Source organism: Cupriavidus sp. a3, from assembly GCF_051015765.1.
Classification (GTDB): Bacteria; Pseudomonadota; Gammaproteobacteria; order Burkholderiales; family Burkholderiaceae; genus Cupriavidus; species Cupriavidus oxalaticus_A.
Map to the genome: position 1 here is coordinate 259,071 of NZ_CP170645.1, position 56,023 is coordinate 315,093.

Genomic DNA, 56,023 nt, shown 5'->3' on the forward strand with positions numbered 1-56,023 from the left:
CGCTCAGCACGGTGTCGCACAAAAGCGATACTGCGAAGGCCATCAATTACGCATTGAATCAGTGGGCCGCACTAACGCTGTATGTCGACGATGGCAGCGTCGAGATTGACAATAATGCGGCGGAGCGTGCACTGCGAGGAGTTGCTCTCGGCCGGAAAAACTTCCTGCACTTCGGCTCCGACAGTGGTGGTGAACGCGGCGCCGCAATCTATACGCTTGTTGCGACAGCCAAACTGAACGGCCTCGATCCCGAGGCTTACCTGCGACACGTCATTGCCCGCATTGCCGACCACCCCGTCAATCGCGTCAGCGAACTACTGCCATGGGCCGTGGCTGATCAGCTTCGCCAGAGCGCAGCCTGAAAGTATCCCCTTCGTCAAGAACGCTGACGGTCGGACGGTTACGCTTAAGCTCTTGATCGCGCACGAGAGGCGCCAGATCAATGGGGACCACCCGATCGTTAATTTGCACAAATACACCCCGGCCGGGATGTTTCTTCGTAGAAGACTGTTTGAGTTTGTTTACGCCACTCACCGGTGCGAGACATGTAGAGCCAGCATTAGACACATCCTGGCCCATCGAGGAAGGTTCAGCGTCCCCCAGTTGCAGGCCACCGATCCCTATGCAGTTAAGCAACTTTGCGGTGAATCCGATCCGTCCAACGACTTCGAGCTGCGCCCTGGTGCGTTGCTGCCGTTCACGCTTAATTAGCCCGGCATCCTCAAGTGCGCCAAGCGCTCGATAGACAGTGGCCTCGCTGATCGCGAGATGCTGTGCAATCGTTGCCTTCTTAATGAAGACGAGCGCGGTGGGCTCCTTCTGGTTCAGGGCGAAGCGGATGAGGGTGGCCAGAACTTGGCGACTCGTGATGTGCAAGCCCCGGAGCCCATCGGACTCGTAGACCAATGCTATCGCTCTGAGGATCTGCTCAGGCAGCCGCCCTGCATCGCACCTGGCGGTCTTGCGTTGCCGGCCATTGCTGACAACCGAGGTTGGAGCGTGCAACGCACCGTCGCATGCTGGTGTTCTTTGGGCAATAGGAAGCCCGTCGAAGCCAAAATTCATCTTCGAGCAACGCGCAAAGTTGTGGAGGAAGCATTGACAGCGAAGGGCGAGGCTTCGTAGACTCGAACTGTCTTAGAGTTTGAGTCAAGAGGGGTCGACGCCTGTCCCCCCTTCTGTCTGTGCCGATAAAAAGCCTGGAGCGCCAACTCCAGGCTTTTTTCGTTGGAGCGTGCCTACGGGCTCAACGACAACTCCTTCAAAATTCGATTGGTCACGCTAGCTCCAGAAGCGTCCGCTCGAACAATATTGGGCGCCTGCAGGGCACCACGGGCATAGGCGACTTGATGAACAGCTTCCCTTCGCCGTGAGCCAACATTCGCAGGCGGCGTAATGGGGGGCGGCGCGCAGTGCGTTAGTCTTCCTTCACTTGCTCACTCCAATGGCTATGGCCTTTCGCAGAAGGCTGCGCCTGGAGCGTCGACCAGTCCATAGAACTGGCCGCGCTTCCGAGAATGAAGTTTCTGCCTCACATACATAGCGATTCTCGGGAGCAGGGGCCCAGATCACGGGCCCCGAACTGGCGGCGCCCACGACATTGGCTGAGGATACGATTTCGGCCACAGGGGCAATCACGGGTGGAGAGCTATGGGGCCGTTTCTCGCCAGTCCGCTTAGTCCTCGTGCGCTGGCCACGCAAACTGAGCTCAGGCGACGCGCCCGCTGCGGCGAGGAGTTCCACGCGGTTCTTTTCCAGCGCGCCCTTCCTCCACCTGTCTCGCTGCACGTGCAGCCACATTCCTAGTGCGAACCCGTCATCGCTTGCAAATGCCATAGGAGGCAACAAACCTCGGCGTCCCCGCTGGTAGGCATGTAGGCGTTCAAGAGCTTTGAGCCACGCAGCATCGTGCCGCTCCTTCCTCACGTCCCAGCGTATGCCAAGACCCTCAAGGCGCTTTACCTTCGCGGCGTCCAATTCTCCTCTCTGGTAGAGCTTTCGCTGGGTGCCTATCCAATTTCCTAGCTTGTAGTTCTTAGAACCGTCGCGGGGCCAGGTGGAATGCTTTGGGGCGTTGCAATCGCCGTGAACACTGGCCCATGCCTTGGCAGCGGCGAAGCCTTCTTCCCACTGGGAATCGCGAAAGTTCCACTGCATGCCAATACTGTCGAGGCGCAGCTTCCTTTCGATGGGCAGCGCCCCCTTAGCATGTGCCAATCGGAGAGATGATATCCAGGCGCCCAAGGGGTATCCGTTCGGGACCACTGTTCTCTGCGGCGCGTTGCAATGGCCGTTTTCCTCGGCCCACGAAGCAGCTGCGCGAAAGCCCTTCTCAAAAGCATCGCTCAACGGGTCCCAAGAGAACCCGGCGTCTGTCAGCTTTGCCACCTTGTCGGCCGAAAGGTCGCCATTCCGATGGTGCCGCCGCTGTACGGTCGCCCATTGTCCAAGATCGATTGTTAGCTGCTCGTCATCCGAAGTCGCTCCAACCGGAACAACACCGTTGTCATTCGCAGCGATCCAACGGATAACCGCATTGCAAATCGAATGCCATTTGGTGTCAGTCGGCTTCCAATCTATCCCGATGGACTCCAGACGCCTCGCACGCTCCACGGACATGCGACCCCTATTTCGATAGTCACGCTGACCTGCAATCCATCGACCCAGCTGGAAGCCACTGGTCGAATTCTGCGGCCAGAGTTCATGTCCTGCAGCATTGCAGTTACCACACCGCTCAAAGCGCTGCCGTGCAAGTTCGAACGCAGCCTCCCACGAGTCAGAAGGATCATGGACCAGGAGGGGGCGTAGGATGTCGGCGATATCTTTCGTGTGCTTGCCACCAATGATGGCCACCTTGGCTAGTGGATCAAAGGCACTGCCTGCCTTACCCGTGAGAGATGAAGCCTTCGCAATATTCAACCCTGCGGCGAAGTCTTCGTCATGCGCTCTCAACGCTGCGAGGACGCGCCAAATGGCACGAAAATCGGTGCTTTTGGCAACTTCCTCCGGCGACTCGCCTTCCCCAACGAGGATCGGCAACACGACGGTGCCCACGGACTTGCCAGAGCTCACACGCAAGGCGCGCCCTAGCGCCTGCGCGATGTCGATCTCGCTGGTTCGAGGGTCGACGAATACAATGCCGTCGACGCTCGGAACGTCAACGCCCTCAGTCAGACACCGAGCATTCGTGATGATTCGATGCTCGGAATGAGGAGCCGAAGCCAATTGAGACAGAATCGCCCGGCGCTGATGGGCCTTCATCTTCCCGGAGACGAAGGACGCATGCACCCTTACCTGGGACTTCCCCATGGACCGCATAGCGTCGGCAACGGCGCCAATGTCTCGCTGGAAGCGAGCTGCCTTACTCAAGGAATGATGAAATGTGATTACCTTCCTCAGTCCGAATTCGCCTAGAGCCTTAACCACGCCAACTAGGCCGGCCTCCAAAAGCTTGTCCGATTGGGCCGCAGGCCTTTGTCTTCCGTCCTGTTCGACTACCGTCCGAAGGTCTTCACTGTTTGATAGAACAACGACGACTTGATAGTCGCACAGCAAGCCGAGGTCAATCGCCCGCCGAAAGGGAAGGGTATGGAAGCGAGGCCCGAATACGGTTTCATTGTCCATATCGACAATGCCCGATGCTTCCGCGCGATCATGAGTTGCGTTTCCGCGCACCCGCGGGGTGGCTGTGACGAAGAGTCGTTTGCGTGCACGAATGCAGTTGCCGTCTAGTACGACAGCGAATGGCGATCGAGCATCTCCAGCACAACGATGCGCCTCGTCGCATACCATCAGATCGAAGTCAGGAGCGCCATCCCGTACCTGCGCAGCAGCTATCACCCTAGCCGAGTGGTAGGTCGAAAACACAACCCGAGGTCCGGGAAGCGCAATAAACCGGCTGACCTCATTGCTGTCGGTGGTTACCGCCAGCCCACACTTTTGAAGAGAATCAACGCTGATGTCATCGGTTTGCTCGCCGCGAGATATGTTCTCGTCGGAACAGACGCACAGGGCATCGAAACCGCCGGCGTCGGCGACGTTCTCGCGCCATGAGAGCGCAAACTGTTCAACGAGGGAAATTGAGGGCAGGAAGACTACGGTTAGCCTCGCTTTCAACGCCTCGGCTATCCATAGGGCCGTAAGCGTCTTGCCCGTCCCACACGCCATGATGAGCTGTCCTCGGTCGTGGGATTGGAAGCCATGTAGCACATCAACGATGGCTTCGTTCTGATGGGAACGTGGTCTGAGTCTCATGTTCGTTGCTGGGAGGTCTTGCAGACAGCTGAAAAGGCTAGGCTAGCTCTGACTGAGCAAAGTCAAGTTCTGACGGCAAGCCAACGAGAATCTTTAGCTATGCCAGACCCGCCTCGATGACGAAGCGCGACGTTGGATTCTTCTTTGCTGTGGAAAGGACTATGGTGCGTCGGGCACGCGTAATCCCAACGTAAAAGAGTCGTCTCTCCTCTGCCTCGGTGCTTCCGTCATCCGGAATGACGCTCTCCTCAAGCCGAATCAGCGCCGTGTGGTCCCATTCCAGGCCCTTGCTCGAATGAAAGGTCGTTAGAACCACGGCGTCATCTGCCGGCTCGTTGTTGCTGCGCCGTAGAAAATCGAGGCGGTCTGAGAATGGACCATTCAATCTGGAAAGAACATCGTAGGTGGTGTTGATGGAGCGCTTGCCCTGGTCAGACTTGGCAAACTTCAGCATCCATTCATGCACACCATCAAGAACAAGTGCATGGAACTGGCGCACGTAGAGCGTGCGCCATTCCGTCATCTTCTTTTTCAACTCCAAGTACTTCTCAGCGGCATCCTCCGCGACGCCGGCCGCTAAAAGATCCTTCTTCTTCGCGCCCTCAACGTCCTTGCCAGACGAGAGTCTCCTATGGAGAGCCTGGAGATCGGTCGCCCCAATACCGGAGAAACCTAGAAGGGAGTCAAGCCCGCTGGCTTTGGTCTGCTGAATGAGTTCGAGGAGGTTACCCATCAGCGCTGATTCTGGGCGGTCGAGAATCGATCGTCCTGCAGCACGGTGGTACTTCACCCCATGCGAACGGCAGACGGCCTCTATGGGATCGAGAATTCGATTGGTCCGCGCCAGGATTGCCGCCGATTTGCCCGAACGAATTGCTACGCTCATCGCTTCCACTGCGGCGACGCCTTCCTTGTACTCATCATCGTAGCGCTGGAAGTCGACAGTACCGCCTAGCCCTTTGTGAGAAATGAGTTCTTTCGTGATCCTCTCTCGATTGTTCCGAATTACCTTGTCGGCGATCGAGAGGATCTCAGAATGAGATCGGTAGTTGATGCCAAGGACAATTTGGCGAGCATTGAACTCTCGTGCAAAGGCCTCAATCCCTTTAAATCCAAGGGCAGCACGAAACCCAAAGATCGTCTGGTCGTCGTCACATACGAGGCTGGTCGTTGCGCCAGCTCGTGCATGGATGGCCGTCCACGACGCTTGCAACGAATCGCAATCCTGGTACTCGTCGACGAGAAGCACATCAACACCATATGGCTCGATGGCACCGCGCTGCATTCCATCCACGGCGTGCCGCATCAGGTCCTGGAAGTCCAATCGGCCGTTTCGCTTCAAGGCCTCCTGATACCCAGCAAGAAGCTGACCTTCGAGGCTGTCCATCGCAGGCATACTCAACTCAGTCTTTAGGCGTTCAATCACTGCGATGGCTTCGTCGAGCTTCCACTCGAAGCCGCTCTCCTGGAGTACTTGCGCAATCATGGCGGCGCGGTCTCCGTCTGAAGCAATGTCCAGCCGCTTACCGGCCGCCGAATTAAGCTGCTTGTAAGCAAGCGAATGAAACGTCCCGGCAATCAATCGCTTCTTTGCCCCTGGCCCCGCTAGCGAGAGAATTCGGTCCCTCAACTCGACCGCCGCGTCCTTGCTGAACGTCACAGCGCCTACGGTCAAGCTAGGGTCACCCAGAAGGACCGCCGCCTTCGCCGCAATGGTTGCCGTCTTTCCGGCACCAGGCACCGCCACAGCAATGCAGTGCTCCCGGCAGTCCACGACTTCCCGTTGGGACGGATTAAGTCTTTCGAGTACTTCAGCTAGAGACATGGCCCGACACAGCTTGAGTATTGCAAGTGTCACCAAATGCCACGTGGGCGATCATTGGCGTACTTGTTGTTAGTAAGGCGCAGCAGGAGACAGCATGTAACATCAGCTACCACATAAACCGATTCGATTCGACTGCGGATCAGAAATTGGAACTGGCACGTCGTGTCACGTGGAGGCAGATGCCGGCACCGTGCGGCCGGATCTGCTTGTAGCTATCATCAAGGAGATGAGATCGAATTCAGATCCCACGCACAGTCGTCATCAGCTTCAGATGAGTGGTGTAGCTGCGCAGACCCAGAGGCTGGAACTTGCGGAGGAATCGGGTTACTTCGTCGTTGACATCGCTCTGGTCACGAATACCGTTCCAGACCATGAAGTCGAACTGGTCCATGGTTTGATCGAACTTGATCAGAACCTGCAGGACACGCACCGAGAAGCGGGAGTAGGCCTGGACCTCGAGCGCAAGAGAGGGGCGTTGGATCGTTGGGACGAAGACGATGTCGTCCTTTGCACGCATTTCCTGTTCCCGTTGCTCGCGGTAAGCTTTCGCCACACGCAGTTGCTCGTCCACGTAATCCTCGATTTTCGAGAGTTCGCGTTCGAGGTAGTTCTCGAGCGTCGACAGCTCGGTGCGCGAGAACGTGGCAGCGCCAAAACGCTGCAAGTTCAGCGACATGCGATTCATGTACGGCCACCATTGCTCGAAGAGCGGCCGCAGGCGTGTGTGATTGAGCTTCAGCGCCACAGGAACGACTGCCGCGCCCGCGAGCTCGCGATTAAGGATTAGCAGGCCGAGTTCACGACGACGGCGAACGATCGCCTGGCGGTCCTCGGGCGTGAGGTCGCGGAACAACTTGCGAGTATGTTCTACTTGGGCCTTGCGCTCTTCATGGTCGGCTGTCGAGATCAGCCCCTCCTTGCGCAGAACATCGGCGGACTGCTCCATCTCCGCGAGTTCTGTCTCGACGTCGCCGGAGCTATCGATCGAGCCGAGCGTGGCAGGAGGCTCATCGAGCAGTGCAACGGCGCTGGCCATACCAACTTCCTGGAGCGGCTCATCTGCAGGGGTCAGATCGGTCGTGGTCATAATTTCTCCTTTGAGAGGCCGGACGCCCGGCCTTGTTAGTCGCTGCGGAGTCGGCTACTTGCCGACGTGGAATGAAGCTGCAAGACGCCAGCAGAGCAAGCCGACCAGGCAGACACCGAAGGTCCACCAGCTCGCCAGCATCGGAAGAGGTAACAGCATGGCGGATGCGCCGAAGCCAAAGCAGAGCATCAAGCCGTGTGCCGCCACGTGGAAGGACACCGGATTGGCAAAGCCCGCGCCGGCGGCGCGAATCTTGCGCGATACGGTCCCATCATTGAACAACGCAAGGAACAGCACGATTGCGCCAACGAGCCAATAATGGCCGACCGCGGCGCGATACAGTGCGCGGTAGATCGTCAGCCAGAAGTGCTGCATCCAGCTTCTACCGAAGGCAGACGCGCCACCATCGGCAAATCCGGTCTGGGCGTCAGAGCCAGAGAACGACGACTTGACGACGCCGCTCTCGATGAACCATTGGTGAAAGCGGGCGTTGGCCAGTGTCACGGCGACGTCGGCCTTTTCGGGGCCGAGCACGCGCTCAACCGAGGCCTGTTCTGCCTCACTGATCTCGAAGGCGCTTTCGTCCTGGATGAACGGAGCGAGCGTGCAGATCATCAGCGGCGAAAAGATCAGCCACAGGCGAACGTGCGACGCGAATCGGCTATTTGCCATGTCAGCTCCATCGCAGGGCGAGCAGTACCGGCAGGCTCAGGAAAGCAACCAATGCGCCCCAGAAGACGGCCGGCTTGACCACGGAGATCTTAATGAGCGCAAAGCACGCTGCTGCCGCTCCAGTGGCGAAGGCTAGCGGCATTGCTGGCGCGCCGGGAGGAGGGGCCGACAGCCACTCATGCATGTGCAGGGCAAGCGCTGGGTCGACACCGAAAAGCTTGGCAGCCATGCGAACCGGGGCCTGCTTGAGCCGGATCGCAAGGTGGCGCGCGTCATTGTGCAAAGTTGCCAGCGACATCGTAGTTCTCGAAGTAGCGGGTAAAGGTGTAGCCCGTCAGCACGCGGGCGGCCAGCTGAAACGCAGCGCAGCGTTGGGTGATTGCGCCTGGCGCCGGCTCGTCGACGACCCGGCAGACATAGCCTTCCGGCTGGCGTTGTTCGAACGCTGGAATGGACTCGTGAAACGGATACCAGACGTTGTACTTTTCGCCTTTGAAAGCTGCGTACCGCTTGCCATAGAGTTCATGTGCGCGCGAGAACAGGCCTTTCATGAACGCGACGTTGGGGTCGCCGTGCTTGCGTGCGGCACGCCATGCGGTGATGCCATCGGCCAGCATTTCCTTGACCAGCGGCTCTTCGCGGATTCGGAAGTTCACACCGATGTAGTCGACCACGCGGGTGCAAATGTCATCGAGGTCCGGCGATAGGGAAAACACCGGCGAAAGCTTCGCCGAGAGCTTGTACTCCTTGACGATTTGTCGGAACAGGCTGCTGCGCATTGGTGTTTAGTCTTTGATGATGGGAATTCGGCCCTGGTAGACAGCGCCTCCAGAGATTCGGAGGAAGTACTGCAGGTTCGGCAGTTGCATGACTAGGTCGTGCGGAATCAGTGGTACCTTCTCAAGCTGGGCAGAACGGGACACCGACCCGCTGAACTCGCCGATGTGGGCCTCTGTTCCGGTGCTGGTGCTACTCGACACGACCAGGTTGCGAATGGCGGTGGTACCGGCTTTTTCGGAGAACCATTGCGCCGTGTCGATGTCTTCCAATCGTAAGACGATCTGGTTGTTCAAATTGCCCAAAACCTGCTGCATTTTTGCCACGTTTCCAAGCTTGGCCGTGAAGTCCGAGCGGGTCTGGTAGGCAACGAAAGCCTTGAAGCCGGCACCGCGGCCCTTGTTCAGCAGCTGGAGCAATTGTTCGTTGATGGCCTCGGCGGCTTCGTCGACCACCAGGACGATCTCTGGCGGCTTGGCGTAGAAGTTGTAGATGGCGCCCGCGACAGAAGCGATGTCGGCCAGCAGCATCGACATGACGGCCTGTGCCACCATCGAATTGGAAAGGGAGTCCGCCCCAACGTAGAGCACGGCCTTCTGCTTGATGACCTTGTCGATATCCCAGATCTCGCGGTCGTCTTCGAAGTCGTCGGCCTTTGGTGCCAGCATTAGACCTGTCTCGCCGGTCGCCAGCATCTGCAGCAGCGGCAGGGCGGATGCAATGATCCGGCCATAGTGGTCACGGTCGTGTTGATAGGTCGAGATGAGGCCGTCGATCGCTTCATGCCCCTTGCCGAGCTTGGAGAATCGGTCGATGTACAGGCTAACCATGGCGTCCAGGCGGGTGCCGCCCGCCTTCTGCGCGACCTTCTGCATGTACCCCGTGGCTTCCTCTTCCCAATCCGGCTTCCCAGCTTCGGGGAAGAATCGCTCCAGCCCACGCTCAAGCAGATTATTAATGCCGTTCTGTGCGTACTGCAGAATCGAGCGCAGGTTCGGCTTGTCACCGACGTAGAGCTCGCCTTTCACGGCGCGGTCGATGAACAGGAAAGCGAACTGGCGGAAGGGGCCTTCCTCCATCAGTTGGGCGATACGCGTCGGGATTTCCGAAGGTTGAGACCAGTTTTCCAGAGGATTCAGGCGGATGGACTGCGACGGCGCGGCTTGCTTCCAATACAGGAACTTGCGGCCGGTCCTCTCGCACTCGCGCTTGCACCTGGCAACCCAATCGGGGTCATTCTTTGGGTCGATCGCGATCAAAATGTCATTCGGGTTGTGAATGACCTGTGTCGAGATGAGTTCGAACGTCCGTGTCTTACCTGAACCGGTCGTACCGCTGATCGAGGTGTGGCCGCCCATCGCCTTGTAGTGAAAGGGAACGGGAATGCGCAGGGACTCCATGCCACCGATCCAAGATTTGCCCTGTGGCGATCGGTCTGCAATGCTGTTCTCCGGGGCGAACGCCTTCTCGATAGCCTTGACGGTGTCTTTTGGCAGCCACCTTGGCAGGCCTGGGATGTCGCTCGACGGCATACGCAGGATGTCGTGGGCGATCTGACAATGCTTCTGGGTCCATTCGTAGCCGGTACCCAAATACATCGCATCGTCGTCCTTGTCATCCGAGCGCAACTTGCGGCTCTGTGTCAGGAGGTCATCGATCCGGACGAGGGTCAGCCACTTCGTGGAGATGGAAAGACGGAACCTGAGCGCGCGCCACACCTGGCTGGAGCGAAAGAGCAGGAATGCCATGCCACCCAGCGCAAAGTAGCCACTGTTGGGCATGCCACTCACCAGCAGTAACAAGACAGCCAACGCCCAACCGACGACGGCGCGGAACTCGTAGATGGGACGGAAGTGGTTGATGTACTGGCTCATGCTTCAGGGGCTTGGGAGGCAGGCAGGATCAGGTCGCCAACTTCGTTGACCAGCAGGATGTCTTGCCCCACGATCTTGTAGAGATGCTTGAACTTGCGCAGATTTTCGATGAGCGTCTCGGAGGCAATGCCATAGTTGCCCAGCGAGCGCTTGCTGATGGCAACCTTTCCCTCAACGCGGGTCACCTTCGTCTTGCCGGCGGCCGCATCTTGGGAGAGCGCCTTGAAGAATTCGCGCATGAGGTTCGAGGTGCCTGCAATCGCCTTGAACGGATCCTCGGGGGGTGGTTCTTTGCGCAAGGAACGGGCACCGTCGAGTTGGACGGCGTTAGGCGACGCACGGTGCTGCGCGGCCGCATCGCTGCCGGCCGGATGGAGTCCAGCTGGGGAGCTTGGATCCGACTCGGTCGTAGTCCCCGATTGCTTTACCGGCGGCGCCGTTCCCGTCTCGGGTACGGGCGCCGTCTCCGTCTTCGGCTGCGCTGGCGGCTTTGACGCACCGGGAATGCTATCCTCGGCCAGTGCTTGCGCTGACGGGGCAGGTGTTGCGTCCGGGGCAAAGGCCGCCCGACGGGCCTTCAACTCGAACTGGGTCACGGTCTCGATGGCCTGACGCACCACCTTGTGCAGCAACGTTTCCAGGCCGGCCGGTCGTGGATCTGGGTTGATGGCCCCGAACAGATCGGTCAGCACCTGACTGTCGAATGCGCCCAACCGTTCCGCACCTAGAATTTCCCTAGCGAGCAGTGCCGTGCGCATCCGCTCGCTTGGCAGCGGTGCCTCGCGGCGGGTAACCCGGTAGGTGTCATCGCCAAGCCATGCGCCGAACGCGCCGTGGGCTGCTGGAACCCACTCCGCTCCGTCGCGCTGCCGATGAAACTGAAAGTGGCGGCAGGGCTCGTCCAGCCTCGAACAGCAAGCGGCTAGGAACAGCGCATACAGGTACTGCGGCTCAAGCTGGCGCCGGCGCTCCGAGGTTTGATCCGCGGCAAACTTCTGTGCGCCAGACAGCCGCATGGCGAAGTAGGCGGCCTCGACCGTTGCACGGAACGCGCCACCCGGCTCGGCGTGCTCAGTTGGCCGAAGCGGCATACTGGAGAACCACGCGGCGCAGCGATCCAGGACGCTCAGCCACTTGTTGCGGAAGTCTGCGTCATCCGATTCGTTGGCGTACTGTCGGACCAACGCAAGGCGGCTGTCGTGGGATGCCAGCAAAGCCGGTGGAGTCAGGTGTTGATGGACCGTCATCACCTGCCCTTCTTGGCCAGGAACCCGCCGATGCCGCTTGCCGCTTTCATGCCCAGGCGCCCGGCAGCACCTCCGCTCAGCCCGCCACCGGACCCGAAGATTGCGCCTGCCATCTTGGGGACCTCCAGCGCGACAAGTAGCATGAAAATCGCGATGCCGAGCGCATAGGCTGCCCCCGCAAGGGACTGGGTGCCGATGTCAGTCTGATCGACCATTGTGGAAGTGAACGCGCTGGAGACGAGTCGCGCCATGACGGAGGCAACGACCGTGTACATCGAGGCGCTGATCATGAAATCGAGCCAGGAGACGAAGAAGCGGCGAGAATAGTCCGAGAATGCGAGCGCGACAGCGAGCGGGCCTACGACGATGCCGACGGCCGCCTGCACCTCCCCCAAAGCGATGAAAAAGCTGTAAAGCAGCGCTGCAACCGCACAGACGACAAATGTAATGATGAGAACGATCCCGGAAAGGGCTACGCTAAGGATGGAGAGGCCGCTTGCCGCGTCCATAGCCTTGTTGTAGGTGTCCAGGAAACCGGCGCCTACCGAGATGAGCGTCAAGGCCGGATTGCTGGAGCGAGTACCGGCGATCTTGTCGCCAAGCATTTTGAACCAGTCAAAGATCCCCGGAGCGAACCTGTCGTACCCCGCATAGATCGCCGCAAAGATGCCTAGCAGCATGAACGCCTCAAAAACTTCCGTCCACGCCGTGGTGGGATCGTTCGTTGCAGCGAATCGGATGCCGGCCAGAGTCAGCGTGATGAGTGCCAAGCCATAGGCTAACTTGTCGGTTTCCGATCGGATGGTCTGACTCAGCGGTGAAGCGCTTGCGATCAGGCCACGGCGAAACGACTCGAACTGGCCGACCCAACTCTTGAGAGATTCTCCGATCGACCCTTTTGGTCCGGAGAATGACGGCGGGGCCTTGATAGACTCTTCCGACTGCGACCCAATCATCAGGGGGGGAATCTCGACCTGAGCGAAAGCCACGTTTACGTGCATTAGCACAGCAGTGGCCAGTAGAATCAATAATAGACGCATAAGCATGGCTTCCTGGCGCCGGCTCAGTCGGCTTGCAGCTTGCGAGAGAACACTCGGGCGCGTAACTGCCGAAGTTCTTCATCCTGCGCTGTCGAAAGCGCGCGCATGGCCTCCGCGCTTTGCGCTTCCTTTGCAACGCTCTGTTGGTCCTTGTCTGCGTCCGCCTGGGCCCGCACGCTCATGAGCTGCAGCAAATCCGAGTTCTGGCTGGCAAGCACGTCCAGCATCTGATTGGTGGTCTGTGCCGCTGCCTGAGCCGTCGGCGAGAGCTTGACCTGTGCCTGAATTTTCTGGCGCCGCTGCGCGACAGATTGGGTGTTCTTGAAGACTTGCTCCCCCAGGCTGAACAGGTTCTTGGCCGTCTTGTCGCCGTTGCTCAGCAGCTTGCGCTGATCCTCGAACCATTGCTCCTTGGTCTTGCCTGAGGCGACGACCATGCTCTGGATCTTCTTCAGATAGTCGGCATTGTCCGAGACGGTGCCATACAGGTCCTTGAGCGAACTGCCGTAGACCTCGTACTTGCCGATGTCATCCCTGATCGCATCGAGCTGCTCCGTTAGCGCGGCGGCGTCCAGGCCCGTAGCCTGCAGGAGCTGGTTGGCCATCATCTTGTACTGGTAGACGATGTTGGTGTTCTCGTAGACCTCGGTCTTTAGCGACTGCATTGCCGTCCGGGTCGTCTGCACAAGCCCGACCCAATCGGTGACGGGCAGGGCGGCTTGGGCCGACGAAGCCCCGAGGGCCGAGGTGGCGATAGCGATGTTGGCGATCCACTTCTTCACGTTGACTCTCCAAAGTTATGCGGCGCGCGCGAGCATTTCGCGCACATAGCGGTCCTGCCAATCGGCGTCCCCCGACGTGTAGTGCTTGTCGCAGATGGCCTGTGCGACACCGTCCGAGCGCAGCATGGCGACCATCGCGTCGGAGAACGCGGTCTGAAGCATTCGAGTCTGGGTTGTGGTGATGAGGAGGTAGTCGCGGTTGGGCACCGCGTCAGAGATCAATGCAATCTGGTCGTCGGTCAGGCCGAACTTCTCCTTGTAGAGCTCAGGGGTGGTCTTGGCCTGGCTATTGGGCAGGTAGACCCAGTTGGCGATGTTCTCCTTGAGGATTTCGAAGTTCGCGACGCGTGCGATCTGCCGAAGGGACTGCGTCGCCGACCAGATGGCACCATTGAGCTTCCGAATGGTGGTAATCCAGTCCTCGTAGCGCCTGTAGAAGCGTTCGTTCTGGAAGAAGAAGCCGCATTCCTCCACCTCGATGATCGTGTAGCGGATGCCGTCCATCGACTGGCTGATGCGGTAGAAGGCGTAGTCGGTGAACAGCACCGCTGCGCGTTCATACTTCTGGAACAGCTCGCCCATCTCGATGCACAGGTTGTCACTGACTGCGAATGCGTCGTCGGCGTGATCGAAGAAGTGGCCGTACTGGCCACCCTTGAGCCAGATCTGAAGCCGCGTGCGCAGGTCGGCATGCAGCATCGTCGAGAGGGAGCTGAGGGTCCAGCGTTCGCGGGGGTATGCCGCGACTAGCTTCACGGCTTCAAAGATGTCCTGGACCTGTTGCGGCGACAGCGTGAAGTCATCGTCTTCAAGGGCGAGCGTCAGCCATTCCGTGACGTAGGTGAAGTTCGATGGATCGGCTAGCAACGACAAGGGATTGACCGGCGTGCTGGTCTGGAACTTTCCCGTCACGTCGATGAACGTGCCACCGCTGAGCAGCGTGGGAATGCGGGTCGACCTGTCCTTGTCGAAGCGAATCCGACGCGCCTTGTGCCGGTCGCCCTGTGACACCAGGAAGTTCAAGAACACGGATTTCCCGGCTCCGATCGGGCCAATCACGAACAAATGACCGTTGCCGCCCCGCTGGTGCATGTCGACGCGCTGGATGGTACGGTGGCGGGTCGGCAGGCAGGTGAGTGGGGGAACCTCGGCGCCGGTCTTCTCGCTGAGCCACGCGTTGAAGGTGGGACCTTCCAGGACAGATCGGACAGGTGCGATATCGGATACGGCCGGCGTTTCGACGAACTGCAGGCGCCGTTGCTTGTCCCAGCGACCGGGCAGGGTGCTGTTCCACGCAGGCATCAGATTGGCCTTCTCGCGGATCGCCCCGAAGCCGGCGTTGGTCAATGCGCCCACCACCTCGCTGACGGCGTCTTCGCATTCATTTTCCGAATCCGCGTAAATGATTACCGAGATGTTGGCAAAGCCATGTTGCACGCCCTCGGCGGTGAGGCGTTTGAGGGCGTGACCCGCTTCCTTGGCGAGCTCTTCGCGGCCTTCGTCGTTTTCGCTTTCTTCCTTCGAGACGTACTGCTTCATCATGGAGCGCAGGTTCACCGCGGCCATCTTGTAGAAGCGACGCACCTTCTCGATGTAGGCGGTCGCGCGCGCAGTGTCCAGGAACCGGTACATGATGCAGATGTCCAGCTCGGCATCGACCTGCAGGAGACTGTCCAGCGCCGCCTCTTGGAAACTCATCCATTCCTTCACCGCGACCACCGCCGCATAGCGCTTGCCGTGGGCGGATTCGAAAAGGAGTCGCTCGGCGCCCACCGTGACTTCGGATTCAGTCAGATGCGTGTCCAGCAGCGTGACCGGATACCGGATGCGACGCGGCGGCACGCTGGGATTGGCGACTTGGTGCAGCGCAGCATAGCTGTCTTGCATCGTGAGCCGGGTCGGCTTGATGCGCGGGATGCCGCCGGAAAACGCGTCGAGCATCGCCTCGAAACGTCGGGTATCGGCCTGCATCTTCTCCAGATCAAATGCAAACGCGCTGCGAGACAGCACTGTGTCTTTGGCGGCTTCGACGATGGCGCCGTAGACGGAGCGTCCCCCCACTGTCATGTGGTAGCCAATCTTCTCGAAGAACTTGGCGATGCCGGATTCCGGTGTATAGGCGATGCTGAGTGCGTGCGTGTTGCGGAAGTACCGCCCAGTGGTCATGTGCGCGCGGTTCAGCGCATTCAGCCTGGCGTCGGTGGGGTTGCTGAACTCGCCGTCGATGAATCCGGTGGTCCGGCGATGGGACAGGCGCCACCAGGCTGTGATCCGGTTGTCGAAGGATCGACATGCCTGATCGAGCTGGTCTCGGGCCGACGCAATATCACTGGCATCGGCGCTGTCCGCATCCACGCCGCGGAACTCGTACGTCGCCAGAAGCGAGCCGTCCTTGTTCAGGATCAACCCAGGGGTGAGGGACGTGAGCCAGGGCACGATCTCGGCCAGCGGTCGGCGTTTGAGTTTCAGCATGGCAGGTCACTGTCAAAGCCGTACGGACGGCGGAAGACCGCGTCGGACTTTCCGTGCCAGGGCACCGACTCGTAGAGGTCGCCGTACATGTTGTAGACGTTGAGGATCTGGTTCCACCACGGATCCCGGCTCGTCAGCCACGCCAACAACGCATGGGTGCAAAGCCCGATGACGAAAATCGACACCGGAATCTCCCAGCCGCTGCGGTAGGTAACATAGATCAGCAGCGCGACGATGGTGCCGTTGGCGATTGCGAGGCCACGTACCGCGCCTGCGATCAGGCGAGGCATCGACAGGCCGATGCTCACATGGTGCGTTCTCATCTCTCAGAAGCCGGTGCAGGCGGCGACGATGTTCAGGGTCTTGAGGATCGACGGCGCGGCCGCGGCCAGGCCGACGCCAACGCAAGCCCCGGAGATGAACTTGGACAGGCTCGATTCCGCATTGGCATAGGCATAGGCGCCCAGCACAATGACGATCAGGCCGATGACAAACAGATACTTCGTGTTGATGAAGGTTGCGATCCCGCAGATGAAGAGGCCAAGATTGCCGAGAAACGAATCGTCCGCCGCGACGGCAGAGGTGGCAACGGCCATCATGCCGACGAGCAGCAAGGCGGACGGGGCGTACCTGCGAGCTGTCGCGCGGGCGCGCTGGGAGAACTGGGAGGTCATGCGGAAAGACTCCTGAGGTTTAGAAAACACGTTGGAATTCGTAGTCGTTGTTGCGAAAGCCCTTGATCTCGATGATCTCGGAGAGCACTCGCATGTCTCCCGAGCGCTTCATGTGCACAACGTAGTGAATGCAGTCGGCAATGAGACGACGCATGTCTTCGACCTTCCAGCCGGAGCCGGGCGGGATACCGAGCAACGCCATGCTTTCGAGACGTGACAAGGCCATGCGCGGACTCGGTGCGTGCAGGGACCCCATGCCGCCGTCATGGCCCGTATTGAAGGCCTGGAGCATGTCGTACGCTTCGCCGCCCCGGACTTCGCCAACAAGAATCCGGTCTGGCCGGAATCGCAGAGAGAGCGCGACCAGATGCTGTGTGGTCACGCCCTTGTCTGCGTTGGAAAGCAGGCGCACGACGTTCGGCACGCTGGGCTTGAGCTCCGTCGTGTCCTCGATGGTGATGACACGCTCCTCCGGCGGGATCTCGCCGACCATGGCATTGAGTAGCGTGGTCTTGCCTGAGGATGTCCCGCCTGCTACCAGGATGTTCTTGCGCTGGCGGACCAGCTCGCCGAGTGCATGGGCGAGTGCGTCGTCCTCAACCGGGCCGCAGAAGATCGGCGTTTCGGTTTCCGTGCGCGCATGCCGGGAGGAGAACGCGCCGGCCTTCACGTAGTCCGACAGGCGCATGTTCTTTTCGCGATGCCGCCGGATGCTCAGTGCGTGGCCGTCGATCGACGTTGGCTGCATCACGGCGGCGATCCGCAGGCCCTTGTGACCGGCGTTGATGATGCCTTGGGCCGTGCCACGCACTGCGGATTTTTCTACCGACGACGCCAGGGAACGGATCGCTCCCTCGATTTTGAACGGATCGATCTCGATATCGAGTCGCGTCATGATGCCGCGTCGCTCGACCCAGATACTGTTGTGGCGATTGATCATGACTTCCGCCACGTCATCGGCGTGGATGACGTCGTGCAACGGTGCCAGCGATTCGAAGAACATCGACACGGCGCTGTCGGCCAGCTGCGTGAGCTGCAGAAGAGGGTGGTTGGTGGACGCTGATTCCATGCCCGCTATTGTTGGCGGGCAAACGGTCCTGTAGTCGGCTGAAAGCTAGGCCATTTTCAAGAGCATTCGACGAAGTCATGCAGCACCATCAGCTTCCAGCCTCGCGAGGAGGAACATGTTCCTTCCAAAGACTGCGAATCACGCGGTCAAATCCTGAGCTTTCGAAGATTGACGCCTGGTTAGGGGCTGCAACGGCACGATTCGAGGCAACGACCATTGTGCAACCCATCCCGACGGCTTGGGCACGATCAAATTGAGGTACAGCGAGAAGAAAAATGGAAAGCTCTGCAAATTGGCACAGCTTTCGAGTGCAGGTGTACGTGGTTTCACTGATTCAATTAGCGGCATCCCAAAGCCCTGCCGCATCATGCGCTTCTTACGCAGATCCACCGATAAAGCCAAGTCCCTGACCATTGCGCCAGGCATGTATGGCGAAGAGCGTCCAGAGCAAGTCATCTTCGATCGGACCACGCGCATCACCGTAGACCGCAATCACTGGAAGCTGGCGACAGTCGGCGCCGCGTGTGTCGCCCTCGCGGCCATTCTGACCCGCGAGCCCCCGCCCTCAGTAGTGAAGGTCGTTGGCGTTTCGGCGGATGCGACCGGCAAGCCAATCACGCGCGAACTGGACGCATTCCACCCGGATGAACGACAGGTGCAGGCCGCCCTCAAGGACCTCGTGCAGCGGTGGTTCACCATCGAGCCCATTCTGACGCCACAGATCGAGTCATCGCGCATGGCGGCGAACCTTCGTTCGGTGCGAGAGCAGATGCTGGGATCGGCCAAGGAGCAATTCAAGGCATGGGTGGATGAAGACGAGCCGTTCCGGCAGGTGATGTCGGCACCGACGCTCACCCGGGAACCCAGGTTCACCAATATTGCCAGCCTGCCAGACAGCACCGTCGTGGTGGAGTTCGTGACCACGACAACCGAGGATGGGTACAAGCCGCGCAAGCAGCGGTACGCGATCACCTTCCGCTATCAGGTCAAGCCGGCGGACAAGGAAGCCATGCTTGGTACGAATCCGTTTGGTGTCTTCCCCATCTTCTTCTCCATCCAGAAATCCGCGGCCTGAGCCGTCCTATGCCCATGGAAGCGCGTACTCCCTCCCGACTTCTCCCGCTCGCCATTGCCCTTGGCCTGTCCCTGTTGCTCTCCATCCCCGACGGCAATGCGGCGGAAAAGGCTGGGCGCCGTCTAGGCGCAGGCGTTTCCGGGCTCGGCATCGGCGATCTGAGCGATGCCATGAACCCGGGCAACCCGTTTAACGGCGGTGTCGACCCGATCGCGTTGCCGGGTGACTCACGCCTGGTCGTATTCACCTACAGCCGGGACCAGATCTTCCGCGTGCTGAGCGCGCCCCTGAAAGTGACGACGATCGAGTTTCCGGACGATGAGCAGATCGTTGGCGATCCGGCCTGGGGCGAGAACGTGCGCTGGGACTACGACACGGATGGCGCCAACCATCTCTACGTGAAGCCGCAGGCGGCGGGTCTCGTCAACACCCTGTCGGTGAACACGAACAAGCGCAGTTACGAGTTCACGCTGGTGTCCTCGCCGCTGGGCGGCATCTTTTACCAGAAGGTGCGCTTCCGCATTCCGACCTCCATCGCGGCCAAGGTCAAAGCGCGCAACGATGTGCGCGGCGATCAAGGGGAGGGGGCTGCCGGGGCGGAAGCGCGCAACCCCGACGCCGTCGCGGTGTCGCCGGACCAGCTCAACTTCGAGTATTCGATTTCCGGCACCGCCAGCTTCAAGCCGGAGACCGCCTTCGACGATGGCAAGGCGCTTTGGCTGCGGCTGCCTGCTGCTGCGCTCCAGACGTGGCCGGTCGCACTGGTGAAGGACGGCAGTGACTTCGTGGTAGTCAACCAGATCCGCCGCGGCGGCTATCTGGTGGTGCAGCGCCTAGCCGATACCGTCGTCCTACGCTCCGGTGACGATGAGATCAAGATCGAGCGTGGCCGTCGCCGCGTCCTGGGGCTGTTCTGATGCGCGCGTCGAAAATGGATCAGAACGTCGCTTCCGTAAGCGATGCCCAGGAACGCACGGTAAAGGGGAAGCTGCCCCGCAACGTGATGTTTGCACTCGGTGGCGTCTCTGCGTTGATTGTGGGTGTTCTGGGCTACTACTTCCAGACCGTCACGGACGCGCAACTGGAAGCGAAGGCTGAACAGGCGCGTGCCGATCAGATCAAGCAGCGCGCCGGCAATGTCGACACTGGACAAAGCCTTGAGGCAGCGATTCGCGCTCAGGCCGACAAGGCCCGCGAGGAAGCCGACAAGCAGCGCAAGGAAGCTATTGTGCCGGACACCAAGAAGCCGGTGCTGACCGCTGCTGACCTGAATGGCGGTGCGAAGGCGGCGCCCGCGCTGGATGCCAAGAAGAACGAGGAGGATGATCTCTACACGGCTCCGGTGTTCAAGTCCGGCGTGCGCAAGTCTCAGCTGAATCAGGGGCGACTGCCTGCTGGGATCGCAGATGTCTCGGATCCTGAGCAAATGCGCGCGATCCAGAAAGCGGTGGCTGCGCGCCAGGGCGCTGCAGATGCCGCCGCACTCGCACAGGACAACGCGGCGCCACAGACAGTTTCCGCTGACCGTCAGTTCCTGCGTGACGCCGGGAGCATGAGCACCTTGCGAACCGGCTTCGATGGCAAGTTGCCGAAATGCACGGTCAGCCGAGGCTTCGTCATCCCGGCAGTGTTTGCGGGAGGTCTCAACTCGGACAAGCCCGGCGAGTTCCGCGCCACCGTATCCCAGGACATCTACGACACCGTGCAGGGTACTTGCAAGGTGATCCCTGCCGGCAGCACGCTGGTCGGCATGTACAGCGCCGATATTGCCGTCGGGCAGGAGCGCATTCTCACCGCGTTCGTGCGCATGCAACTGCCCAACGGCAAGACCGTGCCGCTCCTGGGGATGCAGGGTGCCGATCCGGATGGGACCGCCGGCAATAGCGGCGACGTCAATAACCACTTCTTGAGGATCTTCAGCGGTGCGCTGGTGATCGGTGCGCTCTCGCTTCGTTTCAACGATAACCCGACGACGACCACCGTCGGGCCTGCCGGTCTGGTCGCCTATGGAAACGCAGCAGGTCAAATTGCCACGCAGACGGCACAGACCATCCTTAACCGAAACCAGAATATCCGGCCGACCATCACGACCGAGCCGGGGCAAAAGATGATGGTCCAGGTCAAGCATGACATCGTGCTGGAGGCCTATCGTGACTAAGCGGACTGCCGGCATCCTTGCACTGACGGGCGCGTGGCTCATCGCTGTTGGCGCACAGGCTGCAACGATCGATGCGGTCATTAGCCCGAACGCCATTGTGGTGAAGGTGGACGGCCAGGCGCGCGTGCACACCCTTGAAGGCAAGCCGGTCCTGTATTGCGGACTGGAAGTCTTCCTCGGATGGTCGGCGCGTCTGCTCGGTGCGCAGATCGATCCCGGTGCGGAGGCTGGTCCAGTCGTCACGCTTACCGGCAAAGCCGTTCCGATCGCCGCATTGTTCGTGCGCGAGGGCTGGCTGCGTCCGCCGGCACTGAATGATGCCGCACAGGAAGCGCTGGCCGAGCGGCGCGGCGGCTGGGCGTGCGCCCCCAAGACGGAACCCTTCGCCCAGCTGGGAAGCCGCGTCGATCCCAAGATTACGGCGGGCATTGCCATGAACGAGTCGTCCTACCGAGGCCGCCCGTGGCCGTGGACGCTGAATGTGGCCGGTCGCGGCATGTTCTTCTCGACGCGCGAGGAAGCGTATGCGGCCATCAACCGCCTGCTCGCCAATCAGCGCTGCGATTTCGATGTCGGCCTGATGCAGGTGAACTGGTGCTACCACGGCAAGCGGTTCGCTTCGCCGTGGGAGGCACTCGCGCCGGCGACGAACATCCGCGTGGCGGAAGACATTCTGACCGAGAACCTGCAACGCAGCGGCTCCGCCATGAAGGCGGTGGCGTGGTACCACAGCGCGAACCCGGAGCGCGGTGGGCCGTACTTCTCCCGATTCATGAAACACGTTGCGCAATTCCAATGATCAGGCCGCTACTCCTCTCCGCACTTGCAATGGTGGCGACGAACGCCATGGCGGCCGACACCGCCCCCCTGGACTTCGACTATCAGGTGGTCGCGCGCGTTGCCGATCGCCCCGCCATGGTGTTCAACGACGGGCTGTCGACTTACATCCAGCCGCGGCATGGCCAGGCCGTGCAGGCAGATGGCGCCATCCAGAGTGGCCCATACTGGATCATCGATGGGGTGCCTGATGTCGTTCGCTACTCGGTCAGCGGGCAGCCTGTCATCGCACGCTGGAAGCGTGCAAACGGCTTCACATCGGAGCCGGCGAAACGAGTAGGGGATGTGGCCCGTAGCCCCGCCGCTATCTCGGGACGGCTCGCACTGATCGGCAGCTACGACAGCCAGCCTCTCGTCCGTGCTGGCCGGTCGAATCTGCCGCTCGCGCAGCTGGTGAAGTCGATCGCGCCAGCAGGCTGGAGCGGCACCGCGCAGAAGGACATCCCCTTGACCGAAGAGGTGACCCTCGAAACACGCGGCGGGGAAAACTGGCTACAGGCACTCGGCCGCGTGCTCGAGCAGCGCAACCTATACGGTGAAGTGGACTTCAGCCGCCGCAACATCGCACTGCGCGCCGGCCCACCGAACAGCTTCGCCGTGGTCGAGGGCGCCGTCGCTGCCGCTACCCCTGACGGGAAGCTTCAGGCTGCTGCCGCGACAGCTGACACGTTGGCTACTTCCCCTGCCACGTTGCCTGTCACACCTGTCGATGCGGTAACACCGGTAGCTGGGACACCGCTGCCCGATGGCCCCACGCTGGCATCGGCATTCGGTGCCATGGCGATCAGGGACACGAAACAGGGCCGCATAGAAATCCGGTTTGAGCAGGAGCCGAAGGACCTGGTCTTGCGCGACGCATCCGACAGCAAGATCTGGACGAGGTGGGACGAGGCCCAGCGGGTATTGTCCTTTGCCACGGTCGATCGGTTCACGGCGACGGCGGATGGCAAGTCCGTCGACGTCACGCGCACCCCGGAGATCGACTATGAGTTTCCGAACCAGAACGGCGCTGGTCTGGAAATGGTCTTCGAAAAGGATGGTGCGACCTATCTTAGCTTTGCCAAATCGCTGGTGAGCGTGTCGGTGTTCGGCGATGAACACCAGCGCAACGGTGAACTCAAGGACCGGTACTACAAATTCAATGGCATCGCCGCGCGCCTGACCGTGATCGCGGATGGGAGTGTGGTCTACGTGGATCGCGTGCCGCAGGTCCGGTTCAAAGAGCAGCCTGGAAAGGTGGCGCTGTGAAGATCGGTGCGATCGCTGTCGTCTGCACGATCTTGCTGACCGGCGTTGCCCATGCCGACTGCCTGGACGATGCCGCGGTGCTTCATGGCGTCAGCCCATCTCTGCTGCGGAGCATCGCCTTGCAGGAGTCCGGGATGCGGCCATGGGTCACGAATCGTAATGCCAACGGTTCGGAGGATATCGGTCTTATGCAGATCAATTCGATCCACCTGCCGCGGCTGGGCCGGTACGGCATCACGCGCGCCCACCTGTTTGATGGGTGCATCAATGTCTACGTCGGCGCGTGGATTCTGCGCGAGAACATCCAGCGCTTTGGGCCGACGTGGAAAGCAGTTGGGGCCTACAACGCTTCTTCACCCGATAAACAGTTGCGCTACGCCAACCAGATTCATGCGCGGTGGCAGGCGCTGCAGCGCGCCGCCTTGCGGTAGTTCCTTCACCTAAACCGAACGCATAGCTATGTGCCAATCCACCCGAACCATCCGCATTGCGGTCGCCGCAGCGTCGTTGCTGAGCGGACTGATCCTTGTGCCAGCGGCGCACGCCTCGCAACTCTCCAATGACGGCTGGCAGCACTTGCAGCCACTTCGTGCGGCCAAGGCTGCTGCCAACCCAACCATGCTGGCGGCGAATGCGCCCTCCGTGGTCGCCGCGGCACCGGCCAAGGCTAGCACGCCGGCAGTGCCGAGCGTAGCGCCGGCGGCTGGTGCCGTGTTCCGCCTTGTCAAGGGGGAGGCGCTGCAACAGCAGCTTCAGAACTGGGCGAATCGGGCTGGTTGGACGGTCGCATGGAATGTCCCGGACGGCTGGATTGTGCCCGGCGACAAGGACTATGGCAGTGACTTCGAAAGCGCCGTGAAGCGGGTGGTCGAAGAGCTCGCCAACAACGGTGCGGACGTGGTGGGCGATAGCTGGCGCGGCAATCGCACGGTGATTATCAGCCAAAACGGGATGGTGCAGTGATGATGCAATTGAAGAGGAATACGGCGCGCTACACAGCGGCGAGCGTCGCGGCTGCAACGCTGCTGTCCGGCTGCGGGGTGATGGAGACGCGCAACCTGCAAAACGCCATCGGCAACGACGCGCACGCGGCCTACGCCGATGCGCCACGCAGCCGCCCGGTGTTCCGGGTGCATGAAGGCGCATGGCTGATGGGCGAGAAGATCCGTGCCAGCAAGCCGCAGCCGGACATCTACAACAAGCATGTGGTGTTCAGGGGCACGCTTGGCTCGTTGACCGAAGCCGCAAGCTGGATCGCGCAGAGCATCGGCGTGCGTGCGACCGTCGATGCATCGGCCGTTGCATCCGCTGCGTCCGCTGTGTCCGGTACGGCCGCGACTCAGCCGGGCGCAGCGGGACGGCCGACAGGCCCGATCCCAATGGGCGGCACACCGCGCGTGGACTTGGCCACCTCGCTGGCCGGCACGTCCGCCTCTGGGCAGGGTGCTGGCATAGCGATGGCCGCGCCGTTGACCCTGAGGTACGAAGGCAGCTTCAAGGGCTTCCTGGATGCCGTCGAGGCGCATTTTGGCGTCTGGTCCCGCTACAACGATGGCACGGTCTCATTCTTCAGGACGGAAACCCGGACCTTCATGCTGCCGAGCCTCGCCGATTCATCTTCCATGAATGGCTCGATCACCACGTCGGACAGCAGTTCCGGCGGCACGGCCGGCAGCAATGGCGGCGGGTCTGGTGGAAGCGGGGCGGGACGAAGCGGACAGTCCATGACGATGTCGATCGAGATGAAGCCCTGGGAGACGCTACAGGCGACCGCCAAGGCAGTCGCCGGCGCGAGCGCCGATGTCGTCGTCGACAAGAATCTTGGCACGCTGACCGTCACCGGCGACCCCGTGCAGTGCGACCGCATCGAGCAGTTCGTCAAGAGCCTCGTGGCCATGTATGGGAAGCAGGTCGCCATCGACGTACAGGTCTACGAGGTGCGCGTCACGCGCGAGGACAACTTTGGCCTGAATCTGTCGCTTGCCTACCAAAGCTCCAGCGGTAAGCCCGACGTCTCGTTCAGTTCCGTCAGTTCGCCAACGATCTCAGGGAGTGCAACTCCCATGAATCTGGGCGCTACGATCATGAGTGGTCCTTTCGCCGGCAGCAAGGCCGTGGTGCAAGCGCTTTCGACGCTCGGCAATGTCTCGCAGGTCGTATCGCGATCTGGCGTCACGCAGAACGGCAAGGTGCTGGCCCTGCAGACCGCCACGCTGCAGGACTACGTCTCGCAATCCCAGACGACGCTGGCTGCCAACGTCGGTTCAACCAGTTCCATCCAGACTGGAACGGTGACCTATGGCTTCACCAGCAATTTCCTGCCGAAGGTCGTTGATGGCCGGATCCTGATGAACTTCGACATGACGCTGTCGGACCTGCTGCCGCTGCAGCGATTCAACTCGGGCGGCGACGCGAACCAGACCAGTGTGCAGTTGCGCACGATGCCAACCAATCGGTTCACGCAGTCGATCACCCTGAAGCCCGGCGAATCGCTGGTGCTCACCGGCCTGCGCAACCAGAAAGCGTCCACGACCAACAACGGCGTGGGTGAGCCGTGGATGGCCGCGCTCGGCGGCGGAGTCGGTGCGACCCGCGGAGATACGGTCATCGCCATCATGATCTCAGCCCGTCTGCTGTAACAGAGAGACCTTTCCATGCAGAATCGCGCATTCAATCTTCGTTGGACCCCGGCCGCGCTGGCCATCGCCGCTACCGTCGGCTTCTCGGTAAGCGGTCCTGCCAATGCGGCGTCGACGATGTCGAACCCTGTTGCAGCGGCGATCGCATCGGCGGGCGGCACCTCAGTGACATCGCAACCGGGGACTGGCCCGTCGATGCAGTCGGCGGCTGTTGCCACACCGGCTTCGAGCCCATCAGCGGCGAACACGCCCCCGGTCGAGACGTCGCAACCGGCACGCTCCACGGACGCGCCGGAACTTGCTGCATTGCAGTCCCAGCTGGCCTTGTGGAAGGCGCGTGCCGAGATCGCCAAGTTCAAGGCGGAAGTGAGGCGTGCTGAGGATTCCATGGTGGCAGCCCCCGCCGGCGTGCCATCGGGAGCCGGCTTACCGTCGATTTCGCTGGGCGGCCCAATGCCGACGGGCGGCGTCGCTGAGCGAGCACCTCGGCTCGCACCGGAAGCCCCCCGCTTGGTGTCATTGCGGGCGTTCGATGGTCACTACAACGCCGTGGTGGATGTCAGCGGGCGTACGGTTCCGGTGCAGGCTGGTGACTCGCTGGATGGTGGCTGGAAGGTCGTCAGCATTGACGACGGCGGGGTCAAGCTTGCCAATGGCAAGCGCACGCGCACCCTGAGGCCGTGAGCGATGGCTGAGATCCTGTCGTTCCCCGGACTGAAGGCTGGCTTTGCCATCGGGCTGACCTGGCAGCACGAGGAAACCCAGCCGACCAAGAGCGTCCTGCGCGCGCGGGCGCTGGAGCTTGGCCGCAATGTCCGCTGGGGCGTGGTGCATGCGAGCGCGGAAGGCGCCGTTCAGACTGGCTTCTGCGAAGCAATCGCCGGCGCAAAGCCGGCCGGGCTGAAGTCGCTCGCCGCGATTGTGGCCGGCCAGCACCGCCAGCCGTGGCGGGGACTCTTCCATTTGCAGGGCAGCCTCTACTGGTACATCGCCGTCCGGCAGGGCCACGCCGTCATTGCCGGTGGCGATCGGGTGGGCACGCTTGAGGAGCTGGCGCCGGTTCGCGAGCGGCATCGCGCCCTTGGGGATTGGACGGAAGTCGAAGGGACAGTACGGGATCTCGCGAACATGGCGCGAGCGTCAAAAGGCGTGTCACCCATGCGAGACGTCCTGACCGACCCTTGGAAGTCGACTTCCTACACGGTTGCTGCAGCGGCGTGCGTGGTGGGGCTGCTCGCGGGTGGCTGGTACTGGTACGACCGGCAGCAGGAAGCTGAGCGCGAGGCGCAGCTGATGCGCCAGCGCGCGGTCGCTGCCGCGCAGCGTGCCAATGAAGCGGCTCGGCAGCGGGCGGTACCTTGGGTTGAGGAAGCTACCCCGACCGCCTTCCTGCAGGCGTGCCGCCGTGCGTGGGATCGCCAGGCGCTCGCGGAAGACGGCTGGACGCTCTCCAACTGGCGCTGCAAAGCGGCCACGTCGACCGCTCTGACGATCGAAACGACCTGGAAGCGCGAGGGCGGCTTGGCCACTAATGCGCCGGGCACGCTTTCCGCGGACGGCAATCAGGCGTCGGCGACCGCGAACGCGCCGGCGGCATTCCTGCCTTCGTCGCGCGCAGTCAATCGGCCTGCGCAAGCGCAGCGTGCGATGTGGACGTATGCACAGGGTACCGGCGTGGGCCTGCAGCTGACGTCGCCGCCGCCGCTGCTTCCGGCCGATGGCAACACGCCGGTTGATCCGTGGCTCGCAATGACGGCCGACATTGGTTTCGGTGCACCGCCCTGGTTGGGCTTGGGCGACGGACTCGACGCCGTAGCGGGTCTGCGACTCACGGAAGTCAGCTATGAAGCGGCCGGCCAGGCGTGGAAGGGAGCCGGAAGGCTATATGCAATGCGGGACGGCGCAGTGCCGGGGAGTCATCAACAGTGATAGCGACGATCAATCGTTTGTGGCGTAGTCCACGCAGTGAGTCGGCACGAGGCACCGCATTAGCGGCGCGGGCTGAGCCCTCAGTGAAGTCCGATGCGCTCGTGTTGCCGAAGCCTCCGGAGGTGCTCGAGCCGCATATCCTCTATCCCCGCAACCTGCCCGCCACCTTCGACCGTGTTGCCTGCAACCTGAACCATATGACGGCTGATCAAGCGGCAGCGCTTCGTCAGCGCGTCGCAGAGAGCGGACTGTATGTGGAGGATGTCGCCAAGGAACTGGGCCTGACAGATGACAACGTGCAGCAAGTGCTGGCGGTGCACGGCTGCGATATCTACGTGGATGCCCGCCATTTCGGCACGCCGCGTCTTCTGACCTGGGAGGCCAAACTGCGCCGCGCTGGCGCCGCACCCCAATTGCGCAAGGTGTCGGCGCAGGAGCTTGCCGTGCTGCGTCAGCAGCGCGGATCAGGCCAGCAGCAGGACACCGACCTGCAGACCCTGACCCTCGCGCGCAGGCTGTTCGCCGATTGCGCGGTGCTGGTCGCTTCGGACATCCACATCCTGGTGCGCGAGGACCATACCGAGATCCAGGTACGCATCAAGGGCGACCTGCGTACGGTTTCGGCCTTGTCGATGCGACGCGAGGAGGGGGAGCGCTTGAACCGAGCCATATGCACCGGCCTCGCCACGGTGAAGGCGGCCACTTACAACCCGCTGGAAGTGCAGGACGCCCAGATCGCGGGCGATGCGCTGCCGGGCACTGGACTCTCCAGTGTGCGGATCGTGCGCGGACCGGCCTATCCCGTTGAGAGCGGCGGAAGCTTTCTCGTTGCGCGGCTTCAGTACCGGGAGCACTACGAAGGCGCACTGAAGGCGAATGCCATCGATGCGGCCAAGCGCCTCGATCTGCGCACGCCGAAGGCCCCGGGCGGTGAATTCAAGCTCGGCCAGATTGGCTACACACCGCTTCAGGTGGAGCTTATCTCGCAGCTGCTGCGCCGCCCCATGGGTGTGATCGTCGTGACCGGCCCGACCGGGAGCGGCAAGACCACAACCCTCTTTGAGTGTACGCGGCACCAGGCGCGGCTGTTTCCTCAAAAGCGGCTCATCACAATCGAGAATCCGACCGAGTACCCGATGGATTGGGCGATCCAGCTCACCACGGAAAGCGAGCGGTTTCCGGAGATGCTGCGCATGACCCTGCGGATGGACCCGGACGCGGTATTGCTGGGCGAAATCCGGGGCGTTGAGGAGGCGATTGCGACGCTGCAGGCAGCCGCGACCGGGCACCAGGTGCTGACGACCCTGCACGTGACCGACCCGTTCGAGACCTTCTCCCGACTGGTGATGCTGGACCATGTTCGGTTGGCGATGGCGGTGATCGCCAATCACACCCAGATCATCGGCCTGATTGCGCAGCGGATTGTGCCCCTGCTCTGTCCGCGTTGCTCGGTACCGCTCGACAGCGCCCTGGAGCCACTGCCGGACTACATGCTCAAGGCGATGCGCTCGTGGGGGGATTTGTCTGAGGTGCGCGTTCGCGGGAGCGGATGCGATCACTGCCACGGCGAAGCCATCATTGGTCAACAGGCGGTTGCTGAGGTGGTCGTGACGAGCGAGAAGCTGATGCAGGACTGCATCAGCGACGGGGTATTGGAGGCACGGCGCAATCATCGGGCCCGGGAGGGTTCGGACAAGCCCATGATCGCGCACGCCATGGATCTCGTGCTGGCCGGCCGTCTGAGCCCGGTCGACGCCGAGCGAAGTGTTGACGCGATTCCGATGCGGGAGGACCTATGAGCGGATTGTCTTGGGCCATGCGCCGGCGCCTGTATCAACAGGCATCGAGCCAACTGGAAAACGGGCTGACCCTCGCGCAAGTCATTGAGGACTTCCGGGAGCGGCAGGACAGGCGAGGGCGCAAGCGCGCCGCTGAGGCCGCGCACGAGGTCGGGCGCCAGGTGCGCGATGGCAAGACGCTGATGGCGGCTATGGGGGCGAGCCTCAGCGATCTGGAACGCAGCGTGCTGGACGCCGGGGAGAAGGCCGGGCAGTTGCCGGACGCCATGCGGCTGGTGCTGGACGTGCGCGAACTGACCACGCGCCTGCGCCAGAAGCTGCAAGCCAGCTTCTTTGCGCCCACGGTGTATCTGGTTTGCCTGTATGCCGTCCTGCTGGTGATCGGCAGCTACATCGTGCCGCAGTTCCTCGACATCCTGCCGATCGAGAAATGGACCGATTGGGCCTACGCCATGTACTGGATGGGCCAGTTGGCGGTGGGTTGGCCGGCACCGGTGATCTTCGGGAGTCTCGGCGTTTATGCCATCTGGAGCTGGTGGGCGCTGCCGCGGTGGAGCGGCGCTGGGCGGCGATTCTGCGACCAGCACGTGTTCCCGTTCACGGCGTATCGCGAAATCACCGGCTTCACCTGGGCGATGTCGTTTGTCGCGCTCTTGCGGGCCAAGGTCCCGGACATCGCCGCGCTGGAGGCTCAGATCGGCACTGCGTCGCCGTGGCTGGCCTCCCGTCTGAGGCCGATTCGCCTCGGACTGGCCGACGGCCTGGACCTGGCCGAAGCCATGCGGCAATCGGGGAACGGCTTTCCGTCGCTGGATCTGATTGATGAGATCGGCGCCTACGCGGGCTTTGACGATTTCACCGAAAAGATCACGGTTGCCGTGCGGCAGAACGCCCAAGTGATCGAGCGCCAGCTACTCGCCAAAGGGATGGCGATGTCGGCGGTCTTCACGGGCCTGATGTTCCTTGCATTTGTCGTGCTTCAGCTAGGCTCGAACTCACTCTCATCGATCCTCACGTCCTCGATGGGCCAGTTCTAACAACCACCGTATTCATACTCATTAGGAGCTTCACATGGATGGCATTCTCGGGCGCATCGTCGCTATCGTCTTGGGCCTTCTCGCACTGGCTGGGATTGCCTATGCGGGCTACAACGGCTTTCAGAGCCACAAGGCCAGCGTGGTGGCCACAAACATCTCGCAGCTGATCACGAACGCACGCGCGGGCTTCTCGCAGGGCAACAACGGATATACCAACTTCACTACGGCAAACGTCGCGTCGATGATCGCCAGCGGCATGTTCCCGTCCGACATGGTGCGCGGCACCACGCTGATCGACTCCTGGGGCAACGCCGTCACGCTGGCTTCGGCCAATAGCGGATCGCAGGGGGTGATTACCTTCGGCGGCGGCAACGCGCAGACGGCAAAGCAGTGCGTCAGCACGGCGCTTGGTCTCAAGGACTATGTGACGCTGGCGGTCGGCTCGACGACTTTCAACCAGACCAACCTGCCCGACCAGGCCACCGCCGGTGCGGCCTGCAGCGCCACGGCGACTTTCACCCTCACGTTCCAGTAAGCAAGCCAACGCAAATCACGCTTCACCATTGGTATCGCGTCCACGATGGTGAGGCGTCGGAAAGCAGGACGTGCATTGTTTGGGGAAATGACATGGATGGGATTCTCGGGCGGATCGTCGCCATCGTGCTGGGCCTGCTGGCGCTCGCTGGCATCGCCTATGCCGGCTATAACGGCTTCCAGAACCACAAGGCGAGCGTGGTGGCCACCAATATCTCGCAGCTGATCACGAATGCACGCGCCGGCTTCTCTCAGGGGAGCAACGGATACACCAACTTCACCACGGCGAACATTCCGGCAATGATTACCGGTGGGATGTTCCCCTCCGACATGGTGCGCGGCACCACGCTCCTGGATCCGTGGGGCAACGCGGTGACATTGTCCGCCGCGAGTGCTGGGTCGCAAGGCGTTATCCGATTCGGCGGCGGCAATGCCCAAACGGCGAAGCAGTGCGTCAGCACGGCCATGGGGCTCAAGGACTACGTCTCGTTGGCCGTGGGAACTACGACGTTCACGCAGGCGAACCTGCCGGATCAGGCCACTGCTGGCGCCGCCTGCAGCGCGACTGCCACCTTCACGCTGACGTTCCAGTGATCTCCAACGCTGTCGCCACTTTCTGAGGAGGAGGCTATGGGCTATCTCATCTTGCCGATCGCGGTGGTCCTGTTCAGCCTTGGCCTCGTGGCGCAAAGCTGGCAATTGTCACAAGCAGCACCGGGAGGCGGCGTGCCGGGCCGCATGGAAGCCGTCGCGACGGTGACTGCGCAGCAGGCACAGGCCTATGGGGCGGCATGCGTGTCGACCGCCGATGCAACGCCGGGGCTGGTCGGCGCGAGCTTGGTCCCGGCGCTGCCTTCAGGGATGGTGGCGCCGAATGGGGCGGGCTGCATGGCCGTAGCCAACCCGGGCGGTGGGCGTGACGTGTACGGCTACGTACGCGTTTCGTCTGGCGCCGGCGGCGCACTGCTTGGGAGCACGCAAGGCAGTCTCGCGTGGTTCCGGGTCCGTAGCCACGGTACGGCCATCAATCTCTCCACCGGCATCGCCTACAGCGTGCCTTCCACTATTCCCGTTGGAGCGCTGGTTCATTGGGTCCAGCTGAATACCTAATCGCATGGAAGCCATACTCGGATATCTCATCGCGCTGATGCTCTCGACACTGAGCTTTGCCGGCTTTGTGACGTGGGCGAAGGCGGGTGTCACGAACGTGCAGACCGCGGCCGCGGCGAGCCAGATGCTTGTGTTCGACAAGGCCGCCCTTCAGTTCGTGCAGGATGAAGCCGCGACGCTGGTCGCGCAGGCGACCCCAAGCGTGCCAGTCAACGTAACGCCGGCCATGCTGATTAGCGGCGGCTATCTGCCCGCTGGATTCTCGGCGACCAACGTGTTCGGCCAGACCTGGCTGCTTCAGGTCCTGCAACCGACGCCGAACAATCTTCAGGCGCTGGTCACGTCGCAAGGCGGGCGTGCCATCACCGACACCCGCCAACTCGTGCAGATCGCTGCGCAAGCCGGTGCCCAAGGCGGCTTCGTGCCCTACGCGGGGCAGAACGGCGATCCGACGATGGTAGCTACCCGGGCCTACGGAGCTTATGGGGCATGGCAAGTCCCGCTGGCCGGCTACACGAACCCCGGCAGCGGCCGGCTCGCATCGTTGCTCGCCTTTACCGGTGCGCAAGCCAACAACGGCTATCTCTATCGGGTGCAGGTTCCGGGCCATCCGGAACTCAATCGGATGCAGACGTCCATTGACATGGCGGGGAACGACGTCAACGGCGCAGGACGCGTCACGGCTACAACTGCATTGACCAGTGGGGGCGAGACCTACCTGACGAGTACAGGTGCGCCTGGCACCGCTTGCGGTGTCGACACGTCGACCCGAAGAAGCTCCACCGGCACTGGCCATGTGATCTGCTCGGGCGGTATCTGGCAGTCGGTTGGAACGGCGGTGGCGAACATATATGAAGGTTTGTGGTGCGGCACCAATAACCAAATCGCAACGAGTGCGACAAACCAAGGCTACATCTGCAAGGGCAACCGGTACATCGCACTCACCAATGCGCTTGGCAACATGACCATCACTCGGAAGTACGAGAACGTGACCGATGGCATGACGTTCGGGAAGGACAACTGTCCTGGCGGCACTGCATGGGCGCTTTACACGCCGAAGCAGGAAATGGTCAACATCACCGGCAATGTAATGCCGCCAATTCAGGGCACATTCTTCTCAATGAATGATTGGGGAACTGTTTGGTACGCGCAAGCCAGCGCCATTTCTCCCGCGGCATGGTACGGAGGCAACGACGTCGGCGCGCTCGGGGGCCAACTGGTAGGAACAGTCACGACCGGCTGCACTTTCTAGGACAAGCAAATCTATGAAGCGAATTCTCTTGGCTTGCGCAATTGCCACGGAGGTTACTGCTGCCAATGCGCAGTTGTACTCATTTCCCGCGCCGCCAATGACGGTAGCGGACTGCCCAACGGGTAAGGTTTGGATAATGAAGAACAATTTGCCGACTTGCGAATACCCGGCACCGCCGCCACCACCTCCACCGCCTTGCTGCGCCCCCCCACCGCCACCGGCATGTCAGTATCAAGCGAATGCCTACGGGATCCACGTCGGTGATATGGGCCAATGCACTGCTGACGGAGGCTGTGAGTCCAGAGGCTACACCATTTGGTATGGCGGTCGGGTCGTCGCTTCGGAGTCGTGGCAGTATTACATGGACTGGAGCGAACTGAACGCGCGCGCCAGTGCTGCCGTTGCGGCAGGGGGGTATCGCTATGGAGCATATATTACCGGCGGGATGAGCAACGGGAACAATATGGGATTCGGCGTGTACGAGGTTTGCCGCTAGCTGGTAAGAGCTTGACCGTCGCATGCCAAGAGGTGCAGCCAAGAAAAAAAGCCCGCGATGCGGGCCTTAAGTATTGCGGCGACTGGCTTAGAAGGCTGTGAAGCTCCAAGACTTGCTGATTGCCACACCATTGCGCGCACCGGAGAACGTTGCTGTGTGAACCCCCGGAGTGAGCGGTTGAGTCGGCAGCAGAAATGCAACTCCGTTGTACAGGTACGGATCCGAAATCGCCGAGTTGACGGAGCCTGGTTTCGCCGCGCTGGCTACGAGAATCCGGACCGGAACGGACGCGCCACCGGGACCGGTCAGCGTGAAGCTGCTAACGGTCAGCATGTCGCCTGAATTCGGGGCCGGCACTCTGAACATGATCGGATGCCCGGCGCTCGGCAGGTCAGGAGCAGGGCTCGGTTGCTCGCCGGTAGCGGTGAAAATGCCTGGGACAACTTCACTATCGACAGGCGAATAGGCAACGTTGCTACCTTGCAACTGTTGGCCGCCCCATTGAGGCAGTCCGTACCCGCTACCGTTTGCGCCTGTCACCACGCCGAAATTCAGAACGCAATACCCGTCTCTCACTGCAATACCAACGGTCTCCTGGTTACTTGTAATGCCCTGGAGATGATAAACAGTGTTCTTGAAAACTGTCACGCAGTCAGTCGAGCCACTGGCGGATTGGCTAATCCATTGATTCCTGGAAGCTCCGGCTGCAACACCTTGTTCGTAGGGATTGACGCCGGTAAAACCAGATTTACCAGCAGTCTCCTCGTGAGCGATAACGGAGTTTGCCTTCATATAGCCCAGATGGTTATCCGCGGCAATATCGAGGGCTGCATCTTGCTTCAAGGCGCCAACGCCCATTTTGATCCGGTAGTCGTTCAGGGCGTTGAAAGCCGCCAAGCGCAGGTCGCCGCTGGGGTAGCTGGCTGCCGGAGCGGAACTCGCCGGAGGCACCGACGTCGGCTCTTGCGGCGTCGTCGGCGTAGTGGGGGTAGTCGGTGGCGCTGTCGGGTTCTTGGAACCACCGTCATCACCGCCGCCACCGCCGCATGCGGCAAGAGCGAGCGTCATGGCCGTAGCCAGCACCGAGAGAGTGAATTTGGAGTTTTGCATATTGTTCTTCCTCTGACTTTTGCCGGCCGGGGATCGACCGTTACTTTTAGCTTACCGATCTATGTGCGAAGTCAAGGTGCCCGCAATCCCCGGCCGGACGTGAGAATACACGAAGGCGACCACCACCAAGACGGCGAATAAGAGCCGAATTTGACCCCCGGAAAGTGGGGTGCCTTTCCTATCGGCTCGATTTTCCGGAGTGACTTTTGTCCAGGGCGCATCACCGGGAGCGGTAGAGAGACGTTCCGCAGCTATTGCAGATATGCCATTGGTGGACCGCGATGAACGGCTGCTCGCGCCATAGGCGGATGCTTCGAGATCCGCACCGGTAGCAAGACATGCCTCGATCCGTAACGGAAGCCGGATACTTGCGCGCATACTCGCTCACCGTCGGCAGGCCTTTGCGTGTCAGCACGAATGCGAGCAAGCCAAAGTACGAGAAGACCATGCACGCGGTCGCCCATGGCCAAGGCCAGCGCCTCTCCTGCTTGGCCCACTTGAACGCGAGGTACGCGGGCAAAGCGAAAGCGATCGCAATCGTTATCCATTCCATCTTTGATCTCCTGTTGTCGCGTCTGAGCAGCCCTTCTTTCTCGGAGGGGCTGGCCTATTAGAAGGCTGTGGAGGTGGCCGTTGCAGTCTTGAAAGTCCATGAAATGCTCACCGGCTTGCCGGCCCGAGAGCCCGAGAACGAAGCCGTGTAGGTCTCGCGTTCTGCCAAGCGTGCCAGCGGTAGAAGGAAGGCCGCGTTGTTGCGTAGATACTCGTCAGCAACACCAGCAGAACCATCTGCCTTCGCGGCGGGTGACACCAAGACGCGTGCAGGCACCTCGGCGCCATTGCTGGCTACAAGCTTGAAGTTTGTTACGGACAGCACCTCCGCGAGCGCTCCGTTCGCATAGACCATCAGAGGTCGGCCTGGCGTAAGCAGGTCTGGACCGGGATTTGGTGACTCGCCGGCGAAATTGAATCCGCCTTGCACTCCGATGTCGCCATCCGCCGGGACAGTCACAATAGTTTCAGCGTCAAACTGCTGCCCGCCCCCATAGGGTACGCCGTTGGGGGTAGGGCTTGGCTGCGTGGCGGTGCTCGTGCCAAAGTCCAGAACGCAATGGTTCAGGCCTAAGGCACCTGTGCTGCTGTACCCAACGCCCATGGATTCCTGGTTGGTCAAAAGGGACTGCAGGTGATAGACGGTGTGGTACCACCGGTCGATGCAGCCGAGGCCAATCTCACTGTCATTCGGCCCCCTGGCTGCGCCCACGACTTCGGCTACCCAATGGGAATCCACGACACCGGCCTTCTGCGCGCGCAACAGTGGCGTGGCCTCGTAGAAATGCTGATATCCGGGTGTCTGGTCATGCGTGCGCCACGCTGTGGGCATTGAGATAGACGGCATGCGCCTGGGCAGCTGTGTCGAGCGCGGCGTCCTGCGCGAGCAGCCCGACACCGAACTTCTGGCGCAAGGTGTTGACGCCCTTGAAGAGCGCGAGCTGACCAGAGCCCTCGGCGTAAGTTGGATCGGCCACGTTCATCCTGAGCGCAGCCGCCGCGGTGGGGGCCGGCAACTGTGCGGGAGGTGGCGCGCTGCCGGTTGCCCATACTGGGCCCGCACAGCACGCTGCGATGAGGAAGTGCTTTCGCATTAGTTTCGACGCCCGCCACGCGAGGGGGTCAACGTCCCGCTGCAGCAGGGGCAAAGGAACGACTGTGAAAGTTCGATCCTTGCGGACGAGTTCGATGCAAGATAGGGTGTGCCGCACTTCCGGCAGGGCCAAACCGCAAGTTCCTCGCTCGTCGACATGGAGCGGCCCAGATGCAGAGAACGCTCGGCAGGGACCTTGCAATCGTCCGCAAAGAAGGCCCGGTGGACGTCTAGCATTGCGACGAAGCTTTCCGGGGTCGAGACATCACAAGCGATGGCGGACCGAAATAGCCAAATCTGGAATGTCGCCTGAACGCGGCGTTGCGCGGATTCGAGATACCACATCAGCGACGCAGGAGGCTGGCCGGATGGCGAGGACTTCCCGTGTAGCCGTTGGTAGGTCTTCCTCGCGTGCTCAATGCTGGTATTGAAGAGCGAGGCAACGCTCATGGCGCGACAGCTATGGAAAATAAACGCTTCGAACAAGGCGTCGCGCTCGAACGTCTCCAGCCGAAACTTGCCCCATACGCCGGAATGGGGCAAGCGGTCGGAGCGAAGCGGCGAAGTTTCCATCAGGTAGTGGGCAATCATCTCCCGCGAAAGTCGGCCGGTGTGAACGTCCAGCCAGAACATCTCGTCCGCAAAACGCCAATGAAAGAGCGGCATCAGACGCTCGGTCATGGCCATGTCGAATTGGTGCTGCGGAACAGAGCGCAGGTACGACGCCAGTTCGTTGGAGATGCCGATCAGCGGTGCTGCCAACACCGACATGTTCAGGAGGTCGTACACGGCATTGATGTACGAGCGGTTGGTGTGCTCGAGCGCCAGCCTGTCCACCACTGATAGGCTGTGAGGCACCATTGCCTTGAGGCGCTCCATCGTGACCGTCGGCATTCTGCCCTCAATGAACGAACGCCAGTCCTCGACAGTCGTGAGCGTCGGCGCGTAAGCAAGGAATGGCGTCCCCAATACCTTTGAGGACTGGCCCATATCGTCACGAAGCGAGCGAAGGTTTTCGCTGGAGACTCTAAAAGCGTTCTCGAGCGTCGGATGCACCGACACCGTGTTCAGCACGTAGTTGCTGATCCGGAGATTCGCGGAAAGCACGCGATCTCGCACCCAGGCCGGGATAACAAACTGCTCAAAGATGGAGCGGGTAAGCGTGGATTGCATCGTCAAGCTCCGGTGATAGCGATCAGTTCGTTGTGGAATGCCTCCGCACTGCGGCGCAAGGACAACAGCGCAGCGCCGTGTTCCTTCACCTTGATTGACTTGACGGAGCTCCGAAGCTTGGCAAGCGCATCATCGAGATCGGCCTTCAAGCCATCGATGCGCAGCGCCAGGCTTCTTGAGTCAGCCTCCTTTGCCTCGTGTTGTTCAAGTTCGGCGTTGACCTCTGCCAGGCGTCGTTCAGCTTCCTTGACTTGCAACTTGGTGGCGTCGAGCTTGCTGCTCTCACCGATGATGGCGTCGGAGAGGTCCTTGTACTCAGCGGGAACGACTTCGACCTTTACCTCCCTCACTACCTCTCGGATCTTCGAATCGGCCAATGCCTTCTGCAAGGTTTGTCGCTCTTCGTTCAATCTGGTGATGGAGAGCTGCAGGCTTTCCATGGCGTGCTGCTGGGACGTGAGTGCGCCAGAAGTGCGATCCAGTTGCTCCTTCTGCGCAGCATTCAGCGCGTCTGCAGAGTTCATCTGCTCACGCATGTGACGCATCTGGGCTTCGAGATCACGCTGGCGCTCCAAACTCTCGTTCAGTTGCTCTTCCGCGGCTTCCAGCGTGGCCATGACGTGATTGAGGTCCTGATGCGTGCGTCGAGACCACTCGATATATGGCAGGATCTCCTTGCGTGAATAGGATTCATCGTTCTTGCGCGCGTCGATGAACCGCTGTACTTCCTCGTTGGTGATGTCCGAACGCTTGAGGATCGTCAGCTCGCCAAGGTTCAGAAACGTCAAGGCGTCGTGGTTCTCCGAGAAGTGATGAAATGCCTGCAGATACTTGATGACAGAGGCGCGTGAAATGTGCATGCCCCTGACGGCGATGGCGTAGAGACTGTCATCGGCTTCCTCGCGGGCGCGCGGCGTGTCGCCCAGTCGCTTTTGCACGCACGTCAGGATGGAGTGGTAGATCTGGAATAGCCGAGACCCGATGGCGGTATGTTCGGCCAGGATGCGTTTCCGGGAGAGTTCGATCTCCTGCGCTGCCTGCACGATGCGCCCGATGGCACCGGCGTCGATATATTGACCCAGCTGCTGGGTCACCAGTTCGCGCAAAGCGTTCGGCGACTTTGGATCGACCAGATTGAATTCGCGACTTTCTTCTTCTTTCTTCTTCATTGTTTGCCCCTACGGAATTGTGTTGTGGCCCCCGGTGATCGCGGCAGCCACTTCAACTTACACGGTAGAAGCACATGTCAAGCAGACAACGGATGCAGCGATCTTGGGGCGGAAGCATATGCCGATGTCGAGCACTTAACGGAACCGAAAGCTATGGAAAAACAGGACGCTTTCGAAAGTCAAGTTCGAATCAGTTGTGCTTCGCTATGCTTTTTATCGACTTGCATAATCCGAATTGAAGGTATCACCCCCTTCAGTTGGGGATGGTTGCATAGACAAGTGCACCCTGCGGCCGGACACCAACGCGCGCCGGCCAGCGCGAGGCTGGCCCCAAGCCGGCTGCAACCCTTCTCTCGGGAGCGTGCACCAAAGCTGCTTACCGATGCCTTACAGGAGAGCAGATACAGCCTTCGCCAAATCCCTCGTCGTACTGACGGCAGGGCTCTATGTCGATCGGGAAGCGCGGCAATCCCCATCCCTCAGCAATCGTTCCGGAAGGAACATGTTCCTTCAGAAAACACGAATACTCTGGATTTGGCCTTGCGATTCGATTCAATAAACGCGGCATCAGCGCGCTGCTTGTCATGACTTGACTAGCCGTGTAGAGTGCAGACACCTCTAGCGTCTTCGACGCATCGACTTGGCGGCCAGTTTGCACTGGCATTCCGCTCGGGCTACACGGGCCCGCTTGGCGGTCCCGCCGCGACTCCATTTCTTTCCGCACGCGAGCAGCGTTCTTTCGACATGCAAGGCATGTCGCAAGCGCGTTGCTGTATTTAACGCGCCGCATTGGATTCCTTGCTCTTCCGAGCATCGAATAATCGCCTGGCATCCGCCAGGAAATCCCTTTGACAGTTTCTCGTGAGAAACCATGGAATCCTTTGCCAATAACCTGATCAAGCGCCCGCTCAAGCTCTTCGCCTTCTGCATGGCGCTGTATCTGGCGTCTCAGTCTTTCATCGTCGGTGTGTTTGTTGCTGCAGTCGCGTTCTTCTATTTGAAGGAGAAGGCGCTGCAGTGGAGCCGCGCTGTACCGGCCGCGCCGAAGGTCTCGATGCCGGATGACAACTCCACGACGATGCCTTCGCATGACCAACCCGCGGAGCCTACCGAGCGGAAGTACGAGCGCTCGGCAGTGGTGACGCCAATCCGTCGTACGGGAACGCACGATCGTTCCTAGTCTTCTTGCCGCCCAGATCTCCTGGGCGGCCCTATTCCACCTGTCACGGGTACCCGATACCCGCCGGCAGGTGGGTCTCCAGGTGCCTGTCCGGAGACCATCATGGAAACAACCACAGCGGGATGGCAGCTGGACTTTTTTGGTGAAGCCGCCGCCATCGTTCGCCCCCCTCCCAAGGTCGACCCATTACCGGACCCTTCGCTTTGGAGCGCGTCTGTACGAGAAGGGATGGTCGATGCCCTGATCAGCCTGGCCTGTGACAGTCGCCGTGGCGACAACATGCCGGAATCGCTGATCGACTGCGCCGAGCTGCTGCGCGCCCGTATCAGGAACAAGCCGCTGGAACTGGAGGATTACTCCATGACTTTAGGCTGGATCTTCGGATACTGGGATGGAGCGCTTCCCTATACCTATGTCTGCGCGGTCTCCGGCGTCAGCCCGGAAGTCTTGCAAGACGTCATTCTCAACAATGCCCGCCTGCGAGCCGATCTCGATGGAGTGAAGCGTATGTGCTGCGGGTCTCTTCTTTGAAACCATGACACTGTTCCAAGTCATCAAGCAAGCCGCTGCCGCCTTCATGGGCAAGCCGCCTTCCCGCGCTCAGCGCAAAGATGAAGTTCCAGTGGGTACCGGCGCGGACAACGAGTTCCAAATCCCGATCAATGGTGTACCCAACCTGTTTCGTGACGAAGGCGACCATGTCGTTCACTTCGTTGCCGTCTTTGATAGCCAGATTCAGCATACGGCCTACGGGGACAAAGTCCTGCCGGAAGTCGTTCCGCGCTGGAATAAGCTCGGCCGGCATTCTGGCGATGGCGTGACGCCGCAGTCCGTCGCCGAATCCGTCATGCGCCAAGCGAAGGAGCGCCAGCCTGTGGCTGCCCCTGCAGTGCGGGAGCACTCGGCCAAGTCGCGGCAATCAGGACTCGCTGACCGTCAGCCGCATCGCACACCGGCCAAGTCGGCGGAGGCCCGTTACGAAGGACATGCCTCCGGATCCAACTACACGGTCGGAACTCTGATCGAGTGGGGCGAAATGGAATTCCCGAATCGCAAGCCTGGCGGCGAGGCGACGTACACATCCTTCGCGGTCAAGCTGGATACCAAGGCCGGCGAGAAGACGCTGCAAGGTGAGGGTCTGAAAGACGCCTTGGCCGACGCAGCGTGCAAGATCGGCGACCGCGTAGGCATTAAGCGCTTGCACAAGGAGAAGGTTCCCGCCTTCCACCATCGGACGGGTCGCCCAATTCTGGACCCTGCCACCGGTGAACAGAAGCTTTGGGACCGATGGGTCTGGCAAGTGAACCGTATTCATTGACAAGGAAACAATATGGCGTCCGTTAATAAAGTGATTCTCGTCGGCAACCTCGGAGCTGACCCCGAAGTCCGGTACATGCCCAGCGGCGACGCTGTGGCCAACCTTCGCATCGCTACCACCGATCGGTACAAGGACAAGCAGAGTGGCGAGATGAAGGAAGCCACTGAGTGGCACCGTGTCTCGATGTTCGGAAAGCTGGCAGAGATTGCTGGCCAGTACCTCCGCAAGGGTTCGTCGGTCTACATCGAAGGGCGCATCCGCACCCGCAAGTGGCAGGACCAGTCTGGCCAGGACAAGTACAGCACCGAGATCGTCGCCGATCAAATGCAAATGCTCGGCAGTCGCGGTGGTGCCAACGACGGCGACAGCGATGGTGGTACGGATCGCGCAGTCTCGCAGCAAAGTCCCGCCGGCGCACAGCGCTCCGTTCCAGCAGGGCAGCGCCAACCACCTGCGCGTCGACAGTCCGCACAGGCGCCGTCGAATGGCTTCGGCGATTTCGACGACGACATCCCCTTCCGCCATCCGGCAGCGCTCGATGGAATCCCGTTCCGCTATGACGGCGCGCCGATGCATTGACGTATAGCTGGTCGCAGTACCGTCTTAACTGCTGCTACCGGGTCCACCGGTAGCAGCAGTCACTCTTCTCCAGGCCGCCCGGTCATTCCCCTTCGTTTCTCTCTTCCGCAAAACGCGATGCTGAAAAGACCTTCTGGCTTCTGCCGGGATGTCTTTTGAGCAAGTGTTCCTTCGCCTGTCACAGGCATCGACAAACCTACTCCGCCTGGAGTCATCCCATGAAAATGAAAGACCTTAGTGAAATTGTTGCAAGCTGGTCGTCCGATCAATGGGACGCCCTAGTGGAGCAGTACTTGCCTGCGTCAGCCCTTACCGATGCGTTCTGGCGTGGCCGCCCGGGACCGTGTCCGATGTGTGGTGGGCGTGATCGATTCACCTACACCCGCAAGCGGAATCGCGGCGACTGGGTATGCCGCAAGTGCAACGACGGCAGCCCTGCTGGTGGCGACGGTCTTGAGCTTGTCCGGCGGTACACCGGCATGTCTTACTTGGAGCTGAAGTGCCTGCTGAACGGCCAGTGCATGGACCCGGTTCAGGTGTCATCTCATCGGCCTCGGCCGTCCTTAAGGGAGACCAAGAGTTCTGCAGAGCTGCTGCGTTGCGTGATGAAGCAAGTCAGTACATCGAAGCCGCTGACGGCGGGTGATCATGGCATGCGCTACCTTGCTACCCGTGTTCCTGGCCTGTGCGCGCCATTGCCGCAGGGATTGCGGCTGGCCACGCAGGAGTACTGGCATGAGAAAGAGATCGTAGGTCGGTATCCAACGATCGTCGCTGAGTACCGTCTACCAGACGGAAGGATCGCGACCGTTCACCGGACTTCGCTGGATCCCCATAAGCCTGAGAAGGCACGGGTCATCTCGAAGGACGGCGAGATCTTGCCCTCGAAGCGAAACTACCTGACAGCGTTGCCGCTCGATGGGGGAGCAGTGCGGCTGATGTCACCCCGTAACGGGGAGATCGGCGTCGCCGAGGGCCTCGAGAGCGCGTATGCCGCATATATGCTGTTCCGCGTGCCGACCTGGTTCTGTCTGAACCGTGTCGAGCTGAGCAGGTTCGTGGTTCCAGATGGCTTGGGCATCCATACCGTGCACATCTTTGCGGACTTCGACAAGGTCGATGTGAAGACTGGCAAGTCCCCCGGGATGGCCGACGCACTGACGCTGCAGAAGCGGCTGCGCGCCGCTGGCTTTACTGTTGTGCTGCATCGCCCGAAGGTCCGTGGCACGGACTTTTGCGATCAGTGGCGAACGGAGTACCAACTTCGCCAGATGTCCCAACAGGCTGCCGTCGCAGCCTGACTTTCCGCCACCGTCTGGTGGTATCACTTTAACCTCTGCCCTGTGGGTCCGACCCACAGGGGCGGAGTCCCCGCGTGGCAGGTCTCTCTGGAGAATGCAATGCCGCAAAAGGGTTTCACCATGATCGTCAACAAGCTGCACATCCACGCCATGCGCAGCACGCCATACCGTGACGTGCAGGCTTGTCAGTCGGAGGCCCAGTTCTTTCACATTTACCGACGTGACGAATCTGGAAGGATGGTGTTCGTAGAACGCAGCCTGTCTCTGGACTCCGCATTGGAATACTGCTTGCCGACGCTGCACTGAGCCGGCCTCCCATTAACGACAAAGCCCAGCAAACTGCTGGGCTTTTTTCGTTTGTGGCGCGTTGCTGGCTGGTCAGCCTGCCTTACGCGCCTTGACGCCGCGATAGCATGACACTACTCCCTCGATGACGCAATAGCAGATCACGACTGCGAAGACAAATCGGTTGATGTCGTGGTTGGTCGAAAGATAGTCGAAGAATTGCATGAGAAGGCTTCCTTTGTCTGGTCGGATGATTCTAGATTGCCATGGATTCAGGGGAATCAAGCTCTCAGATTCATTCAAAGAATCTCGACATAGCGGAATTCACCGCATTCAGATCGAGATTCCCTGCGGGGCGGACCGTTTGATCTCCGGATTCCCGGCGGACACTGTCGCTGACCGATGCCGGAGAGAATTCCGCTTTCGAGCTCATGGCAACGGGGTCGACTGGCCGGTCCTCAGTGCCAGCAGCCGCCGCGGGGCCCACAAAGGGCGGAGCTGGCCCCTGAACAGGTGGCGCAACCGGAGCCGCGGCGGGGGCCGAAGTTCGGTCGGGCCGGTACATGAGCGCTGCGAAGATCCCGCCGGCGGGCGGTTGCACTGCTGCACCGCTAGCCGCCGAAAGGATCGCTTCCGCCCCCAACTCCGCCAGGCGACGGAGGACCTCCGCCCGCAGACGGGGATCACTGATCTCGGCGAGTTGTTCGCAAAGCCGCGGTGTCGTCAGCGGGCTGAGGGCAACTTTGATCGCGAGCTTTTCCATAGCCGGTTACTCAGCCGCGAGCTTGACGCGCGCTGCCGATGTCGAAGAAGCCACGGACGTTCGCGTAGCATGGGGATTCCATGGCGACGATGTGCGAGCGCGGGAAGGCGGCGCGGATGGCGCCGGAGTATAGGGCGCTACCGCCACCGGTCAGGACGATCGCCGCGATATCTTCCGTGCGGCCCACCCGGGTCTGCATCTCCTTCACAGCCATTTGGCACTGGGCCTTGGCGACTTCGAAGTACGGCCGTAGGTCAACCATCTTGTTGTAGTAGCGCATAAGCTTGCCCTCGCGAAGCGACTTGTCGATGCGCTCGATGTCTCCGGTCGGCTCGCCGCCTTCGTCGGCGGAAAGAAGCGTGGCCACCTGCTTGTAGATCCGAGAGGAGCCACCTGGTACACCGCCGCTTCGGGTGTCGTCCATCATGTAGCCGCGAGCGACAACCCAGTCGGTCGTGAAGTAGCCGACATCCACGATCAGGCAATTGTCGTCGGGGTCCAACTCCTTCCCCGACTGGCGCATGAAGGTCACCAGCGAGCCGAGGGGTTGGGGAAGCGCGACGACGCGCTTGATCGTGACGTCGCCGGCGCCGACGTCATGGGCGCCGGTGAATCGCTCTTGCAGGACGCCGGAATACTTCTGCAGCGTATGGACGGGAAGGCCGAGGATGAGTTGGCCAACGTCCCTGGCCTGGGAATAGTGAAGCGCACCAAACAGCAGGGCCGCATACTCCGGCGTGGTGACGAAATCTTCCGACAACGTGCGACCGTTGTTGCCATAGGCCGAGGTGATCGAGACGTCTGGACCCACCTCGTATTCGGCACCATCGACAGTCACATGAACGACATCGCGAGCCTGGAAGTAGCCACCGCCGTGGCTGGCAAGACTCGATGCCGATCGCGTGGGGGCCAGCGACGGAAACATGCGGGTCGCAACATCTGCGCCGAGGGGGAAGGCAAATTTGGTGTTCCCGTAGCCGACATCAACCGCAATGGTATTGGTGCTCATTTGAAGCTCTCCTTGGACATGTTGAACGTTGTCGAAGCGCGTTGGAGTTAGATATCTGTTAGACGTCTGACAGCACCGGGTAATCTAGTGGCACCAAGTGTAAGCAAGTGACACCAAGTGCGTGATGTCAGCTATCACCTGGTGATACCTGCTGATATCTACTGACCCGCATCTAACACCTGCTCTCCGATCTCTCTCTCGAATCTACTCCGCGCCGCGCGAAGTCAAGTTTTCGAAAGCTCGCGAAATTGGTGGCGATTTCGTTGCGACGGCTCGGAGCTTTGGTTTATGCTTGGCATACCTTCAGCGTCCCCGACGCATCGACCTCGCCACCAGTGAGTGGCAAATCAGCACCCGAGTCCGTCTCAAGATTGACCCCGGGCGCCTGTCTGTCCAAGCCGCACAATGTCGCGGCATTTTTTTCAATCGGCTCAAGTAGATACTGGCCCACACTGAGGACCCCGGACACCGCGATACCAATTGGCTTTGCGGGCGGTTTTGGGAAATTGGTCAAAATGAGGACATGTGCAGACCGGACACCGGACACCTGCGCAGCCTCCATCCATTCCACTTGCCCAGCTGCGAAACGCGGGGTAGGCGAACGCTGGAACCCGATACACCGCGGTTCAGATGTCGCTACCTGACGGGCAGGACGTAGGTTGAGACCACTCAACCGGACGATCCACCACCTATCGAACGGCGTGCGCGGCCGTCACCAAACAGCGCAACAAGAGTTACGCGGGCGGCGTAGCGGGGTGCTTGCACCGAGCTGCGTTCATGCTGGAGAGCGGTTCCTCCAGCAACCGGGTAGCCCGGCGGGCCGGTTTGCGCGTGAGCGCGACCACTCAGTCGGGACAGTCATGCACGTTCTTCCACGTGAGGGCTGACCAGCCAATGGAATCGCTAACGGATACGGAAGAGCAGGACCATGGCCGATGGCTAAACGGCACGATCGACGGGGCGGGGGCAAGCGGTGTTACGGGGAACACCCGGGCCGCCCGGACCGTCGGGACTGGATAGACAAACGAGGTAGCAGATGCGGCAAGACGCGGTCTTTGACATACGCGGGCTGTTGGCCAAGTACGAGCTTCCGACGCGCATGAAGGCGGAACTGGATGCGGTGTTGGCGGACAATCTGAAGAGGATCCTCAGCCAGACTCGGGTGAGTCTCAAGCGTGCGTCACTCAAGACGCAGGAGCGACGCATGTACACAGTATGTCGCGCATTCGTGGAACTGCGCGAGCAAGGGTTCATGATCGAGAGCCCCCATTCTCTTCGCCACAAGCATATCCAGGCGCTGGTAGACAGGTGGGTAGCGGAAGGCCAGGTCGGCGGCACGATCGAGAACAAGCTGAGCCATCTGAAGGCGTTCTGCCAATGGCTTGGCAAGCACGACCTCATTCGTTCGCTTGGCCAGTATGTAGATAGAGAGGCGCACGGACTTGTGCGGTCCTACGTCACGACAACGGATAAGTCATGGGAGGGCAACGGCGTTGACCCTAGGATGCTGATCGCGGAGATTGCCAAGACGGATAAGCACGTGGCGGTGCAGTTGAAACTGCAGGCGGCGTTCGGGCTGAGGGTAGAGGAGAGCTGGTCGCTCAAGATCGCCACGGCACTGAAGAACCTGGACACCCTTCGGGTGGTAGACGGGACGAAGGGAGGGCGTAAGCGGGAAGTCCCCATCCGATTGCAGTTAGATGTGCTGGGGGAAGCCGCTCGCCTGATTGATCCCGTCAGCGGGTCAACCACGCCCGCGAGCTACTCAATCAAGCGCTGGCGTAGTCGCTACAACGCCGTGCTGCGCAAGCATGGGGTCTACAAAAAGGGGCTAGGAGTGACCAGCCACGGCTTGCGTCACGGATGGGCGCATCAGTTGTACGAGGAGATCGCAGGCTCGCCCGCACCGGTCAAGGGAGGCACGCCAACTGATCTGGAAGTTCACCGCCAAGCGATTCAGGCTGTTGTGCTTGCTGCAGGGCACAGTAAGGTCACCAAGAGTGGAGCGTACCTTTCGACGTTGTCGGCGATGGCAGCACAGGACAGGCCCAGCGTGTCACGGGAGGAAGCCGAAGCCGCGCTGCGTCGGCACCATGGAAACAAGAGCAAGGCGGCGGAGGAATTGGGCATTACTCGCCAAAGCCTCTATCGCCGGCTCAGCGGCGCGCAGGTCTAGATAGGAGCTTTCCCCATGCATGAGAACAAGCAATACACACAAGCAGAGTTGGCACAAATTTTCGCGGCGGGTCTCTCACCCGAATCGGTGGATCTCTGGCCTCGGGTCGAATTGCCGGAGGCAGTGGCGAAGGTCGCGAGAGCCGCGCTGGGCGAGGATCCGGATGATCCCCATGTGCAAGAAGACCTTGCCAATGCTGTTCGTCCTCGATGCGGCCTGCGCACTCCCTGGGGATGCATCGTGATCGAATTCTTGGCGGCCCAGTCTGATCTGGAGGTAATGGTCATCGTCGCGGGATACCTCGATCAGGATCCGTACCTCGAACTTCAGCATCTGCGCCGGGACGCAGAGGTGGTCGGACTATTTCTATCGGATGTTGCCGGTCCCATCCTGGAAGACTTGGCCAGTTCGCTGTTCGCGGATAGTGAACTGGAATGGCAGGACAATAGCGAGACCAACAAGCTATTTGAGTTGGTAGGATTCTTCCCGGCTGCCGACACTGGGGCGCTCGCGGAAGCGGGGCAACTGCTGGGAATGTGGTTGGGCGGAATGGACGTTCCTGAGGTGTTGCGGGTGTGCCAGCGGCCGGACTTCCTTTCGAGTATCGACGAGCGGTCCGGGCTTCCATTGTCTGTCGCCATCAGCAACTGAGCGCTTGAATCCACATTTTCCGGAAAGCTCGCCGTTTTGCACTGTCTTTCCGGAGATGGCCGGCCTGACCATCGTGGTCCAATCTTGATGCCAATTTTCAAGGAGAGCAGAAATGACGAAATCCGAACTGATCGACGCCATCACCGCAGGTGTGGATGGGCTGACTAAGAGCAAGGCTGAAAACGTGCTCAATGTGACGCTGACCGCGATCATGGAAGCCGTCGCCAAGGGCGAAGGCCTGAACCTGGTCGGCTTCGGGTCCTTCAGCAAGGGCGAGCGCGGCGAACGACTGGCGCGCAATCCCCGCACGGGCGAGGAGATCAAGGTGGAAGCTGCCAAGACCGTGAAGTTCAAAGCCGGGCAGCGTTTCCGAGAGGCGGTTAATCAGTAGCGATCAGCATCAAAAGCGGGTGTTCGCTTGCGAAAGGCACGTCTTTTGGCGTGCCTTTCGTCTTTTTGGAAGGAACATGTTCCTCCCGCGGTTTCAATGAACGGCTAACGTGCGTAGGCAAGGGCCAGCGACAAAATTGCGTTTGCGTCCCGGACCACGTGCTGGAGAGAATCCGGCGCCGACAAGGCCGCGGCGGCTTCACCGGAGGCAAGCCATGCGAATGCGACACGGCGCGCCGGCTTCTCGCCGGGGTGCGGCGTGGGCGGGGGCAGGTCCATCGCCTTGGTGTTCATGGTCTTTGAGAGTTCCGGAAACGGGTCGATCCCTGCAAAGTGCCGCAATTCTGCGATGCTAATCACGCTGTACGCGGGCGTCGCGTCGTTGCGAACGATGTAGACAGCAGCGCCAACGCCCGGCACGTAGATCGCTTTCCAGATGAAGTCTGGGACGCGCACGCGGCCCAGCATCCTGGGAACGCCGACGAATGCGGGCCCCGTCACCACCTGGATGGTGCCGTGCTGGCGGGCCAGCCTCCGTGTGGACGTCTCAATATGGCTCCAGGTGCGGCGGTTCGATACGCTGTCCTGCGGGATGACGTTGGCGAGGCTGAAGCTCTCCGCTTGCGATGCCTTGTCCGGGAAGTCGCCGCTCGGGGCGAGGTGCCCTCGATCGATGCCCGATCCGCGTCTGTAGTCGGTCAGCCTGGCGCGGTCGGCTTCGGGCAGTTGCTCCTCTTCGTAGAAGTCGCTGTCGCGTGGCAGCTTGCGCGCTGCATCGACGGCGTCCCGCGTGAGTCGCTCGGCAGACCACAGTGCCGTGCGTGTCTGGCTTGAGTAGAGCACGGCGTAGGCGCGGTAGCACAGCAGTTTCGTGCGGCCCGCCGGTTGAATTGTGGGTTGGCCTGCAGGCAGCAGTTGGGCACAGGCCTGGCCAGTGTGTGCGCTTGCAGTGAGGGATGCAAGTGCGAGAACAGCGGCGGCGATCAGCGGGCGGGTCATCAAGAGCCTCGTGGAAAATATCATGCTTTCATCTTGCCCGCCGCCGGGCAAAGTCAAGGCTGCCAGTGATTCGGCAGGCTGTCGATGGCCTTGCCGATGAACTCCTCCATGTCGAGGAGCGGCCAATCCTGATCCGCCAAGCCTTCCTCCGCCACTTCCGCGGCCAATGCCGGCACATGTTCGAAGCGCACCATCGGGGCACCGTCGATATGAATGATCTTCGCGCGCTGCAGCAGCTTCTGGTAGCGAGCGGCTTGCGAGAGAACGGTCTCAGGCGGGCCGACGTGCTTGAACTCGTAGTCCGGCTGGGCAAGGGCCGCTGCCATCGCAGCGAACTTCGGGCCGTTGGATTCCCAGTCGCTGGTTGTGGAGGCGAGCAGGTTGAGGAAATAGGGGAGGTCCGAGGAGGTCAGGGCACGCCGGGCCATCACGGAGATGGCTTCTTTGTCGGCCGGGCGAAGGTCGACGCGGCTGTTCCAGATGGCGCTGAGTCGCGGGAAGGCGGCGTCCCTATTCCTAGGATCGTTGTCGACCGGCGGCGTTGACATCCCGCATTCGTCGCACGCGATGACGGCCTGGAGCCGGCCGGCGACATAGGTGGGGGCGCCGTCGCAGTGGGCGCATTGGAGGAGGCCGCTTGGCATGGCAGAGGGTTCAGTGCTGAAAAATGCCGGAATTATGCCTGTCCGCGGCCGGAGTCTCGCTCAGGCGAGGTCAGAAGCTGTTTCGCTGGCAGCCAGATAGTCGGCTGTCGTGCTTAGGAAGGCTCTTCGATTTGCGGACTTGATACCCTGGAGGATTTCAGCGTGATCACGCAAGGCTGCGCCGATCTGCCAGAACTCATTGAGCCAATGGCCGGGCTCACCCATTGGACCGCCCATCTGGCCGGTGGCGATTGCGCCGCGGATAGCGAGGACGGTTTCTGGTTCCGGATACTCTCGGTCTTCCCTGTCTTGGAGATGCATTGCTATTGAGCTTCCCAAGCCCATGCCCATGCCTGTGCCCGGCGTTCGCGAAGAAACGACTATAAAGGGGAACGGCAGCGCCGAGATGACCGATAACCCATTGGTGCGAGCTCGCGGCGATTGGCCTCGCTGCTGGGTGAGCCCGTTATTGAGCCTGGTCCGGGAATCGTCGGCGACAGTGGTGAGCGCAGCGATGCGCATCCCGTTTGAGAGATCGAGTCGAAATCGACGCTTCCCATGGCGCTGCCGTTCACTGACGATCTTGAAGCAGGCCATGGCCATGCGCAAGCGAGAAGACGAGGTATTTCCCAACGCAGCGGGGATCGATGTCGGAGCATCGAGCCACTGGGTCGCCGTGCCCCGCCATGCGACTGACGACCCGGTGCGCGAATTCGGCGCGATGACTGACGACCTCAACGACATGGCCGACTGGCTGATTGCATGTGGCGTCGACACGGTGGCGCTGGAATCCACCGGGGTGTACTGGATCCCGGTGTACGAAGTGCTGGAGCAGCGCGGGCTGAAGGTCTGGCTGGTCGATGCACGGCAGATGAAATACGTGCCCGGACGCAAGAGCGATGTGCAGGACTGCCAATGGCTGCAAAGGCTGATGAGCCTGGGGTTGTTGCGCGCGGCCTGGCGCCCCGACAGCGAGGTGTGTGTGGTGCGCGCAGTGGCCCGCCAGCGCGAAGTGCTGCTCACCGAGCAGGCCAGTTGGGTGCAGCGCATACAAAAGGCACTGGTGCAGATGAACATCCAGCTCACCGAGGTGCTCACCGATGTGATGGGTATGACCGGACAGGCCATCATCCGCGCCATCGTGGCCGGCGAGCGCGATGCAAAGGTACTGGCGCGCCACCGTCACAGCCGCGTCAAGGCCAGCGCCGAGGAAGTCACCCGGGCGCTGACGGGTAACTGGCGCGAAGAGCATCTGTTTGTACTCGCCCAGGCGCTGGCTATGTACGACCACATTGCACGGCATCTGGCCGAGTGCGAGACGAAGCTGCAGGCGTTGCTGGGCAAGTTGGGCCAGTGCCAAATCGACTTGGGCAAAGTCCCCCGAGCCGGCAGCAAGCTGCGTGCCGAATTCGATGTCCGCCAGGTCATGGCCAACTGGGCGGGCGTGGACCTCACGCGCATCAATGGACTGGGCGCGACTGCCGTGCTGAAGATCCTCTCGGAGATCGGCACGGACCTCAGCCGCTTCGCCAATGTCAAGCACTTCTGTTCGTGGCTAGGCCTGTGCCCCGGCACCAAGATCAGCGGCGGCAAGGTGCTCGCCTCGGGCACCAAGCGCTCGGCGAACCGGGCGCGCCAGGCTTTGAAGATGGCCGCCATGAGCCTGTCGCACAGCGACTCGGCGCTCGGCGCGTTCTATCGCCGGCTGTGCGCCCGCATGGACAAACCGCGCGCCAATACCGCTGTCGCCCATAAACTCGCGCGGATGGTGTACTTCATGCTGACCCGCGGGGAAGCCTTCGTCGACCAGGGCCAGCAGCACTATGAAGAGCAGCAGCGCCAGCGCAGCATCGCCGCCCTCAGACGCCGCGCCGCGGCCCTCGGGTTTCAGGTCAATCCGATAGAGGTGGCCACATGAACACAGCCACCTTCACTCCTGTTTCTTGAGAATGGTAGAGTGCGCACGATGTCAGGCCGTTCCACGAGCCAGCGCGCGCTGGCAGGCCTCGGCCACGTCAAGAGAAGTGACAGGGAACTCGTCATGCAGGGTGCCGTCAAGCAGGCGGCCTGATACCTTTTTGCCCACCCGGTGCATGACCGTGACTGGGAAGCGGCCTTCGTCGCGCGCACGGATGAAATCGTCTCCCTTCTGGAGCTGCTGACCGTGCGGGTTGAGGCAGATGCCGCCGCCGACCCAGGTGCTGGCCTTGTTTACCCATTGCTCAAATGTCTCGAACGTTCGGAATACCGGCTCGCCGGTGGTCGTGAGCACGGAAATGGTATGCCATTCGCCCCATTGCTTCAGGACAAATGGCACGCCCGCCGCTGCGCACTGATCCCGCAAGCTGCGCGGCCAGGCAGGGTGCATCGGGCGTGCGTCGCTTCCGCTCTCACCGCCCGCGATGACCCAGTCGATCGATCCAGGGTTGTATTCGTTGCCTGACGTGTGCAGCAGCTCTCCCGTGATTGTCGAGAACACGTCGACTTGGCCGAGCAAGGGCTCCATGGACAGGAAGCGGATCTTTGCAGGCACACGCAGCAGCTTCGGAATGTCGCGTTCCGCTTCGCCCTGATTGACGATCGTGGCTCCCACCCAAATGTCGGCCGGTGCGTTGCCGGCGATCCAGGTGGCCAGCCACGGCACCAAGGGATTCTCTGCGCAGTCGTCGCGCAGCAGTAGTTCATTGAACGCTTCGCCCAGCCGCTTCATGGCGTTGCCGACGCGCTTGGTCAGCACGAGCTTGTCTAGGTTCGGCGTCTGCCGCCAAACATCGAGCATGTCGATGAACCATTCGATCGGCACCTCGTTGTCGAACACATCGGCCAGGCTCGCGCAGAAAACGCGCTGCCGGCGGCCGTGCACGGCGGCGAAGGCGGCGTGTGCGAGGTTCCACCGGAACGGCTTGCGCCAGTTGGCGGCTGAGGTACGCCGGCGCGGCGCGCCGGGGCCCCAGTTCTGGGCCTGGCCCCCACCAAAGCGGGCATTGCGGGTCTCGGCATAGCAGTGGTCACAGCCGGGGCCGACCCTCTGGCAGCCCTCCCACGGGTTCCAGCTGTGGTCGGTCCACTCGATCTTTGTGTTTTCGCTCATTGTTGATGGTCCTCGAACAGGTCCAGGGTGCGTGTGTCGCGCTCGGGCGGGTTGGCCTCGACGTGAAGGTGCGCTGCATTCGAGCCGCAGAGCTCGCAGACACCTCGCCCGATGCTGACTGGCGAGTGCGGCTGCGACGCGCGCTTCCCGACGGCCGTAAAGGCAGGTGTCCTCGGTGTGATATGAGGGACGGCGGGTTTCATGGTGGGCTGGCTGGTTTGGATATGTGCGACTACATTGGACTCAGCGTATCGTGCGGTGGGAATTGTCAAGACTCGGGACCACGGTGTGGACGTGCGCTTAATGCCGTGCTGATGCTGATGGAGGCTTCTTCTCTATCTGTACCGGGCGAGGCGAGGACGATTCACTTTGTCTAGCAGGTCGTGGAGGCCTGAGCCACGTTCAGCGGCGCTCCGGCAGTCGCGTTTGGGCGGCTTGGTGCCGGGTCGCGAGACCGAAGCGGCCTGCAGCGGCACGCAGTTGATCGACATCGACGGTGTCGTTTGCAATCGCGGCGAGGACCTCCTGCACGAAGCCGTGGAGTGCCGCCAGCTCCTCGCCGATCGGGCCGTGCGTATAGAGATACAGGCCGCTCTGCAAGCGTCGCACTGCTGTGGTTTCTCTGGCTATTCGTTGCAGTAGCGCTTCAGCCATATCCAGCCCGATGCCGCGATGGCGCTCCAGCAGCGCGACCGATGCGGCGCGGTGTTCATGCAGCAGCTCCAGCGCTTCGCCATACAGGGCATCGGCGACCGGGATCCGATCAGCGTGCATCGGCCGTCCGAGTGCCAGCTGGCGGCACGCGCACGCTGGAAATCGACGTGGCGACCGCATCCCATTCGAGGAACGGAATGCCGGCAGTCTGGTAATGCTGGCGCTTGCCGGCCATCCTAGCGTCGTACTCGGGATTGCCCGACATGCCGAGTACTTCGATGACCGTTTCCGGCTGGACGTCGGTCAAGACGAAGTCAGGGTGCACCTGCGCTCGACCGATATGCCGCAGCGGCTTGCGGAATGTCCGGCGCAAATCGACCAGGTGATCGGCCATGGCGACCTCGTGGGACGAGTCGCAAGGCAGGAACTGCCGGTTGGCCAGCATCGCGCCGATATCGACAACCGTCAGGTAGTTCGAGCGCGACTTCTCAACGAGCAGGACCGCGATGCACCGTTGCTCGGCCCGTCCGATGCCAGCCAGCGCGGTGCCATACGAAGCCTGCAGGCGCTCATACAGGCCCGAGGACATGAAGAACCGCTGCGTGCTCTGGCGCAGGACGATCTTGCCCCCATATGGAGTGGCGGCGTGGGATTCGATTTCGCCGATCAGGATGCCGCGGGGGTTGCCCGCGGCGGTAGGCGAAAGCCTTGCCTGCCACGCCTCAAACTCGGCGAGGATTTCGGACTTGCGCTCCGGATCCCACCGCTGCATGACGTGCAGCAGACCGTCGGCGGCCTTCCCGTTGATCCGGGCGTCGGCCAACTCGGCCGTCAATTGAGACCAGCAGGCGTTCCAGTTGCGGGCACCGGTACCGGGCCAGACATTAAGCCCGGCCTGCTCCCAGGCGAACTCGAGGAAGGCGAGCAGGCCTGCGGATCGCCGTTGCGGCTTCGTGCTCTGGCCCTTCGGCGTTCGCTGGACGGTTTTGCCAGGAGTGTGGGTGCTGACCGACAGCGACGCGTCGAGGCGGATATCGAGGTGGCCGTCGCGTATCCTAAATGCGTCGAGACTGTCGACGGCGCCGGACGCCGCCTGGGTCTTCCGATGGAATGGGCATCCTTCGGCGTGCCGGAACGCTTGCTCCGGCCAGCGCGCCAGCAGGAAGATATCGCGGTGGCGCCGGATCACCAGTTTGGGCCGCGGCCGGCTCTCGGTGCAGCCGCATTCCGCAAAGCCCTGGATCGTCTTGGCACGCTCGAGGTGGCGGGCATAGCTGCCCGAATCTTCCAGCACTTCCTCCAGCGGGAACTCGGTCCCGCCAACCCGCACGGTGATCATACGCTCTCCTTTAGACTCCGGCTTCCCGGAACATGGTGTAGAGGTCGCGCCGGATCTCGCTCACATCGAGCAGACGCTTTGCACGGGTCATGGCGACGTAGAGCAGGCGCATCTCTTCCGGCGCCATGGTGAGCGTGCCGTCGTCGCCGGTCTTGAACTTGAAGTCTCCGGCGAGCTGCACGCGCTCCCATTCGAGGCCCTTGGCCCGGTGGACGGTTGACACGATGTAGTCGGCCTCATCCTCGGGGGCGACGCGGGTGAGGATCAGGCGCAGATAGTCCACCCCTTCGTTGTCGATCAACGTCACAAGGGGCTTCAGGTCGCGGCCGGCAAAAGATTCGGCGTACTCCTGGACTTCTTCCCATGTCTCGAACAGGGCGAGTGTGGCGGGGTAGCCGATGCGCTGGCCGCGCATGAGCTGCTCGGCGCCGTCGGCAAAGGCGCGGAGTTCGTCGACGTTGGCGCGCACCGCGACGCGATCGCCGCGGCCGATGCCCTGCGCTAGGTGCGTCAGGACCGTTGCATTCTTGCGGCACAGGATCGCGTCGAAGCGGTCGTGCCCCGGCGTCGAGTCGTGCAGGATCCGCGACTCAACATGGTCTTGTCCCCGGACAGGCGTCTCCTCGTCCATGAGCCGGAGCACGCGGCTGGCCAGCTGAG

At 61.3% G+C, this 56,023-nt stretch carries 56 protein-coding genes (1 of these 56 running past the window's edge); 27 read left to right on the forward strand and 29 right to left on the reverse strand.

Going from position 1 to position 56,023, the window contains the following annotated elements:
- Positions 1 to 362, forward strand: a 362-nt coding sequence (locus ACAD63_RS34035; protein WP_434035058.1) for an IS66 family transposase, incomplete at its 5' end; no start/stop codon positions are given.
- Here ACAD63_RS34035 and ACAD63_RS34040 read toward each other — a convergent pair.
- From ACAD63_RS34040 to ACAD63_RS34110, 15 genes are all read right to left on the reverse strand, one after another.
- A complete protein-coding gene (locus ACAD63_RS34040) occupies positions 307 to 1,065 on the reverse strand; it encodes a hypothetical protein (RefSeq protein WP_434035059.1) in 759 nt (252 codons plus the stop codon). The two genes, ACAD63_RS34035 and ACAD63_RS34040, sit on opposite strands and share 56 nt — an antisense overlap.
- Before the next feature lie 363 nt (positions 1,066 to 1,428).
- Positions 1,429 to 4,254 (reverse strand): Helicase associated domain protein, encoded by a 2,826-nt coding sequence (locus ACAD63_RS34045; protein ID WP_434035060.1) that lies wholly within the window; start codon positions 4,252 to 4,254, stop codon positions 1,429 to 1,431.
- A 97-nt stretch (positions 4,255 to 4,351) separates the two neighbouring features.
- Positions 4,352 to 6,079, reverse strand: a complete 1,728-nt coding sequence (locus ACAD63_RS34050; protein ID WP_434035061.1) for an ATP-dependent helicase — start codon at positions 6,077 to 6,079, stop codon at positions 4,352 to 4,354.
- 238 nt (positions 6,080 to 6,317) lie between these two features.
- Positions 6,318 to 7,166 carry an ATPase gene (locus ACAD63_RS34055; protein WP_434035062.1) on the reverse strand — a complete coding sequence of 283 codons (849 nt, stop codon included), beginning with the start codon at positions 7,164 to 7,166 and terminating at the stop codon, positions 6,318 to 6,320.
- A 54-nt stretch (positions 7,167 to 7,220) separates the two neighbouring features.
- Positions 7,221 to 7,838: a DUF4400 domain-containing protein gene (locus ACAD63_RS34060; RefSeq protein WP_434035063.1), complete on the reverse strand. Its 618-nt coding sequence runs from the start codon at positions 7,836 to 7,838 to the stop codon at positions 7,221 to 7,223.
- A gap of 1 nt (position 7,839) precedes the next feature.
- Positions 7,840 to 8,136 carry a hypothetical protein gene (locus ACAD63_RS34065; RefSeq protein WP_434035064.1) on the reverse strand — a complete coding sequence of 99 codons (297 nt, stop codon included), beginning with the start codon at positions 8,134 to 8,136 and terminating at the stop codon, positions 7,840 to 7,842.
- Positions 8,111 to 8,617 carry a hypothetical protein gene (locus ACAD63_RS34070; protein ID WP_434035065.1) on the reverse strand — a complete coding sequence of 169 codons (507 nt, stop codon included), beginning with the start codon at positions 8,615 to 8,617 and terminating at the stop codon, positions 8,111 to 8,113. The genes ACAD63_RS34065 and ACAD63_RS34070 overlap by 26 nt, the downstream gene beginning before the upstream one ends.
- A gap of 6 nt (positions 8,618 to 8,623) precedes the next feature.
- Positions 8,624 to 10,489, reverse strand: coding sequence for a conjugative transfer system coupling protein TraD (gene traD / locus ACAD63_RS34075; RefSeq protein ID WP_434035066.1), 1,866 nt, complete (start codon positions 10,487 to 10,489; stop codon positions 8,624 to 8,626).
- The gene (locus ACAD63_RS34080) at positions 10,486 to 11,736 is read right to left on the reverse strand and encodes a TraI domain-containing protein (RefSeq protein ID WP_434035067.1); all 1,251 of its coding nucleotides are present in this window, start codon (positions 11,734 to 11,736) and stop codon (positions 10,486 to 10,488) included. The genes traD and ACAD63_RS34080 overlap by 4 nt, the downstream gene beginning before the upstream one ends.
- Positions 11,736 to 12,782, reverse strand: a complete 1,047-nt coding sequence (locus tag ACAD63_RS34085; protein ID WP_434035068.1) for a type IV secretion system protein — start codon at positions 12,780 to 12,782, stop codon at positions 11,736 to 11,738. Before ACAD63_RS34085 ends, ACAD63_RS34080 begins: the two co-directional genes overlap by 1 nt.
- Positions 12,783 to 12,799: 17 nt before the next feature.
- A complete protein-coding gene (locus tag ACAD63_RS34090; protein ID WP_434035069.1) occupies positions 12,800 to 13,558 on the reverse strand; it encodes a conjugal transfer protein TrbJ in 759 nt (252 codons plus the stop codon).
- Between the two features lie 15 nt (positions 13,559 to 13,573).
- A complete protein-coding gene (locus tag ACAD63_RS34095) occupies positions 13,574 to 16,030 on the reverse strand; it encodes a VirB4 family type IV secretion system protein (protein ID WP_434035070.1) in 2,457 nt (818 codons plus the stop codon).
- On the reverse strand, positions 16,024 to 16,353 hold the full coding sequence (locus tag ACAD63_RS34100) for a conjugal transfer protein (protein ID WP_434034686.1): 330 nt from the start codon (positions 16,351 to 16,353) through the stop codon (positions 16,024 to 16,026). Before ACAD63_RS34100 ends, ACAD63_RS34095 begins: the two co-directional genes overlap by 7 nt.
- A gap of 3 nt (positions 16,354 to 16,356) precedes the next feature.
- A complete protein-coding gene (locus ACAD63_RS34105) occupies positions 16,357 to 16,704 on the reverse strand; it encodes a TrbC/VirB2 family protein (RefSeq protein WP_434034687.1) in 348 nt (115 codons plus the stop codon).
- 19 nt (positions 16,705 to 16,723) lie between these two features.
- Positions 16,724 to 17,773, reverse strand: coding sequence for a CpaF family protein (locus ACAD63_RS34110; RefSeq protein ID WP_434034688.1), 1,050 nt, complete (start codon positions 17,771 to 17,773; stop codon positions 16,724 to 16,726).
- Positions 17,774 to 18,140: 367 nt separating this feature from the next.
- On the opposite strand from ACAD63_RS34110, the gene ACAD63_RS34115 reads away from it, so the two are divergent.
- The 16 genes from ACAD63_RS34115 (at position 18,141) to pilV (ending at position 33,391) form a co-directional block, all read left to right on the forward strand.
- Positions 18,141 to 18,848, forward strand: a complete 708-nt coding sequence (locus ACAD63_RS34115) for a VirB8/TrbF family protein (RefSeq protein ID WP_434035079.1) — start codon at positions 18,141 to 18,143, stop codon at positions 18,846 to 18,848.
- A 14-nt stretch (positions 18,849 to 18,862) separates the two neighbouring features.
- Positions 18,863 to 19,765 (forward strand): TrbG/VirB9 family P-type conjugative transfer protein, encoded by a 903-nt coding sequence (locus tag ACAD63_RS34120; protein WP_434034689.1) that lies wholly within the window; start codon positions 18,863 to 18,865, stop codon positions 19,763 to 19,765.
- Positions 19,766 to 19,779: 14 nt separating this feature from the next.
- Positions 19,780 to 21,006 (forward strand): TrbI/VirB10 family protein, encoded by a 1,227-nt coding sequence (locus ACAD63_RS34125; RefSeq protein WP_434034690.1) that lies wholly within the window; start codon positions 19,780 to 19,782, stop codon positions 21,004 to 21,006.
- Positions 20,999 to 21,805, forward strand: coding sequence for a lytic transglycosylase (locus ACAD63_RS34130; protein WP_434034691.1), 807 nt, complete (start codon positions 20,999 to 21,001; stop codon positions 21,803 to 21,805). The genes ACAD63_RS34125 and ACAD63_RS34130 overlap by 8 nt, the downstream gene beginning before the upstream one ends.
- The gene (locus ACAD63_RS34135) at positions 21,802 to 23,091 is read left to right on the forward strand and encodes a pilus assembly protein PilL (RefSeq protein ID WP_434034692.1); all 1,290 of its coding nucleotides are present in this window, start codon (positions 21,802 to 21,804) and stop codon (positions 23,089 to 23,091) included. Before ACAD63_RS34130 ends, ACAD63_RS34135 begins: the two co-directional genes overlap by 4 nt.
- Positions 23,088 to 23,522 carry a lytic transglycosylase domain-containing protein gene (locus tag ACAD63_RS34140; RefSeq protein WP_434034693.1) on the forward strand — a complete coding sequence of 145 codons (435 nt, stop codon included), beginning with the start codon at positions 23,088 to 23,090 and terminating at the stop codon, positions 23,520 to 23,522. Before ACAD63_RS34135 ends, ACAD63_RS34140 begins: the two co-directional genes overlap by 4 nt.
- 28 nt (positions 23,523 to 23,550) lie before the next feature.
- Entirely contained in the window at positions 23,551 to 24,054 is a 504-nt protein-coding gene (locus ACAD63_RS34145; RefSeq protein WP_434034694.1) for a toxin co-regulated pilus biosynthesis Q family protein, read from the forward strand.
- Positions 24,054 to 25,730, forward strand: coding sequence for a type II secretion system protein GspD (locus ACAD63_RS34150; RefSeq protein WP_434034695.1), 1,677 nt, complete (start codon positions 24,054 to 24,056; stop codon positions 25,728 to 25,730). The genes ACAD63_RS34145 and ACAD63_RS34150 overlap by 1 nt, the downstream gene beginning before the upstream one ends.
- A 15-nt stretch (positions 25,731 to 25,745) precedes the next feature.
- Complete coding sequence (pilP, locus tag ACAD63_RS34155; protein ID WP_434034696.1) at positions 25,746 to 26,414, forward strand: type IV pilus biogenesis protein PilP; 669 nt, start codon at positions 25,746 to 25,748, stop codon at positions 26,412 to 26,414.
- 3 nt (positions 26,415 to 26,417) lie between these two features.
- Complete coding sequence (gene pilO2, locus ACAD63_RS34160; RefSeq protein ID WP_434034697.1) at positions 26,418 to 27,659, forward strand: type 4b pilus protein PilO2; 1,242 nt, start codon at positions 26,418 to 26,420, stop codon at positions 27,657 to 27,659.
- Between the two features lie 83 nt (positions 27,660 to 27,742).
- A complete protein-coding gene (locus ACAD63_RS34165; protein ID WP_434034698.1) occupies positions 27,743 to 29,458 on the forward strand; it encodes a GspE/PulE family protein in 1,716 nt (571 codons plus the stop codon).
- On the forward strand, positions 29,455 to 30,495 hold the full coding sequence (locus ACAD63_RS34170; protein ID WP_434034699.1) for a type II secretion system F family protein: 1,041 nt from the start codon (positions 29,455 to 29,457) through the stop codon (positions 30,493 to 30,495). The genes ACAD63_RS34165 and ACAD63_RS34170 overlap by 4 nt, the downstream gene beginning before the upstream one ends.
- A 34-nt stretch (positions 30,496 to 30,529) precedes the next feature.
- Positions 30,530 to 31,030 (forward strand): type 4 pilus major pilin, encoded by a 501-nt coding sequence (locus ACAD63_RS34175; RefSeq protein ID WP_434034700.1) that lies wholly within the window; start codon positions 30,530 to 30,532, stop codon positions 31,028 to 31,030.
- 92 nt (positions 31,031 to 31,122) lie between these two features.
- Positions 31,123 to 31,623 carry a prepilin type IV pili gene (locus ACAD63_RS34180; RefSeq protein ID WP_195428988.1) on the forward strand — a complete coding sequence of 167 codons (501 nt, stop codon included), beginning with the start codon at positions 31,123 to 31,125 and terminating at the stop codon, positions 31,621 to 31,623.
- A gap of 36 nt (positions 31,624 to 31,659) precedes the next feature.
- Positions 31,660 to 32,139 (forward strand): hypothetical protein, encoded by a 480-nt coding sequence (locus ACAD63_RS34185; protein WP_434034701.1) that lies wholly within the window; start codon positions 31,660 to 31,662, stop codon positions 32,137 to 32,139.
- 4 nt (positions 32,140 to 32,143) lie between these two features.
- A complete protein-coding gene (gene pilV / locus ACAD63_RS34190; RefSeq protein ID WP_434034702.1) occupies positions 32,144 to 33,391 on the forward strand; it encodes a shufflon system plasmid conjugative transfer pilus tip adhesin PilV in 1,248 nt (415 codons plus the stop codon).
- Positions 33,392 to 33,974: 583 nt separating this feature from the next.
- Here the strand turns inward: pilV and ACAD63_RS34195 are convergent.
- From ACAD63_RS34195 to ACAD63_RS34215, 5 genes are all read right to left on the reverse strand, one after another.
- Positions 33,975 to 34,997, reverse strand: a complete 1,023-nt coding sequence (locus ACAD63_RS34195; RefSeq protein ID WP_434034703.1) for a CAP domain-containing protein — start codon at positions 34,995 to 34,997, stop codon at positions 33,975 to 33,977.
- A gap of 610 nt (positions 34,998 to 35,607) precedes the next feature.
- Positions 35,608 to 36,396 carry a CAP domain-containing protein gene (locus tag ACAD63_RS34200; RefSeq protein ID WP_434034704.1) on the reverse strand — a complete coding sequence of 263 codons (789 nt, stop codon included), beginning with the start codon at positions 36,394 to 36,396 and terminating at the stop codon, positions 35,608 to 35,610.
- Positions 36,356 to 36,526 carry a hypothetical protein gene (locus ACAD63_RS34205; protein ID WP_434034705.1) on the reverse strand — a complete coding sequence of 57 codons (171 nt, stop codon included), beginning with the start codon at positions 36,524 to 36,526 and terminating at the stop codon, positions 36,356 to 36,358. The genes ACAD63_RS34200 and ACAD63_RS34205 overlap by 41 nt, the downstream gene beginning before the upstream one ends.
- A gap of 116 nt (positions 36,527 to 36,642) precedes the next feature.
- The gene (locus tag ACAD63_RS34210; protein WP_434034706.1) at positions 36,643 to 37,815 is read right to left on the reverse strand and encodes a FlhC family transcriptional regulator; all 1,173 of its coding nucleotides are present in this window, start codon (positions 37,813 to 37,815) and stop codon (positions 36,643 to 36,645) included.
- Between the two features lie 2 nt (positions 37,816 to 37,817).
- On the reverse strand, positions 37,818 to 38,984 hold the full coding sequence (locus tag ACAD63_RS34215; protein ID WP_434034707.1) for a hypothetical protein: 1,167 nt from the start codon (positions 38,982 to 38,984) through the stop codon (positions 37,818 to 37,820).
- Between the two features lie 871 nt (positions 38,985 to 39,855).
- Here ACAD63_RS34215 and ACAD63_RS34220 point away from each other — a divergent pair.
- From ACAD63_RS34220 to ACAD63_RS34245, 6 genes are all read left to right on the forward strand, one after another.
- Entirely contained in the window at positions 39,856 to 40,164 is a 309-nt protein-coding gene (locus ACAD63_RS34220; RefSeq protein WP_434034708.1) for a hypothetical protein, read from the forward strand.
- Positions 40,165 to 40,266: 102 nt separating this feature from the next.
- A complete protein-coding gene (locus tag ACAD63_RS34225; protein WP_434034709.1) occupies positions 40,267 to 40,695 on the forward strand; it encodes a hypothetical protein in 429 nt (142 codons plus the stop codon).
- 4 nt (positions 40,696 to 40,699) lie between these two features.
- Entirely contained in the window at positions 40,700 to 41,482 is a 783-nt protein-coding gene (locus ACAD63_RS34230; RefSeq protein ID WP_434034710.1) for a hypothetical protein, read from the forward strand.
- A gap of 12 nt (positions 41,483 to 41,494) precedes the next feature.
- Positions 41,495 to 42,061: a single-stranded DNA-binding protein gene (locus tag ACAD63_RS34235; RefSeq protein WP_434034711.1), complete on the forward strand. Its 567-nt coding sequence runs from the start codon at positions 41,495 to 41,497 to the stop codon at positions 42,059 to 42,061.
- A gap of 224 nt (positions 42,062 to 42,285) precedes the next feature.
- Positions 42,286 to 43,362: a primase-helicase zinc-binding domain-containing protein gene (locus ACAD63_RS34240; RefSeq protein WP_434035080.1), complete on the forward strand. Its 1,077-nt coding sequence runs from the start codon at positions 42,286 to 42,288 to the stop codon at positions 43,360 to 43,362.
- 99 nt (positions 43,363 to 43,461) lie between these two features.
- On the forward strand, positions 43,462 to 43,668 hold the full coding sequence (locus ACAD63_RS34245; protein ID WP_434034712.1) for a hypothetical protein: 207 nt from the start codon (positions 43,462 to 43,464) through the stop codon (positions 43,666 to 43,668).
- 72 nt (positions 43,669 to 43,740) lie between these two features.
- Here ACAD63_RS34245 and ACAD63_RS34250 read toward each other — a convergent pair whose 3' ends face one another.
- Both ACAD63_RS34250 and ACAD63_RS34255 read right to left on the reverse strand, forming a co-directional pair.
- Entirely contained in the window at positions 43,741 to 43,872 is a 132-nt protein-coding gene (locus ACAD63_RS34250; protein WP_434034713.1) for a hypothetical protein, read from the reverse strand.
- Between the two features lie 548 nt (positions 43,873 to 44,420).
- Positions 44,421 to 45,419 (reverse strand): PRTRC system protein D, encoded by a 999-nt coding sequence (locus ACAD63_RS34255; protein WP_434034714.1) that lies wholly within the window; start codon positions 45,417 to 45,419, stop codon positions 44,421 to 44,423.
- Positions 45,420 to 46,455: 1,036 nt separating this feature from the next.
- Here ACAD63_RS34255 and ACAD63_RS34260 point away from each other — a divergent pair.
- From ACAD63_RS34260 to ACAD63_RS34270, 3 genes are all read left to right on the forward strand, one after another.
- Positions 46,456 to 47,595 (forward strand): integrase domain-containing protein, encoded by a 1,140-nt coding sequence (locus ACAD63_RS34260; RefSeq protein WP_434034715.1) that lies wholly within the window; start codon positions 46,456 to 46,458, stop codon positions 47,593 to 47,595.
- Positions 47,596 to 47,610: 15 nt separating this feature from the next.
- Entirely contained in the window at positions 47,611 to 48,246 is a 636-nt protein-coding gene (locus ACAD63_RS34265; RefSeq protein WP_434034716.1) for a hypothetical protein, read from the forward strand.
- A gap of 112 nt (positions 48,247 to 48,358) precedes the next feature.
- Complete coding sequence (locus tag ACAD63_RS34270; RefSeq protein ID WP_434034717.1) at positions 48,359 to 48,637, forward strand: HU family DNA-binding protein; 279 nt, start codon at positions 48,359 to 48,361, stop codon at positions 48,635 to 48,637.
- 104 nt (positions 48,638 to 48,741) lie between these two features.
- Here ACAD63_RS34270 and ACAD63_RS34275 read toward each other — a convergent pair whose 3' ends face one another.
- The 3 genes from ACAD63_RS34275 to ACAD63_RS34285 are packed head-to-tail and all read right to left on the reverse strand — an operon-like array spanning position 48,742 to position 50,876.
- Complete coding sequence (locus ACAD63_RS34275) at positions 48,742 to 49,635, reverse strand: DNA/RNA non-specific endonuclease (protein WP_434034718.1); 894 nt, start codon at positions 49,633 to 49,635, stop codon at positions 48,742 to 48,744.
- 53 nt (positions 49,636 to 49,688) lie between these two features.
- Positions 49,689 to 50,279 carry a hypothetical protein gene (locus tag ACAD63_RS34280; protein WP_434034719.1) on the reverse strand — a complete coding sequence of 197 codons (591 nt, stop codon included), beginning with the start codon at positions 50,277 to 50,279 and terminating at the stop codon, positions 49,689 to 49,691.
- A gap of 60 nt (positions 50,280 to 50,339) precedes the next feature.
- Positions 50,340 to 50,876: a hypothetical protein gene (locus ACAD63_RS34285; protein ID WP_434034720.1), complete on the reverse strand. Its 537-nt coding sequence runs from the start codon at positions 50,874 to 50,876 to the stop codon at positions 50,340 to 50,342.
- Between ACAD63_RS34285 and ACAD63_RS34290 the strand changes: the two genes are divergently transcribed.
- A complete protein-coding gene (locus ACAD63_RS34290) occupies positions 50,875 to 52,197 on the forward strand; it encodes an IS110 family transposase (RefSeq protein WP_151070526.1) in 1,323 nt (440 codons plus the stop codon). The genes ACAD63_RS34285 and ACAD63_RS34290 overlap by 2 nt on opposite strands.
- Positions 52,198 to 52,248: 51 nt before the next feature.
- On the opposite strand, the gene ACAD63_RS34295 is transcribed toward ACAD63_RS34290, so the two are convergent.
- The 4 genes from ACAD63_RS34295 to ACAD63_RS34310 form a co-directional block, all read right to left on the reverse strand.
- Positions 52,249 to 53,370 (reverse strand): phage Gp37/Gp68 family protein, encoded by a 1,122-nt coding sequence (locus tag ACAD63_RS34295; RefSeq protein ID WP_434034721.1) that lies wholly within the window; start codon positions 53,368 to 53,370, stop codon positions 52,249 to 52,251.
- Between the two features lie 402 nt (positions 53,371 to 53,772).
- Positions 53,773 to 54,144 carry a DNA translocase FtsK gene (locus ACAD63_RS34300; protein ID WP_434034722.1) on the reverse strand — a complete coding sequence of 124 codons (372 nt, stop codon included), beginning with the start codon at positions 54,142 to 54,144 and terminating at the stop codon, positions 53,773 to 53,775.
- The gene (locus ACAD63_RS34305) at positions 54,134 to 55,363 is read right to left on the reverse strand and encodes a DUF1173 family protein (RefSeq protein WP_434034723.1); all 1,230 of its coding nucleotides are present in this window, start codon (positions 55,361 to 55,363) and stop codon (positions 54,134 to 54,136) included. Before ACAD63_RS34305 ends, ACAD63_RS34300 begins: the two co-directional genes overlap by 11 nt.
- A gap of 10 nt (positions 55,364 to 55,373) precedes the next feature.
- Positions 55,374 to 56,023, reverse strand: the 3' end of a protein-coding gene (locus tag ACAD63_RS34310) for a 3'-5' exonuclease (RefSeq protein ID WP_434034724.1). The gene runs 811 nt beyond the window's last position; 650 of the gene's 1,461 nt are visible here — the last part of the coding sequence; the start codon falls outside the window, past its right edge — the gene reads right to left on this strand; its stop codon occupies positions 55,374 to 55,376.

Excerpts from the sequence above, each read along its gene's own strand:
- ACAD63_RS34040 (WP_434035059.1), bottom strand. The coding sequence starts at position 1,065 with ATGAATTTTGGCTTCGACGGGCTTCCTATTGCCCAAAGAACACCAGCA.
- ACAD63_RS34045 (WP_434035060.1), bottom strand. The coding sequence starts at position 4,254 with ATGAGACTCAGACCACGTTCCCATCAGAACGAAGCCATCGTTGATGTG.
- ACAD63_RS34050 (WP_434035061.1), bottom strand. The coding sequence starts at position 6,079 with ATGTCTCTAGCTGAAGTACTCGAAAGACTTAATCCGTCCCAACGGGAA.
- ACAD63_RS34055 (WP_434035062.1), bottom strand. The coding sequence starts at position 7,166 with ATGACCACGACCGATCTGACCCCTGCAGATGAGCCGCTCCAGGAAGTT.
- ACAD63_RS34060 (WP_434035063.1), bottom strand. The coding sequence starts at position 7,838 with ATGGCAAATAGCCGATTCGCGTCGCACGTTCGCCTGTGGCTGATCTTT.
- ACAD63_RS34065 (WP_434035064.1), bottom strand. The coding sequence starts at position 8,136 with ATGTCGCTGGCAACTTTGCACAATGACGCGCGCCACCTTGCGATCCGG.
- ACAD63_RS34070 (WP_434035065.1), bottom strand. The coding sequence starts at position 8,617 with ATGCGCAGCAGCCTGTTCCGACAAATCGTCAAGGAGTACAAGCTCTCG.
- traD (WP_434035066.1), bottom strand. The coding sequence starts at position 10,489 with ATGAGCCAGTACATCAACCACTTCCGTCCCATCTACGAGTTCCGCGCC.
- ACAD63_RS34080 (WP_434035067.1), bottom strand. The coding sequence starts at position 11,736 with ATGACGGTCCATCAACACCTGACTCCACCGGCTTTGCTGGCATCCCAC.
- ACAD63_RS34085 (WP_434035068.1), bottom strand. The coding sequence starts at position 12,782 with ATGCTTATGCGTCTATTATTGATTCTACTGGCCACTGCTGTGCTAATG.
- ACAD63_RS34095 (WP_434035070.1), bottom strand. The coding sequence starts at position 16,030 with ATGCTGAAACTCAAACGCCGACCGCTGGCCGAGATCGTGCCCTGGCTC.
- ACAD63_RS34100 (WP_434034686.1), bottom strand. The coding sequence starts at position 16,353 with ATGAGAACGCACCATGTGAGCATCGGCCTGTCGATGCCTCGCCTGATC.
- ACAD63_RS34105 (WP_434034687.1), bottom strand. The coding sequence starts at position 16,704 with ATGACCTCCCAGTTCTCCCAGCGCGCCCGCGCGACAGCTCGCAGGTAC.
- ACAD63_RS34110 (WP_434034688.1), bottom strand. The coding sequence starts at position 17,773 with ATGGAATCAGCGTCCACCAACCACCCTCTTCTGCAGCTCACGCAGCTG.
- ACAD63_RS34115 (WP_434035079.1), top strand. The coding sequence starts at position 18,141 with ATGCGCTTCTTACGCAGATCCACCGATAAAGCCAAGTCCCTGACCATT.
- ACAD63_RS34120 (WP_434034689.1), top strand. The coding sequence starts at position 18,863 with ATGGAAGCGCGTACTCCCTCCCGACTTCTCCCGCTCGCCATTGCCCTT.
- ACAD63_RS34125 (WP_434034690.1), top strand. The coding sequence starts at position 19,780 with ATGGATCAGAACGTCGCTTCCGTAAGCGATGCCCAGGAACGCACGGTA.
- ACAD63_RS34135 (WP_434034692.1), top strand. The coding sequence starts at position 21,802 with ATGATCAGGCCGCTACTCCTCTCCGCACTTGCAATGGTGGCGACGAAC.
- ACAD63_RS34145 (WP_434034694.1), top strand. The coding sequence starts at position 23,551 with ATGTGCCAATCCACCCGAACCATCCGCATTGCGGTCGCCGCAGCGTCG.
- ACAD63_RS34150 (WP_434034695.1), top strand. The coding sequence starts at position 24,054 with ATGATGCAATTGAAGAGGAATACGGCGCGCTACACAGCGGCGAGCGTC.
- pilP (WP_434034696.1), top strand. The coding sequence starts at position 25,746 with ATGCAGAATCGCGCATTCAATCTTCGTTGGACCCCGGCCGCGCTGGCC.
- pilO2 (WP_434034697.1), top strand. The coding sequence starts at position 26,418 with ATGGCTGAGATCCTGTCGTTCCCCGGACTGAAGGCTGGCTTTGCCATC.
- ACAD63_RS34170 (WP_434034699.1), top strand. The coding sequence starts at position 29,455 with ATGAGCGGATTGTCTTGGGCCATGCGCCGGCGCCTGTATCAACAGGCA.
- ACAD63_RS34175 (WP_434034700.1), top strand. The coding sequence starts at position 30,530 with ATGGATGGCATTCTCGGGCGCATCGTCGCTATCGTCTTGGGCCTTCTC.
- ACAD63_RS34180 (WP_195428988.1), top strand. The coding sequence starts at position 31,123 with ATGGATGGGATTCTCGGGCGGATCGTCGCCATCGTGCTGGGCCTGCTG.
- ACAD63_RS34185 (WP_434034701.1), top strand. The coding sequence starts at position 31,660 with ATGGGCTATCTCATCTTGCCGATCGCGGTGGTCCTGTTCAGCCTTGGC.
- pilV (WP_434034702.1), top strand. The coding sequence starts at position 32,144 with ATGGAAGCCATACTCGGATATCTCATCGCGCTGATGCTCTCGACACTG.
- ACAD63_RS34195 (WP_434034703.1), bottom strand. The coding sequence starts at position 34,997 with ATGCAAAACTCCAAATTCACTCTCTCGGTGCTGGCTACGGCCATGACG.
- ACAD63_RS34200 (WP_434034704.1), bottom strand. The coding sequence starts at position 36,396 with ATGCCGTCTATCTCAATGCCCACAGCGTGGCGCACGCATGACCAGACA.
- ACAD63_RS34210 (WP_434034706.1), bottom strand. The coding sequence starts at position 37,815 with ATGCAATCCACGCTTACCCGCTCCATCTTTGAGCAGTTTGTTATCCCG.
- ACAD63_RS34215 (WP_434034707.1), bottom strand. The coding sequence starts at position 38,984 with ATGAAGAAGAAAGAAGAAGAAAGTCGCGAATTCAATCTGGTCGATCCA.
- ACAD63_RS34220 (WP_434034708.1), top strand. The coding sequence starts at position 39,856 with ATGGAATCCTTTGCCAATAACCTGATCAAGCGCCCGCTCAAGCTCTTC.
- ACAD63_RS34225 (WP_434034709.1), top strand. The coding sequence starts at position 40,267 with ATGGAAACAACCACAGCGGGATGGCAGCTGGACTTTTTTGGTGAAGCC.
- ACAD63_RS34230 (WP_434034710.1), top strand. The coding sequence starts at position 40,700 with ATGACACTGTTCCAAGTCATCAAGCAAGCCGCTGCCGCCTTCATGGGC.
- ACAD63_RS34235 (WP_434034711.1), top strand. The coding sequence starts at position 41,495 with ATGGCGTCCGTTAATAAAGTGATTCTCGTCGGCAACCTCGGAGCTGAC.
- ACAD63_RS34240 (WP_434035080.1), top strand. The coding sequence starts at position 42,286 with ATGAAAGACCTTAGTGAAATTGTTGCAAGCTGGTCGTCCGATCAATGG.
- ACAD63_RS34245 (WP_434034712.1), top strand. The coding sequence starts at position 43,462 with ATGCCGCAAAAGGGTTTCACCATGATCGTCAACAAGCTGCACATCCAC.
- ACAD63_RS34250 (WP_434034713.1), bottom strand. The coding sequence starts at position 43,872 with ATGCAATTCTTCGACTATCTTTCGACCAACCACGACATCAACCGATTT.
- ACAD63_RS34255 (WP_434034714.1), bottom strand. The coding sequence starts at position 45,419 with ATGAGCACCAATACCATTGCGGTTGATGTCGGCTACGGGAACACCAAA.
- ACAD63_RS34260 (WP_434034715.1), top strand. The coding sequence starts at position 46,456 with ATGCGGCAAGACGCGGTCTTTGACATACGCGGGCTGTTGGCCAAGTAC.
- ACAD63_RS34265 (WP_434034716.1), top strand. The coding sequence starts at position 47,611 with ATGCATGAGAACAAGCAATACACACAAGCAGAGTTGGCACAAATTTTC.
- ACAD63_RS34270 (WP_434034717.1), top strand. The coding sequence starts at position 48,359 with ATGACGAAATCCGAACTGATCGACGCCATCACCGCAGGTGTGGATGGG.
- ACAD63_RS34275 (WP_434034718.1), bottom strand. The coding sequence starts at position 49,635 with ATGACCCGCCCGCTGATCGCCGCCGCTGTTCTCGCACTTGCATCCCTC.
- ACAD63_RS34280 (WP_434034719.1), bottom strand. The coding sequence starts at position 50,279 with ATGCCAAGCGGCCTCCTCCAATGCGCCCACTGCGACGGCGCCCCCACC.
- ACAD63_RS34290 (WP_151070526.1), top strand. The coding sequence starts at position 50,875 with ATGGCCATGCGCAAGCGAGAAGACGAGGTATTTCCCAACGCAGCGGGG.
- ACAD63_RS34285 (WP_434034720.1), bottom strand. The coding sequence starts at position 50,876 with ATGGCCTGCTTCAAGATCGTCAGTGAACGGCAGCGCCATGGGAAGCGT.
- ACAD63_RS34295 (WP_434034721.1), bottom strand. The coding sequence starts at position 53,370 with ATGAGCGAAAACACAAAGATCGAGTGGACCGACCACAGCTGGAACCCG.
- ACAD63_RS34300 (WP_434034722.1), bottom strand. The coding sequence starts at position 54,144 with ATGCACGCTGATCGGATCCCGGTCGCCGATGCCCTGTATGGCGAAGCG.
- ACAD63_RS34305 (WP_434034723.1), bottom strand. The coding sequence starts at position 55,363 with ATGATCACCGTGCGGGTTGGCGGGACCGAGTTCCCGCTGGAGGAAGTG.